Source organism: Pseudomonas helvetica (genome assembly GCF_039908645.1).
Lineage (GTDB): Bacteria > Pseudomonadota > Gammaproteobacteria > Pseudomonadales > Pseudomonadaceae > Aquipseudomonas > Aquipseudomonas helvetica.
Genome location: NZ_CP150917.1, coordinates 2,395,364 through 2,453,034 on the forward strand (window position 1 = coordinate 2,395,364; position 57,671 = coordinate 2,453,034).

The following is a 57,671-nucleotide window of genomic DNA, read 5'->3' on the forward strand; positions in this document are numbered from 1 at the left end:
GTATCAAGCACAAGCACGCTTTCAAGAGCCACATCCTGACCAAAATGTCGACCAAGCGTAAGCGTCAACTGCGCGGTAGCAGCTTGCTGCATCCGTCTGACGTGGCAAAAGTCGAGCGCATGCTGCGCCTTCGTTAATTTTTGGTTAAGAATAGAGGAAGTAACTCATGGCTCGTGTAAAGCGTGGCGTCATTGCCCGTAAACGTCACAAAAAAATTCTGAAACTTGCTAAAGGCTACTACGGCGCTCGCTCGCGCGTATTCCGTGTTGCCAAGCAAGCGGTAATCAAGGCAGGCCAATACGCCTACCGTGACCGTCGTCAGAAAAAACGTCAGTTCCGCGCTCTGTGGATCGCTCGTATCAACGCTGGTGCACGTATCAACGGTCTGTCCTACAGCCGTTTCATCGCCGGCCTGAAAAAAGCGTCCATCGAGATCGACCGTAAGGTTCTGGCTGATCTGGCAGTGAACGAAAAAGCGGCGTTTGCTGCGATTGTCGAGAAAGCTAAAGCCACCTTGGCTTAAGTACCCCCGACAGTCACCCGGGCTCACCTCTGTGGGCCCAGGTGTTAAACGTCATAAATAGGGGAAGAGCCTTCAAGCTCTTCCCCTATTTTGTATCTGGAGTCTGTACATGGAAAACCTGGATGCGCTGGTCTCTCAAGCACTAGAGGCTGTGCAAAGCGCTGAAGATATCAATGCCCTGGAGCAAATCCGGGTTCACTACCTTGGCAAAAAAGGTGAATTGACTCAGGTGATGAAGACCCTGGGGAATTTGCCGGCAGAAGAGCGTCCGCAAGTCGGCGCCCTGATCAACGTTGCCAAGGAGCGTGTCACAGAGGTTCTCAATGCGCGCAAGGCACTGTTTGAAGAGGCCGACCTGGCCGCCAAACTGTCCGCCGAGTCCATTGATGTGACCCTGCCTGGCCGTGGTCAGACCTCCGGTGGTCTGCATCCGGTTACTCGCACTCTGGAACGTATCGAACAGTTCTTCACCCATATCGGCTACGGCATCGCCGAAGGCCCTGAGGTCGAAGACGACTATCACAACTTCGAGGCGCTCAACATCCCAGGCCATCACCCGGCCCGGTCGATGCATGACACCTTCTATTTCAATGCCAACATGTTGCTGCGCACCCATACCTCGCCGGTACAGGTCCGCACCATGGAATCGAAACAGCCGCCGATCCGCATCGTCTGCCCAGGCCGTGTGTACCGCAGCGACTCCGATATCACCCACTCGCCGATGTTCCACCAGGTCGAAGGCCTGCTGGTCGACCGCGACATCAACTTCGCCGACCTGAAAGGGACCATCGAAGAGTTCCTGCGCGTGTTCTTCGAAAAAGAACTGGCAGTGCGCTTCCGTCCTTCGTATTTCCCGTTCACCGAGCCGTCCGCCGAAGTCGACATGGAATGCGTGATGTGCAGCGGTAAAGGCTGCCGCGTCTGCAAGCAGACTGGCTGGCTGGAAGTGATGGGCTGCGGCATGGTTCACCCGAACGTGCTGCGCATGTCCGGGATCGACCCGGAAGAGTTTTCGGGCTTTGCCTTCGGCATGGGCGTTGAACGTCTGGCCATGCTGCGTTACGGCGTGAACGACTTGCGTCTGTTCTTCGACAACGACTTGCGGTTCCTCGCGCAATTTCGCTAGTCGTAACGAATTCTTAGGAGAGCAGGATGAAATTCAGTGAACAATGGCTGCGCGGCTGGGTAAGCCCGCAGGTAAGTCGCGACGAGCTGGTTGCTCGTCTGTCGATGGCCGGTCTTGAGGTCGATAGCGTTACGCCGGCCGCCGGTGAATTCAGTGGCGTGGTGGTGGGCGAGGTGCTGAGCACCGAGCAGCACCCGGACGCCGACAAGCTGCGTGTTTGCCAGGTCAGCAATGGCGCGGAGACCTTCCAGGTCGTTTGCGGTGCACCAAACGTGCGCCCGGGCCTGAAAATCCCGTTCGCCATGATTGGTGCCGAACTGCCAGGCGACTTCAAAATCAAGAAAGCCAAGCTGCGTGGCGTTGAGTCCAACGGCATGCTGTGCTCGCAAGCCGAACTGCAAATCGGTGAAGGCAACGATGGCCTGATGGAATTGCCGGCCGATGCGCCGGTCGGTCAGGACATTCGTGAATACCTGAGCCTGGACGACGCCAGCATCGAGGTCGACCTGACCCCGAACCGCGGTGATTGCCTGTCCCTGGCCGGTCTGGCCCGTGAAGTCGGTGCGCTCTACGCTGCCGAAGTCACGCGCCCGGTCGTTGCCAGTGTTCCAGCGGCGCACGATGAAGTGCGTTCGATTGAGGTTCTGGCGCCCGCTGCTTGCCCGCGTTACCTGGGCCGCGTGATCCGTAACGTCGACCTGTCCAAGCCTACGCCGCTGTGGATGGTCGAGCGTCTGCGTCGCGCTGACGTGCGCAGCATCGACGCTGCCGTCGACATCACCAACTACGTGATGCTGGAACTGGGGCAGCCGCTGCACGCTTTCGATCTCGCCGAAATCAATGGCGGCATCCGCGTGCGCATGGCCGAAGAAGGCGAGAAGCTGGTGCTGCTCGACGGTCAGGAAGTCAGCCTGCGTAGCGATACACTGGTGATTGCCGACCACTCCCGCGCCCTGGCGATTGCCGGCGTGATGGGTGGCGAGCACAGCGGTGTTTCCGCGACCACTCGCGATGTCTTCCTGGAAAGCGCGTTTTTCGATCAGATCGCCGTTGCTGGCAAGGCTCGTTCCTACGGCCTGCACACCGACGCCTCGCACCGCTACGAGCGTGGCGTGGACTGGCAGCTGGCCCGTGAAGCCATGGAGCGCGCCACCGGTCTGTTGCTGGAAATCACCGGCGGCGAAGCTGGCCCGATTATCGAAACCGTCAGCGAACAGCACCTGCCATCGATTGCTCCGGTCACCCTGCGTGCCCAGCGCATCACCCAGATGCTGGGTATGGAAATGGATGCAGCCGAAGTCGAGCGTCTGCTCAGCGCCTTGGGCCTGAAGATTTCCGCGGACGGGGCAGGGCAGTGGCGCGTAGACGTGCCAAGCCATCGCTTCGATATCAGTCTGGAAGTCGACCTGATCGAAGAGCTGGCCCGTCTGTACGGTTACAACCGTCTGCCGGTTCGCTACCCGCAAGCCCGCCTGGCACCACAAGCCAAGGCTGAAGCGCGTAGCGATCTGCCAGAGCTGCGCCGTCTGCTGGTGGCTCGTGGTTATCAGGAAGCGATCACCTACAGCTTCATCGATCCGAAACAGTTCGAACTGTTCAACCCGGGCGTCGAGCCTCTGTTGCTGGCCAACCCGATCTCCAACGACATGGCCGCCATGCGTTCGTCCCTGTGGCCGGGTCTGGTCAAGGCGCTTCAGCACAACCTGAACCGTCAACAGGACCGTGTCCGTCTGTTCGAAAGCGGCCTGCGCTTCGTCGGTCAGCTGGAAGGCCTGAAGCAAGAGCCGATGCTGGCGGGTGTGGTCTGCGGCGGCCGTCTGCCGGAAGGCTGGGCCCAAGGTCGCGATACCGTGGACTTCTTCGACGTCAAAGCCGACGTGGAAGCGGTGCTGGGCTTTGCCGGTGCACTGGATTCGTTCACCTTCGTGCCGGGCAAACACCCTGCGTTGCACCCGGGTCAAACCGCGCGCATCGAGCGTGAAGGTCGCGTAGTCGGCTACATTGGCGCTATCCATCCTGAATTGTCGAAAACCCTCGGTCTCGACCGTCCGGTCTTCGTTTTCGAGCTGGTGCTGGCCGAAGTGGCGTTGGGCAAAATGCCTAAATTCAGCGAGTTGTCGCGTTTTCCTGAAGTGCGTCGTGACCTTGCGCTGCTGGCAGATAAAGACGTTGCGGCCAGCGCCGTACTGGACGTAATCCGTGAAAATGCAGGCGAGTGGCTGACGGACCTCAGGCTATTTGACGTGTATCAGGGTAAAGGTATTGATCCGCATAGAAAAAGCCTTGCAGTTGGCTTGACCTGGCAGCATCCATCGCGCACTCTTAATGACGATGAGGTGAATACCACGACGCAAAACATCCTCACCTCGCTCGAACAAAGGTTGAACGCCACGTTAAGGAAGTGACGTATGGGGGCTTTGACGAAAGCTGAGATGGCGGAACGTCTGTATGAAGAGCTGGGCCTGAACAAGCGGGAGGCCAAGGAATTGGTCGAACTGTTCTTTGAAGAAATCAGGCACGCTCTTGAAGACAACGAACAGGTGAAGTTGTCCGGTTTTGGCAACTTCGACCTTCGTGACAAACGCCAGCGGCCTGGCCGCAATCCGAAAACGGGAGAAGAAATCCCGATCACGGCTCGCCGTGTGGTCACCTTTCGTCCAGGGCAGAAGTTGAAGGCCCGAGTTGAGGCTTATGCTGGAACCAAGTCATAACGACGAGCTTCCCGTCATCCCAGGCAAACGCTACTTCACCATTGGTGAAGTCAGCGAGCTTTGTGCGGTAAAACCGCACGTGCTGCGCTACTGGGAGCAGGAGTTTCCTCAACTCAACCCCGTCAAGCGCCGCGGAAATCGCCGGTATTATCAGCGCCAGGATGTGCTGATGATCCGGCAGATCCGCGCGTTGCTGTATGACCAAGGGTTCACCATCGGCGGAGCGCGTCTGCGCCTTTCTGGCGATGAAGCCAAAGACGACACCACCCAATACAAGCAAATGATCCGCCAGATGATCGCCGAGCTCGAAGATGTTCTGGTGGTACTCAAGAAATAAATTCCTGCTTTTAAATACTTCCAGTTTTCAAAAGCTTGCGATATATTCTTGAGCGTTCCTCGAGATGAGGAACAGGTTTCACGCCTAGTCGGGGCGTAGCGCAGTCCGGTAGCGCACTAGCATGGGGTGCTAGGGGTCGAGTGTTCGAATCACTCCGTCCCGACCATATTTTTCAATGAGTTAGGCCAATGTTCACAGCATTGGCCTTTTTCATTTGCGTGACTTTTGCGTGACTCGTCTGTTTTTCATGCCTTTCTCCTCTGCAAAATGGTCAGTACTGGCCCGCGAGAGTCAGTTGCCGAAACTTTATTTGCCGCCTCGATCAATTGCCAAATCTCGGTCCCCGAGTAATGGCTGGTGATGCTGCCGTTCTTGTGTCCCAGCAAGGCCTTTCGATCTTCCTGTGAGACATCCGCCGCCCGAAGGCGACGCCAAAATGTGTGTTTCAAATCATGCACCCTGATGGATGTGTACCCAGGGTGAGCGGGGCGAAGGCTTTTCTCCTGCCAGAGTTTCGCCGCTCTCACTTGTGCTTTCTTCCAGGTCGAGTCGTTCATTCGACGCATCGCGTTGCCGTTGTACGGAAAACCCAGTCCTTGCTCAGGCCGCGCTGCTTATCGATGATCGACTTGGCCACGTTGTTGAGCACGACAAGCCGCTCATCACCGTTCTTCACACCTGACCGCTCGTTCCAGCCCCCAAAGTCGGACGGTATCAGGAATACACTGGTGCCCAGTTCGGGTACCGAGAACTCCCAATCCCATCTCAACTTGCAGACTTCCTGCTTCCGCGTGCCGGTGTTCACCTTGAACAGCGCCATTGCTTGCAGGTGGGCTGGCAACTCACCGAAAAGGATCGATTGCGCTCCCCATGTCATGGGGGAGGGCTCGCGCACCTTTTTCTTCAAGTCCAGCTTGGCCAGTATTGGTACCGAATCAAGCCAGGGCCTGCGCTCTTCATCCCGCCACTTCTTTGCGTAAAGTAAAAGAACCCTTATTACCCGCTCAATCGAGATGTTGATCGTACGAGGTGCCGATTAAACCGGTATCTGCGTGCTGGTGATGAGGACGTGCTGCCGGATCTGTTCTACCGTGCCAGCTACCTGTGCAAGGCAGCTACGAAATCCTACGGGAATCGTCAGCGCGGATTCGATACCAGTAGGGGACAACTGCTCATGTAGTTAGAACACTCAGGCAGTGCTTGGCTGATTCTCACGAGCCTATCCAGTCCGTTGTTTTGCATACGCTGATTCCCGTCTTGGGGGGCATTCTGGCTGTTTCGTTAGTCGCTCAGGCCGTCCGCAGCGCTCATTGATGGCGGTCTAGCGCAGGGGGGGCAATCAACCCCCGCATGCGTTGTTTGCCATAGGCAAATTCCGAGCTCAGATACCGATTGATACTCGATTCAATTTCTTCCATGCGCCGCTTCAGTTTGGCGCTGGTGAAATTGCGGTCGCGATTGTTGACTGCCTTGAATTTACTGCCGTCGATGGCAACCAGATTTTCTCTGAATAATCCCAACTGCTGGCACAGAGATGCCTCCTTTGTTTCCCTGAGACTGGGGGCTTCTCTGATTGAATGTTGCTAATTATTTCGATCCTGCCACCTTTCGATTACAATTGTCCGACAATGCACCTGGCTAACGGGTGCGTGCAGGAAGTTTCATTCTCAGGGAAGTGTCGTGTTTTTCAAGCCTCATTCGTGTACCCGGCTGCGTGCTTTTGTGCGTGGCCGCTTCGTCGTGCAACGCTCGTTGTATCCCCTCGCAATCGTCAGCCTGTTTGCCAGTCTTGCCGCCACGGCGGCAGAGCCGAGCGCGCAGGAACAGTCGTTGCTGCGCCAACAAGAGCGCGAACGGGTCTTGCGCGAGCAGCTCGAACCCTCTCCTGACGTACGCCTCAAGGCCTCCCCGGATGATGGTCAGGGCCTGCTGCCGGCCAATGAAACGCCATGCTTCACGATTCGCCATATCGTGCTCGAGGGTGAGGATTCAGCCGCCTTCCAGTGGGCGCTGCGTGCTGCCAACCCGGCGTCCGATCCGGCGCTGAACCGTTGCCTGGGGGCCGCGGGCATCAACCTGACCATGAAGCGCATACAGAACCTGATCATCGCGCGGGGTTTCGTCACCACGCGGGTGCTGGCCGCCCCTCAGGACCTGAGCCAAGGGACGCTTGCTCTGGTACTGGTTCCGGGACGCATCAAACACATTCGGTTTGCCGACGGCACCTCGTTGCGGGCGACGCTGTGGAACGCCATGCCCGCCCAACCCGGTGATCTGTTGAACCTGCGGGACATCGAGCAAGCCCTGGAGAACTTCAAGCGGGTGCCCACGGCCGAAGCTGACGTGCAGATTACGCCGGCAAACGACGCTGACGCCAAGCCGGGAGAAAGCGATGTGGTGATCCTCTGGAAGCAAGCTTCCGTGGCGCGCCTGAGTCTGTCGGCCGACGACTCGGGCACCTACGACACCGGTAAATATCAGGGCAATGTCGCGCTGTCGCTGGACAATCCGTTGGGCCTCAATGACCTGTTCTATGCCAGTTTCAGCCACAACCTGGGCGGCGGCAAAAGTGGTGATCGTGGTTCTGAAGGGCACACCCTGCACTATTCGCTGCCGTACGACTACTGGCAACTGGGCCTGACGTCCAGCGAGTACGACTATCACCAGACCGTGGCCGGGAGCAATCAGACTTATGACTATCAGGGCCACAGTAGCAACGACGAACTGAAACTTTCACGACTGCTCTACCGCGATGCCGTGCGCAAGACGTCGGCATGGGCCAGTGGCTGGTCGCGCACCTCCAGCAACTCTATCGACGACACCGAAATTGAAGTGCAGCGCCGGCGTATGGCGGGCTGGGAGCTGGGGCTCGATCACCGCGAGTTCATGGGCAGCAATACCCTGGATCTGGGCCTGAGCTATCGACGTGGAACCGGGGCGGACCATGCCTTGCGAGCACCGGAAGAAGACCTCGGCGAGGGGACGTCACGGCCGAAGATCATCAGCGCCAACGCCCAGTTGCAAACCCCGTTCCGTCTGGGGACGCAGCAATTTCGCTACATCGGCGCTTGGCGCGGCCAATGGAATCGCTCGCCGTTGATCGCTCAGGATCGTTTCTCCATTGGTGGGCGCTACAGCGTCCGCGGGTTCGATGGTGAACAGATCCTCTCCGCCGAACGCGGCTGGACCTTGCGCAATGACCTGGGCTGGTTCGTCTTTCAGAGCGGCCAGGAACTCTATCTCGGCGTCGACTATGGCGAGGTCGGCGGACATTCCAGCCAGTCCTTGTCCGGGCGCCGTCTGGCGGGCTCGGTGGTCGGTGTGCGGGGCGGCTACAAGCAGTTTTCCTATGACCTGTTCGTCGGCCAACCGCTCATCAAGCCCAGCCATTTCGAAACGGCCGCCGTAACCACGGGCTTCAACCTCAACTGGTCGTTTTGACGGAGACCGGCATGCACTTCGATAGTCTTGAAATCCTTGCCCCCCAGCTGTCCGACGAACCCTGGAACGAGGCGACCGTGTTCGGTTCCGCCGTCTGGTTGTGGATGCAGTCGGCGGCGCATCGTGATGCGCCGCTGCATACCTTGTCGGCATTGCTGCTGCCGGCGATCAAGCAGCGCCAGTTCATGCTCGCCAGCGAGCAAGGCACGCCGGTGTTTTTCATGTCCTGGATGAACCTCAGTGCCGAGGCCGAGCAGCGCTATCTGAACAATGCTCCGGTGTGCATGTCTGAGGCTGACTGGAACAGTGGCGAGCGTCTTTGGATCAGCGACTGGGTCGCGCCTTTCGGGCATACCCGACAACTGTCGAGACTGCTGCTGCGTCGGCTCTGGCCGCAACGCTTTGGCCGCTTCCTGGAGCATCGGGGCGATGAGCGCGGCTTTCGTATCAAGAAGTGGCAGGGCATCGGAGTCCTGCCCGCCGAGGCGCGCGCCTGGTTCGCCGCTCACCCGCTGCTTCAGTAGCTTTCGGCCACATTATTTTGGCGTCTGGCGCATCTGTGGCCTGGCGCAGTTCAAAAGGAATTGATCATTAACAAGCATCTGTATCGGATCATTTTCAACAAGGCGCGTGGCCTGTTGATGGTGGTTGCCGAAAATGTGAGCAGCGGTTCGAAATCAGCCGGTGGTAGTGCAACCGGTACAACGTCTGGCGGCGGCTGCGTGGTCCGCCTGACACCCCTGCGTTTTGCCCTGATGGCGGCGCTCGGCCTGATCATGCTGGACGCCTCGTCGGCCCAGGCGGCCGTGGTCGCCGACCCCGGCGCGCCGGCCGCGCAGCAGCCGGGAATCGGGGTGACCGGGAACGGGGTAGCCCAGGTCAACATCACCGCGCCCAGCGCGGGCGGTGTGTCACGCAATACCTATCAACAGTTCGACGTCGATCGGCGTGGCGTGATCCTCAATAACTCGGCGACCAGCACTCAGACCCAGCTGGGCGGCTGGGTGGACGCCAATCCGGCGTTGGGTCGTGGCACGGCGCGGGTGATCCTCAACGAAGTCAATTCAAGCAATCCGAGCCAGCTCAACGGCTATGTCGAAGTGGCGGGGGCCCGGGCGCAGGTGGTGATCGCCAACCCGTCCGGGATCAGCTGTGATGGCTGTGGTTTCATCAACGCCAATCGCTCGACCCTCACCACTGGCAGGGCGCAGTTCGAGAACGGAGTACTGCAGGGTTATCAAGTCGACGGCGGCAAGATAACCGTCAACGGTGCCGGGATGGATACGCGTGACAGCGATTACACCGAAGTCATCGCGCGCACCGTCGAGGTCAACGCGGGCATCTGGGCCAAGGACTTGAACATCCAGGCCGGCAAGACCAGCGCCGACAACGGCGCAGCGGGCACGCCGGTGGTCGGCATTGATGTCGCGCAACTGGGCGGTATGTATGCCGGCAAGATCGTCCTGGTGGGCAATGGGGCGGGTGTCGGGGTACGCAATGCCGGGCAAATCGGCGCCAGTGTCGGCGATGTGGTCATCCGGGCAGACGGGCGTCTGGAAAACAGCGGGCAGATCAGCAGTGCCGGTTCGACCACGGTCGAGACAGGCACCGGAGTCCAGAACAGTGGCACGCTGTACGCCAAGGGCGACCTGACGCTCAATACCTCGTCCGACCTCGACAACAGCGGTATCGTGTCCGCCCAGGGCAATACCCGGGTGACGGTTGCGAACCTGCGCAGCTCCAGCGGCTCGACCCTGGCCGGCGGGGTACGCAATGCCGGGCAGATCGGCGCCGGTGTCGGTGATGTGGTCATCCGTGCAGACGGGCGTCTTGAAAACAGCGGGCAGATCAGCAGTGCCGGTTCGACCACGGTCGAGGCCGGCACCGGAGTCCAGAACAGCGGCACGCTGTACGCCAAGGGCGACCTGACGATCAATACCTCGGCCGACCTCGACAACAGCGGTATGGTGGCCGCCCAGGGCAATACCCGGGTGACGGTTGCGAACCTGCGCAGCACCAGCGGCTCGACCCTGGCCGGCGGGGTCGACAGCAGTGGCAAGCTGGGTCAGACCGGCGGATTGACCCTGGACGCTTCGGGCCAGCTCAGCGCCCACGGGCAGAATATCGCCGCCGAGAGTTTGCAGGCCCAGGCAGGGGCCCTCGACTTGAGCGACAGTCAGACCTCCGCTGCCCAAGTGACGCTCACCAGCCGCCAGGGTGATGTCGATGTCAGCCGCGCGCGCGTGGCCGCAAAGGGCACGCTGACCGCCACTGCTGCGAAGGTTTTGCGCACCGATGGCGCCAAAGTCAGTGCGGCTCAAGTGGGGATCAAGGCCGGTCAGTTGTCCAACGTGAAAGGCGAAGTCCTGCAGAGCGGCCTTTCACTCACGAGCATTGATTTGCAGGGAGCACTGGATAACAGTCAAGGTGTGATCGCCAGTCAGGGCGCACTGAAAGTCACCGCCGCCTCGCTGAACAACTACCAAGGCAGCCTCGGTTCGGTGAAGTCGAGCCTGACACTGACGGCCACGAACGGCTTGGTGGACAACAGTAGCGGTCACCTTGAGGCGCTGCAATCGATCGCGCTGGTCTCGGGCCAGTTGCTCAACACCGCAGGCTTCGTCGGTGCCGGGCAGGCCCTGGACATCAGAGCGGGGACCATCGGCAATGGCGGCGCCGGGCAACTACAGAGCGGTACCAGTACGACAATCGTGGGTGCCAGCCTCGACAATCACGGTGGACGCATCGAAGCGCTGGGCGACCTCACGTTCACTATCGACGGCAAGCTCGATAACAGCAGCGGTCTGATTCGCACCGGTGCTGATCTGCTGATGACAGCGGCGCAGATCGACAACGCGGGCACCCAAGGCCTGGATCAAGGTATTGGAGGGCGCACTCTCACCCTTACCGCCGATCAGTTGGGCAACCAGGGCGGCTCGATCATTGCCGATCAGGCACTGACCTTGACCGGAAGCGGTGTGGTGAACAACCAGTCCGGGAAGATCTCGGCCGGTACTCAGTTTTTGCTGACTGACCGTAACCTGGCGGCTAAAACCCAAACCGTGAGCAACCAGGGCGGCACCTTGGTCGCCGGACGCTCGTTGACGCTCAACAGCGCCAGCTATAGCGGCAGCGGTCAGGCCTTGAGCCTGGGTGATCTGTCCTTCACGCTTAATGGCGATTACGTCAACACCGGCCTGCTGCAGGCCAATGGCAACCTGACACTGGCAACCACGGGGCTACTGAGCAACCAGGCCAGCTTGCAGGCGGGTAACCTGCTGACGCTGTCGGCCCGGCAAATCGATAACGCCGCGGTCGGTGTGATCAGTGCCCCACAGGTACAACTGAGTGCCAGCCAGTCGCTGGTCAACCGCGGCCTGATCGACGGCCAGTCCACCCGGCTGAGTGCGCCCACCCTGAGCAACCTGGGTACCGGGCGAATCTACGGTGACCAGCTGTCGCTGGCAGCGGGCACGCTGACCAATACCGTCGAAAACGGCACGGCGGCGGTGATTGCCGCCCGCGTACGGCTGGATATCGGTGCGCAATACCTGAACAACAGCGAACACGGGTTGATCTTCAGTGTCGGTGACATGGCCATCGGTGGGGCGCTGGACAGCGCCTACCAGGCCACCGGTCAAGCCCGCGAACTCAATAACGCCAGCGCGACCATCGAGGCCCTCGGCGGCCTGACGTTGAACGCAGCTTCTGTGCGCAACACCAACGAACACTTCTCGACACGCGAGGTCGAGGTCTCGCGCCAGGCGCTGCAACAGTATCAATTGACCGGCTCGGTCAATCGCTACGATCCGAATCAGATTTCGACCTATAACAACGAAGTCGACATTCTGGTGACACCCGAAGGTAGTAATGACGACTGGAACCGCTACAACCTGACCCGTGTCGTGACCCAAACCCAGATTGCCAGTTCCGATCCCGGGCAAATACTCGCCGGCGGCAATCTGCGCATCAACGCCGACCAGATCCTCAACGACAAGAGTCGGATCATCGCCGGTGGCGCGTTGCAAGCCAGCGCCAACAGCCTGACCAACACCGAAGTCGCCGGACAGCAGGTCACCACGGACAGCGGCGCACTCGAACACTTTTATCGCATCCAGCGCAAAGGCCGCGACCGTCAGGGGATCGACTCTGCCGCCTACAACCCGGCGCCCAGCGTGCAGGCCATTTCCTTGCAACCGACGGTCTATAAACAGAACACCGCCCCGCAAGGCAGTGGCACCCAGCTCGCCAGCCTGAGTCTTGGGAAGGTGGGCGCTAGCGAGGTGTCCAGCCGCACGATCACTGCACCCAGCCTCACGCCGATCAGCGAGGTACTGGCCAACGCCACCAACAACGTCGGTGGCGTGGCAGAGCGCATTCTCACTGGCGGGGTGAACATCGCCTTGCCGGACAACGCACTGTTTCGGTCGATGCCCAGCAGCACCTCCGGCTATCTGATCGAGACCGATCCGCGCTTCACCAACTATGCCAAATGGCTGTCTTCGGATTACATGCTCGGCAGGCTGAACCTGAACCCGGCGGCGACCCAGCAACGCATGGGTGATGGTTTCTATGAGCAGAAGTTGATTCGCGAGCAGGTGGCGCAACTGACCGGTCGCCGTTTCGTCGACGGCTATGCCAACGACGAAGCGCAGTACCGAGGCCTGATCGACAACGCCGTCACCTACGCCAATAGCTGGAAGCTGATTCCCGGTGTGGCTCTGAGCGCCGAACAGATGGCCCAGTTGACCAGCGATATCGTCTGGTTGGTGGCCAAGAATGTCACCTTGGCCAGTGGCGAAGTACGCAGCGTGCTGGTACCGCAGGTGTATGTGCGGGTCCGTGATGGTGACATCAACGGTGCGGGCGGGTTGATGGCCGGGCAACAACTGAACCTGAACGTGACGGGCAATCTGGTCAACAGCGCGAGCTTGTCGGGACGTCGAGTGGTCGCGATCAAGGCGGACACGCTCAATAACCTGGAAGGGCGCATTCAAGGCAGCGCCGTCAGCCTTGATGCGACGCAGGACCTGAACAATCTCGGTGGTCAGATCGCCGCCGACAAGAGCCTGATGGTCAGTGCCGGGCGTGATCTGAATGTGCGGTCCAGCACGATCACCACGCACAGTGCGCAGGGCGGCCAGACCAACCTGTCGCGGGTCGCGGGTTTGTTCGTTTCCGATCCGGCGGCCAGCCTGATGGCCACTGCCGGACGTGACATCAACCTGCAGGGGGCGCAGGTGGCCAATAGCGGTAGCGCCGGTGTCACCAGTCTGTCCGCCGGTCGTGACCTGAACCTGACGACGGTCATCGAGAGCCGCGACCAGAGCAACCACTGGGACAAAGACAACTGGCGTACCGAAACCAGCCGTAGCGAGAGTGGCAGCAGCCTTAAGACCCAGGGCGACCTGGGTCTTCGTGCCGGCAACGACCTCAACGCGCGTGCCGCCAGCCTCAGCAGCACCGCCGGTGCGGTGATTGCCCAGGCGGCGCGGGATGTCAACCTGACGGCCGGCGAGAACGCGCGCAGCGCCGACGAAGCGCACAAGGTCAAAGGCAGCAATGGCTTCCTTTCCAGCAAAACCACGACCACCCGCGACTCCACCAGTGAAACCACAGCCCAGGGCTCGCACCTCGATGCGCAGCAACTGGCGGTTCAGGCCGGTCGCAACCTGGTGGTTCAAGGTAGCCAAGTGGTCGCGGAAAAAGGCGCGGCGCAGCTCCAGGCCGGCAACGATATTTCGATTATCGCCGCGGTCGACAGCACGCAGACTCGCCACGACAAAGACAGCAACAGCCGCAGCCTGGGTGGATTCAAGGCCAGTAAAGTGACCGACAAGGTCAACGAAAGCCGGACCACGGCGGTCGGCAGCCTGGTCTCCGGCAACAGCGTCGATGTCCACGCAGGGCAAGACGGACTGGTCCGCGGCTCGTCACTGGTGAGCACCGCGGACCTCTCGGTGAGTGCGGGGCGCGATCTGCAGATCGATGCGGCACAAAACACCTTCAGCCGCGACGAACTGCACAAGGAAAAGAACCACGACTTCACCGGCGTTCTGACGGGGAACAAGCTGGGCCTCGATGACATGACCGGCAACCAGCACCTGTCCACCAGCAGCCAGAACCATACCGGTGACGCCTCGGAAACCACCTTGACCGGCAGCACCCTCGGTTCCAGTGCCGGCAACGTGTCGCTCAATGCCGGTCGCACGCTCGGCGTGACCGCCAGTGACCTGGTCAGCACCCAGAGCATGAGCCTGACCGGTGCCAACGTGACGATTGCCGCCGGTATGGCAAGCGCGAGTCAGAACAGCACCGACGAGAGCCGCAGCCTGGCGGTGGGGCGAGTGGTGGGCGGCACGGTGATCGATAGCATCAACACCATGCGTAGCGCGATCAAGGCCGCGAACAGCGCGGACGATCCTCGACTCAAGGCTGTGAAGTGGGCGCAGGCGGCGTTGGCGGGTTACAACCTGGGGGGCGCCTCGTCGGATGCCTACGATGGTCGGTCGGGCTATGCGGATAAGAAAGGCGGTTCCGGCAGCAATGGTTCGTTGATCAAGATCGGCACCGAGCTGGCGAGCACTCACAACACCAGCACCAGCGAGTACGACAGCCAGACCGCCAAACAAAGCTCGCTCACGGCCGGTAAAACCCTGACGATCATCGCCGATGGCAGCGCGCCGGGAACGGCGGGTGATATTCACGTCATTGGCAGTAGCCTGAAAGCCGCCGATACGCTGTTGCAGGCAAAAAACAACCTCACCCTGGAAAGTGCGCAGAGCACCGCAAACTGGGCCAACGACAGCAATAACGACCGAACCGCCATTGGCGTCAGTTTCAATATCGGCGAACAGAATGGCTTCACCCTCGATTTGGGCGCGTCCATCGCCAAGAGCATGGGTACCGGCGATTCGGTCACCCAGGTCAACAGCACGCTGGATACCGGTTCACTGGTCCTGCGCAGTGGACAGGACACCACCCTGGCTGGCGCGCAGGTCCGGGCGCAGAGCATCAAGGCGGATATCGGCGGCAACCTCACTATCACCTCGCGCCAGGACAGCGAGACGCAGAAGAGCGAGCAGGGCAGTGCCGGTTTCGGCGGCAGTATTTGCATTCCGCCGTTCTGCTACGGCGCGCCCGTGACGGCTTCCGCCAGCCTGGCCGCCGGCAACATGAACAGCAACTACAAGGCGGTGACGGATCAGAGCGGTCTGTTCGCCGGGGCAGGTGGTTACAACATTCATGTCGGCGACAAGACCACGCTGCAAGGCGCGGTGATTGCCAGTGAGGCGTCTGCGGACAAGAACCTGCTGGACACGAATCGGTTGATTGTCAGTGACATTAAAAACGTCAGCGAGATCACGAGTCAGTCGGCTGGCTTGAGCGTGTCCTATAGCAGTAAATCCGGGTCGACGCTGGGGGGTAGCATTCCGCTGTCGCTGAGCGACTCGGACCACAGCAGCACACGCAGTGCGGTCAGCGAAGGCACGATAGTCGTGCGTAGCGCCGAGGGCGCGAATGATCTGGTCGGACTCAATCGCGATACCGCGAACGCCAATCAGAAGCTGGACAAGCCTGACCAGAAGGCGATGCAGGAGCGAATCGACCTTATTCAAAGCACCGTGCAATTGGCCACCGGCATCGTAGGCGCGGTGGCCAAAGCCAAGGCGGATACTGCGAATAAATTGGCAGAAGAGGCGAAAACGGACGCGAAGGTAGCGCCGGCGGCGAACGCGGCTGCGGCAGAGGCGGTCAGTTGGAACATTGGTGGTGACAAGCGGCTTATGGCCGACATTGCCACGGGCCTGATCGCTGCTGGATTGGGGGGAGTGGGAGGGGCGACGGCGGTGGGTATCGTGGCCAATACCACGGCAGCAGATACCTATAAGGCGATCGGCGACTACGCCGATCAGCGCGAATTCGAAGCCACTGACAGCGTGGTCAAAAAGGCCTGGGGCGAAGGCGGAGCGGCGCGAATCCTGCTGCATACCCTGGCAGGCGCTACGCAGGGGTTGTCCAGTGGCAATGCGCTTGCCGGCGCACAGGGTGCGGCAGCGTCGGCGACGTTTATGCCGATGGTGGACAAGGCGCTGAAAGACAGCAGCGTCAAGGAAAGCGAGCGCAACTCACTTGCTACCTTGATCTCGGCTGGGGTTGGTGCGGCCGCCGCCTCGGGAGGCAATCTGGGCGGGCAAGTGACGGCGGCGATCACCGGCAACGCCGTGGATGCCTACAATCGCCAGTTGCACCCGAAAGAAATCCCCCTGCTCAAAAATGAAGCGCCTGCGTTGGCGCTGGCGGCAGGTATTAGTGTGGAAGAAGCGGAGACCCGTCTGGGCCGGGCATTGGCTTACTACACCGATGCTGGCTGGCATAGCTTGCTCAGCAGCAAGGGCTTGCCGCCGGATCAAACCACCCTGACATACCTGGGGCGGGCACTGGCACCGCTGGGCAGCACCTATGACCCAGGCCCGACGACGGGCGACGTGCCCGTTCTCACCTCGGCCAACAAGACCTATACCCCTGATGAAACCCTGAGTCTTGTGCAGAATTATCAGCTCACTCATTCCGCAGCGTATGCGGACAATAAGATTAACCTGAGCTACCTGAGACCGATAGCGGAGCTCGATCCGGGGCAAACCGAGGCGATCGATTTCTACAACGAGCGCTTGAATCTCAAGGAAGGGGCTAATATCCGGCAGGTTCTCAGCGCCGGTCTTTACAGCGCCAGCGGTGATGTCGTAGGCCAAGGGCAGGCGCTGGCCGGTATCGCTGAAGGTATCTTTTCGCTGGGCAAAAGCTTGGTCACTCACCCCGTCGATACCTCCGATCAGATTGCCAATGGTCTGGTCGTGATGGCTTCGCGTCCTGGCGAACTGGTAAGCGGGCTTTGGAATGAGGGCCAAGAGACCTATGGGCTCGCCAAGCTTTACGAGCTGCAGGATGACCCCTACGCCAGCGCTGCGTTGAAGGCCAAGTATAAAGCCGAGTGGGCGGCGAGCATGTTTCCGGTCAGCCGGGTGAGCAATCTTGCGAAGATTGGCAACCTTGCTAAGCTGGGCGACGAGTTGGTTGTGGCTGGGCGGGGGATAGATGATGTAAAAGGGGCCGCAGATGCGTTCACGGGGCAGGTTGCAGGTAACGTTGGGGACTTTAGTAGCGGGCTAGGGGCAAGGAGTGTAGGAGAAACGGCAGAGGTTGCTGCAAAAGATACAGCGAAGTTTTTTGAACTTGCTACTGCAGATGACTTGGCTTTAACTAGAGCAAAGTATAATTTGCCAGATGGAAACACGATAGGTGTCGCTAGAACGGATATTCCTGGGTTTGAATCAGAGGTTATCGAAGGCCTTTCACCAGTACTACGTCGTAATTCTGGGCTGCCAAGCCTAGATGACCTATACGGAGAGGCAAGAGTAATTAAGTCGCCCTATAACAACCCGCTATTTACTCGGCATGCGGAAGAAGATCTGTTTAATAATGTGGCTAATAAAATTGACAGGCAAGGACTAACATCTGTCCAATTAGATGGCCGGGTTGTGGATGTGAAGATTTCTAATGCAAGTGGTATCTGCAATAAGTGTAGTGCAGGCTTAACTGGGAATAGTGACCTGAATGGAGTGGTTAAACAGTTCAGTGAGCGTTATCCTACCCTTCTGCTAAGAGTTACAGCTGAGGGGGGGGCAGCAATGCCAAATCGTCTAACAGTGCTGGTTAAAGGTGGGAGAATAGTTAATGGACAATAAAGAGACTCTTGAGGTCATTGACAGTATGGTGTGGGTGAAGAAAGCCTCAATTTTTCTTTTGTTGCTTGATTATGCCCTGCGTAATCTTGACTCGGCGAGTAGTACGCAAGAAAGATGTCAGGAGGCAGTTAATAGATGTTGGCTATGGCTGTCTGATCGAGCGCTCAGTGCTGATGAATTAGCATATTACCTAGACTCCGATGAAATGCAGAGCGGGCCGATGGCAGAAGAAAATTTTGCATCTGAAAGCGTAGAGCAAAATAGTTTAATTTTGATTTTGTTGGTAATAGGTTTTATTGCTAATAAGGCCTATAAGGTTGCAGGACTACAAGAGCAAATGTCTGAGCCTATATGTGAGGCGGACGAGAGTTCTTCTGTATATATCGTTGATTATATTGGTCGGATAGGTTTGTCTGGTGTGTTGAGTGTTTATCTATCTGCTAAAACTGAGCTTTGATATAGTTAGACTTCTTAGGGGTAGATCACAGGGATAAGGTGCAAAAGGCGCAGGCACATCTCTAGAGCGAGGTCTTGCCTACGAGAACCCATCGAACCTTATCCAAAATCGTGTAAGTGAAATTCAGTCACAAATACCTGCAAACTCCCAGGGCCGAATAACTATGGGTGTTGCTGTTGTGGAGGATGCGAATGGTATTCGCTCTGTTCTAGTCAGTACTAGCGAGCCTCGTGGTTATCTTCGCCCTGGAGTGAGTTTGCAAGAAGGCGAGAAAGTAGTAGTTGGAACTGGTCACGCAGAGGCCGACATTGTTAGTTATGCCAGTGCTAACGGATTGAAAGTTGTTGATGTTGGTGCGACGAGACCAGTCTGCGCTTCATGTCAGAATGTAATTGAGCCTACAGGGGCCAACGTGTCAATGCCATTAAAACCACTACCAAAGGCTAAGCAATGATTATGCGTTTAGAAACGGTTGAAAAAGGCCTTGTAGAAAGGCTGAAAACAGCTAGCCAAGAACAGCAACGAAGTGCGGTCAGGGTTGCTTGTGAGCTTGCTTTTCAGGCGGTTTCAGTAGGTATGCCTATTGTTGTTGACTCCCTTGAGCAACTACGTTGCGGGGGTAAACTGACGGTTGAACAGATATCTGAGTTAGATAGTTTGGCTGCAAAGTTAGATGAGCAATACTTTGACTTGCAAGACAGGTTGGATGATGAGCAGGGCTTAGATGTAGCTGCCCTTCAACTGTTTAGCCAGGCGCGGGCTGTATCGACGCTGTCCTTAGCCGGCGGAGAAGATTCTCTTATGGCAGCGGCGGAAGCAATATATGAGGCATCATCAGCTATTGATGATGGAACAGGTATTTTTGAAGCTGTGCTTTTGGTTTTGTCAGAACCCTAATCTGAGGCTGTTTTGTGCGGTATAGCCTTTTAGCTGCTGGCCCCAGCATTAGATCTACTACGCCTGCGTCGTGCTTCTTTCAGCAGCTCGACCAGTTGCTCAGTCATGGCCAATAGGAAGGATCCCCAGACGATGGTGACCTAAAAGGGGGCGGATTCTGAGGAATCCCCACAAATCTACTCCAAAACTTGCGCCTGTTGACATACCTCGTCTCGTAACGCGTGCTCAAGTCTCTCCAAGGTTTTTCGAGAGTTTGAGCCGCGCCCGCTGTGCCAGTAAAACAGCGAGCGTTCCGCCTGTAGATGGTGATTGCCCAGCAGCCGATCCACTCGTTTGATGGCATGTTTGGGATAGGCCCGGCCCGGCATGAAACGCCCAAGTCCTGTCAGAGTGAGCCGACGACCTTGGAGCAATGCGCCGACACAACACATCAACGTTTTCAGACGGCGAGAATGGACAGCGGGAAGTGCTTGCGCGAGCGCGCCGTGTAAAAATCGGATGGCCTGCATGGGATCGGGATCTCGTTTTTGTGTGGTGCAATACAAGCTGCCGACCCGTGCAGGTCTCTTCAATTCCTAACGTCTTGATTTGTTGTAAGAAAAAGCAGGGTTTTCTCAGAATCCGTCCCCTTTCGGTCAGACGGGCTGGTGCGCGGCTCGTCACTGGTGAGCACCGCGGACCTCTCGGTGAGCGCGGGGCGCGACCTGCAGATCGACGCGGCGCAAAACACCTTCAGTCGCGACGAACTGCACAAGGAAAAGAACCACGACTTCACCGGCGTGTTGACGGGGAACAAGCTGGGCCTCGATGACATGACCGGCAACCAGCATTTGTCCACCAGCAGCCAGAACCATACCGGTGACTCCTCGGAAACCACCTTGACCGGCAGCACCCTCGGTTCCAGTGCCGGCAATGTGTCGCTCAACGCTGGTCGCACGCTCGGGGTGACCGCCAGCGACCTGGTCAGCACCCAGAGCATGAGCCTGACCGGTGCCAATGTGACCCTCGCCGCCGGTATGGCAAGCGCGAGTCAGAACAGCACCGACGAGAGCCGCAGCCTGGCGGTGGGGCGAGTGGTGGGCGGCATGGTGATCGATAGCATCAACACCATGCGTAGCGCGATCAAAGCCGCGAACAGCGCGGATGATCCTCGACTCAAGGCGGTGAAGTGGGCGCAGGCGGCGTTGGCGGGTTACAACCTGGGGGGCGCGTCGTCGGATGCCTACGATGGTCGGTCGGGCTATGCGGATAAGAAAGGCGGTTCCGGCAGCAATGGCTCGTTGATCAAGATCGGCACCGAACTGGCGAGCACCCACAACACCAGCACCAGCGAATACGACAGCCAGACCGCCAAGCAAAGCTCGCTCACGGCCGGTAAAACCCTGACGATCATCGCCGATGGCAGCGCGCCGGGAATGGCGGGCGATATTCATGTCATCGGCAGTAGCCTGAAAGCGGCCGATACGCTGTTGCAGGCGAAGAACAACATCACCCTGGAAAGCGCGCAGAGCACCGCGAAGTGGGCCAACGACAGCAATAACGACAGAACCGCCATTGGTGTCAGTTTCAATATCGGCGAACAGAATGGCTTCACCCTCGACCTGGGCGCGTCCATCGCCAAGAGCATGGGCACCGGCGATTCGGTCACCCAGGTCAACAGCACGCTGGATACCGGCTCGCTGGTCCTGCGCAGTGGACAGGACACCACCCTGGCTGGCGCGCAGGTCCGGGCGCAGAGCATCAAGGCGGATATTGGCGGCAACCTCACTATCACCTCGCGCCAAGACAGCGAGACCCAGAAGAGCGAGCAGGGCAGTGCCGGTTTCGGTGGGAGCATTTGCATTCCGCCGTTCTGCTACGGCTCGCCCGTGACGGCTTCCGCCAGCCTGGCCGCCGGCAACATGAACAGCAACTACGAGGCCGTGACGGATCAGAGCGGGCTGTTCGCCGGGGCGGGTGGTTACAACATTCATGTCGGCGACAAGACCACGCTGCAAGGCGCGGTGATTGCCAGTGAGGCGTCTGCGGACAAGAACCTGCTGGACACGAATCGGTTGATTGTCAGTGACATTAAAAACGTCAGCGAGATCACGAGTCAGTCGGCTGGCTTGAGCGTGTCCTATAGCAGTAAATCCGGGTCGACGCTGGGGGGTAGCATTCCGCTGTCGCTGAGCGACTCGGACCACAGCAGCACACGCAGTGCGGTCAGCGAAGGCACGATAGTCGTGCGTAGCGCCGAGGGCGCGAATGATCTGGTCGGACTCAATCGCGATACCGCGAACGCCAATCAGAAGCTGGACAAGCCTGACCAGAAGGCGATGCAGGAGCGAATCGACCTTATTCAAAGCACCGTGCAACTGGCCACCGGCATCGTAGGCGCGGTGGCCAAAGCCAAGTCGGATGCTGCGAATAATCTGGTAAAAGAGGCGAAAGAGTCGAAAGAGGGGATGTCGGATGCGCAGCTAGCGGCCGCGAACGCGGCTGCGGCAGATGCGGCCAGTTGGAACATTGGTGGCGACAAGCGGCTTATGGCCGATATTGCCACGGGCCTGATCGCTGCTGGATTGGGTGGGGCGGGAGGCGCGACAGCGGTGGGGATCGTGGCCAATACCACGGCGGCGGATACCTTCAATAAGATTGGCGACTATGCAGAGACGCAGAAACGCAATGCGACGGATGACGCAACTAGAGCCGCCTGGGCTGAAGGTGGTGCTGCGCGGGTGCTGTTGCATGCATTGGCGGGTGCTGCGATGGGGTTGTCGAGTGGCAGTGCCACAAGCGGTGCTTTGGGGGCAGGCGCTTCGGCTGCATTGATGCCTGCTATCGCTGATACCGTGGGTAAAAGCGAAATCAAAGACAAGGATCAGGATGCGTTGATAACCATGATCGCTGCAGGATTGGGCGCATCAGTGGGGACGAGTAATGGGATAACAGGGGCTGTTGTTGCGGGTAATAGCGCGGCTGGGGTAGACGCTTTTAACCGCCGATTACACCCAGATCAGGAAATTCCTCTGCTGAAGGAAAAGGCAGCAGAACTGGAAAAAAACAAAGTTACTGAGTCGGGTGCTCGATGGGAAGACCTCCTGTTGATTGCCAGTGGCGCACAGGTGGATGCGGTTGACCGTGTTCGTTTGAAAGCATTGGTGCAGCGGGCCAGCGGAAACGATACTGAGTCCGAAGGGTTTGCGATGGACATGGGCGTTGCCTATGACGTGGTTACTAAACTGGCCGCTCAAAAAATTCCGCTGACCTGGAGCAACGGTCGTCAGATTGTGGCCGATGGTGCACCGGTGTATGCATTCAACTCTACCCCGGCGCAGCTCAAGGACTCCGCGTTGTTCAATGTGTTTGGCTCCTATGGAGAAGTAACGGTCTATGAACAGTGGAAGCAATACGGCCAGGCTCAGACGAGCCAGTACTCCAATGAAATTCCGCGCCAGTTCGATTCTGTTGTAGGTGATGCTGCTGAACGGTTATCGGTTGTGGCTGGGAAGGGGGTGGGGACGGTAAGCGCTTTTGATGATTTTCTTCTTTCGATGGCGGGGGTGAAACCGGGTAAAATTGTCGTTGACGCTGTTTTGGGGGTGTTTGCGAAGAGGCAAGCTGCAGCAGAGGTGGAGCAGCTTGGTGCAAAATGGGCAGCAGATGCGGCAGAGGCTGCTTCCCCCGTAAAAGCTCCGATCGGGACGCCTCCATGGTACAGTTCTCAAGGTCCGTATAGCGTAAAGCTTTCTGGAGACTATACTTCAAAAACGATGGTTTTTAATGGGCAGGTTGCAGGTGACGTTGGGGACTTTAGTAGCGGGCTAGTGGCAAAGAGTGTAGGAGAAACGGCAGAGGTTGGTGCAAAAGCAACTCCATCCGGTTTGGTTTCTGGAGAAACTGGAGTTGTAGGTATTGGTAAGTCTGCGGCTAACGATGCGAGTTTCGATGGTGCAAAAGCATCTGGTCAGATCGACAACCCTCCAGTGAAGAGTGGATGGAAGGTTGGTGATGATGTTTATAATCAAACGGCTAAAGGCAACGACCCCTCCTGGTCTGCTGTTCGGTCTAGGTTTTGGAAAAACGAGGCTGCTGCTCCCAACGCGGCAAATACATATGGTCCAGAGAATCTGGATCGCATGAGTAAAGGACTCGCACCTCAGCGATACAACGCAGATAAAGGGGGTATTGAGTCTATGGAGCTGAGTCACGAGCCCATTCCTGCTCGGGATGGTGGTAAAGACTTTGTTCCTCGTTGGCCGCAAGACCACTCCGCTGTCGATCCATACAGAAAGCCAGGATACTAAGAAATGACAGAAACGCTTTCTTCAGCTTTTCAACGTACACGAGGGGCACCTGTTCAAGTAGGTGAGCGTCTTGTGTACCCGATCTTTCAAAAAAAAATTAAATCAGGTCGAAGCAATTTTTTGGCTCGAAGATTGAAGTCATCCATGCAGCCTGTAGCTGGTTTACGTTTAAAAGTAGTAAAAGGTGAACTGGAGGTAAATGACCAACGTCACTCTGAAATTATTCTATGGGAAGATACTAGCCCGGAGTCTGTTTTTTTTTCGGTGCTATCCAAAACAGATTGCGAATTAAAAATTTGGAATGTATGGCGTGTGAACGATATTGTTCAGGCCTGGGTTGGAAATGCAGGGATGGTAATCAGTGAGGAGGGTCGCATAATAAATTTGGAGTGTAGTGGAGGTACTGAAGCAATAGACTTTTCTACTTTGGTGTTTCAAATAGAGTCTATTGATTAAGATTTACCACTAGGTGCAAAAGCGACAGGAGCGGCGTTAGAGAGCGAGGCGACGGGCTTCTTTGGTCAGCAAAGAAAGTATTGACCTAAAAGGGGGGGCGGATTTGAATAACCTAAAAGGGGACGGATTTATTTTATATGCGTGAGTAAGGTGATAGTCCTGTCAGGTGCATCGAAAATAAATCCATCCCCTTTTAAATTGGAACAAAAAAGTTGAGGCGCAGGCTAAAGCTTTCATTCGGTCCAGTGGTTTCGATAGCATTGTTAGTACTAGGACAAGAACCCCATGAGTGCAGCAGATATAGAACTATGGTTTTATACGTGTCCTGATAAAACTCTATCTATAAATCAGCGACATGCTGAAATCATGGATAGGATGTCTCGGATTGGTGCTCCTTTAGGGTTTGCGGGTCTTGAGCTTCCGGCTACCCCGAGTTGCGGCGACGGGTTAGTTGCTACCTATACAGTTAAACTTCCCATCAGAGGCCTCCGGTGTGTGGGGGGCTATGCGTATCGTGGTGATCGATACATATATGAAGATAGGGCCTCCTATGACGAACACTTGCGGTTTGGATTTAAGATATCAAACAAGGCTGTTGATTATAAACTTGTTGTGAATGAGCACTTACCAAAAGTGATTGAGGCGTTCAAGGGATATAGAGCTCATGTATCCTATGATCTGTATGGTTTGTATTATCAAGGAGGGTTGAACGATGACAATGCGGTTTATAATCAGTTGCGTGAGGACAAAACTTTAGATATTGATGGGCGCAACAATATTTATACGCTATATCCTGCCCAGTTCTGGGATGCAGCCCTTTGTCAGCGTGCTCTAGGCTATGGCCCTGATGAAGTAATTGCACGATTGGAAGGCAAGTGTCGTATGGCGGTACCGCTGATGGGTGGGGTCTATTTAATTCTCAATGATGACCCGAACATGTCCTATGAAATTTTTGTACAAATGAATGAGCAGATCAAGCCGATCTTGGGGCTGGTCTAGTGGGCATATATTGAAGGAAAGGGGTTTATTTGAATTTACGGTCTAAAAGGGGACGGATTTATTTTATATGCGTTAGCAAGGTGATAGTCCTGTCAGGCTCATCGAAAATAAATCCGTCCCCTTTTCGTGTATAAATGGTGGAGCAGTAGCTGCAGCCGTCGGTTGCTATTTTAATTGCGCCACCTTTCCAAGTAGACTTGACATACCGATCCCGGAAAATTCCGGAGTTATGATGATTTATATACCCAAGCTTGAGCAGGTTGGGACGCAGTGGAGGCCACAAAAGTGAGCGAGGAATTAGGATTTTTATCTGAGAAAGTGGCGAGATATGATCTTGTTTTTGTCAAGATTGTTGATGCGCCGCGCCCGCAAGTATTACGGGCGAAAATTGAAAAAATATATACGACAGGGAAAGGGATTGATAGCACCTTCCTTGGTTCAGAGGTTGAGTTCGTTCGATCTGGTGGGACATGGGGAGATATGGCTTTGATTGTGGGGGATCAGGCTATTTTATTTGTTAAATCAATTTCTGGGGAATTGTATGAAAATGCTTGGCGCGGTCATATGGTCGTGGAGGAGATCGAAGGAACTTCATATGCTATATTTCAATATAAGGAGTTGTGGCTAAGGGAGGATATTCCATCTTCGATTAGGGCGTGTTCACGGCAAGACCCCAAACGCCCGTATGCGACGGCGATCCGCTTCGATGTCATGGAAGCTTATTTATCGAGTCTAATTGAAAAGGTGAGTGCTAATGCAAAAAAAATATGAGAGTCATCGAGGAACAGTTGTATGAGTGAAAAGAAGATTGATCTATCGGTTTTTTGTATGAGGGCGAGACTATTCCTGTCCCAGGGTCGGGCGGATGATGCACTTGGTTTATACGGGGATGTCATTCAAGTCGACCCAGACAATGCTTTGGCATATGCTGATCGTGGTACAGTGTATGCGATGCTGAAGAGGTCCGATATGGCGCTCAGTGATCTGGAGCGAGCTTTTGCTCTTGGGTATGCTGATGCGTCAGCTTATAGCACTGTGGCTACAATCTATTTAGAGTTGAAGCGGTTTTCAGATGCGCTCAGGTATTTTGCTAAAGCTATCGAATTGAATCCAAACTACCCATGGACCTACTATAATCGGTCTGATGTTTTTCACGAGTTGGGTGATGATAGGGCTGCCGTTGCGGATCTTAAAAAATGTCTTGAATTTAATCCAGAGGAGAATTTAAAAAAATTGATTTTGAGTCGCCTTGGCTTACTGAGAAATCAGCAATGGACCTAAAAGGGGACGGATTTATTTTTTATGCGTGAGTAAGGTGATAGTCCTGTCAGGCGCATCGAAAATAAATCCGTCCCCTTTTCGTGATTACTGGGAGTCAGGTATGAAGTCTATTAAGGAGAAAAAATAGATGATCATCGGAGGGTATACCCTTAGTCCTGAGCATGGCAGATCGCAAATCCCTCTCATTGATCAGCCGACCATGGAAGATGTAAGGTCCATTATATGTAAATATAGTAAAGTCGACGGCGTCGCTTCGTTGTCTATTTCCCCGGCGCCTGAAGTCGGACCTTACGAAATCAATCTTTATGCTGATTCTGGAAATTATATTCTGATGCTGAACCAATACCTTGATGATGGTGAGCATGTTGTGCGTACTCTTAATAATGCGTCGACTGGAGCAAAACTGGTTGATGTTCTGGGCGATTACTATCCGGCGAGTTTTGTCACAAGAAATATAGATATCGTTATTTCTTGTTTTCAAGAATTTTTGAAGTCCGGTGATGTAAGCTTTACAGTGTTGAATGCTTAAAGTAAGACCTAAAGGGGACGGATTTGAATGGCACTTACTTAACCTTCTTCGGGTGCCCATTCCTCCGTACCTCAACCCTTGCCGATGTCTCGTCCTGAATAAGGTTTACACCTTCTGACCCATTCTCAGGAGGGAGTAATGAATACAGGAAAAAGGCGCAGTCAGCGTGACTACACGCGGACCTTTAAATTGTCGGTCGTCGATCAGGTCGAAAAAGGCGAGTTGAGTTATAAAGAGGCTCAAGAGCGCTATGGCATTCAGGGTAAATCGACCGTACTGAACTGGTTACGCAGGCATGGTCGGCAGGACTGGAGTCAAGGCGCGTCCATTCGCTCCAAGAGACCCCGTTCCATGGATGAGCCCGATAAACCACTGACACCCGAACAGCGAATCAAAGAGCTTGAAGAAAAGCTGGCCCAAGCCAACCAGAAAGCTCAGTTTTTCGAAGCTGTCGTTGATGTTTTGAAGAACGACTTCGGTGTTTCTGTCGTAAAAAAGCGATCCGGCAAGTCCTCTCCCAAGGGCAGATCCAAGACCTGAGCATTAGTCGGGCTTGCCAGTTCATGGGGATTTCCCGTCAGGCTTATTACAAGCGCAACCGGGCGTTGAAGTGAAACAGGTGTAAACCTATTTCAGGACTAGACAGCGTGAGTAAGGTGATAGTCCTGTCAGGCGCATCGAAAATAAATCCGTCCCCTTTTCGGTTAAAATAAAATTGATGTGCTTATTCATAATTGATTGATGAGGGCTGGATGGACAATTTTGAAGGGGCAGACGAGCAATTGCTGGCGCGTCGCAAGGCTGGTTTTGCAGCATTCAAGTCCGAGCGCCTGCCGGTGCTCCATGAGTTCTGCACCAGCCTGGGGTTTGAACAACCTCACGAGGTCCTGAACACTCCCGGGAAATTTTTGGCCCAATTGGACAGCGGTTTTCGAAGTGCAGTGATCAGCGAGGCCAACCGGGTCTGGTTCATTACCCGTATCGGTTACTACATCGGCGAGTACCTGGCGACACGGTATGACGGGTATTGGCAGGTCGACGAAGACCCGGCGTCGCCGACCTTCACACGTTATGTGGTCGGCGGTTTTTCCTTCGACGGGGTGACCACGCCAATGGTCGACCCAATGGAGATGGCTCAGGTGTATGCCGATACGCCCGCACCAAGGTCCCTGGTTCAGGAAATCGATAAAGTGTTGGTCAAGTAAACGTGATGACTGATGATTAGATCCTGAAAGACGCAGCCGACGCACGTGTGCCAGCACCTGGAACTTCGGTTCACTGGATCGAGTGGCGCACTGCTCAACTGATCCGCGCCGCCTCATTGCAATAGGCCAGTCGCGGATCCTGGTGCTTGATTAGGTAGATGCTGATCGGCAGATGAATGCGTGGGCTCAGCCGGTCGAGCAACCGTTCGCAGTCACGGCGAACGGGGGGGCTTCGCCCGTCAGGCGGCAGATCAGCCGCCTGACCTAGCGCTGTGAACATCTAAAAGGGGACGGATTTATTTTTTATGCGTGAGTAAGGTGATAGTTCTGTCAGGCGCATCGAAAATAAATCCGCTCCCTTTTAAATTTCTGCGGGTTTTTAGAAATGAAAGATTTTTCGTATTACTGCTCTTTGCCAGACTCTATGTCAGAGGGTGAGTTGTATATTGAGTTTTTAGGGATTGTTGAAAGTGGCGCGGATACTAAGTGTAATAAATTCGATGTTGTAAATGTTCTACTTGAGCTTAGTGATCGTCAGTGGCATACGTATACGATTTTATGTGACTCCTTGAGAAGTGACTTGGAGAGTATTTTAATATCGTACTGGGATGGCAGTGATTTAGAAATTGTTGAAGGTGCTATCGCTATCACTGCAAGACTTGGTCTTGTGGGGTTTTTTAATTTTATATTGGCTCAGGATTTTAAAGTCTTATCGTTGGAGGTTGCTGAGGAAATTAGAGGTGCAATAGCTGAGTTCGGAGATTCTGTTGGTGATCCATATAGTGGTGTTCAATGATTTCTATGGGCTAGGACCTAAAAGGGACCTAAAAGGGGATGGATTTATTTTTTATGCGTGAGTAAGGTTATAGTCCTGTCAGGCGCATCAAAAATAAATCTGCCTGCTTTTCAGTTATTTATTACAATGATCTGGCAGTCAAGAGATAACATGGAGTTCAGAATGGATGGGCGCGCACAGCAACACTCTCCCGATTTGGCCAGTCTAATCCGTCGATTAGCTGCTCAGATCATTGACTCAGTCATCGTCCTCTTTCTGATGTCTGTCAACATCATGGTTTTGAGCTTTGTAGGCCTGTACAGTATTGCCTCTCTCTCGGGTATGGTATTCGGCGGCGGATATTTTTTGTTTTCTGACGCTATCTGGGATGGTCAAAGCATTGGCAAAAAAATGATGAAGATTTCAGCTGTTGATGAGTTTAGTCTTTTAGGGTGCAGTTACCTTCAATCATTTAATCGTAATTTCCTGAAGTTTTCTCTGTCCTTAATAGACTGGATGTTCATATTTTTTGGATCCCGGAAAAGATTGGGGGATATGCTCGCATCGACAGTGGTGATCAACGTGAAATAGACGTCATGTCTGTCGGCATCGTAGAATATTAAATGCGGTCCCTTCTTCTCACGGCTGCTGATGAAGTGCAAAAGGAACAGGCAACGTTGTCTGCTCCTGAGACACCCCAGTCGGGCGGCAAGTAATTTTTAATGATGTACATGGAGTGTTCATGAAAAAAACTTTACTGCTGATGTTGAGCCTGATTCTGACGTTGCCAGGGTGTAAATCCAACGTCAGAGACTCTTCCCCCAGTTTGCTCAATAACGGCATCCAACTGCACCAGGACAAAGTGACCGTCGATACGCAACACGCCAAGGTCATCATGAAAGCGTCGGGTGCCACCTTCCCAGTCGAGTTTTCGATCAGGCGCGCAACGGATCCTGACCAGCGAATGGATGTGCAGGGAACTGTTGCGGATACTGGCCGGGGCAAGGTGTTTGGCTGGATTGCCACGCTTAACGAAACGGTCCACAGCGCCACTTTGAAGCACTTCCCGCAGTTGGAAGTACAAGCCGACGCCGATCAACCGTTCGTGGTATCAGGTTACGCCAGTGGCGAGAGCATTGGCAGTCGCTACCGATGTGGCCCGGTCAGAAGCACTTTCACACCGGAACGAAGCAAGGTCTATCTGGTGGAGTTTCAGTTTGTGGATGACCGCTGTGAACAGCAAGTCTACGATGTCACTCAGTCAGAAACGCGTATTCCCGTCGCGAGCGTACCGGGCCTTTGAGACCGATTTAAGTCAACGCTGGGCCATCGCAACACACAGAATCCATTTGAAGAAGGAAGCACTACGTGAAACGGAATTTCTCCCTGAGCCTTATCGTCCTGGCTGCAACGTTAGGTGGCTGCGCCGCCAACAAGCCGGTCAACGATCCATCCTTGATTGGTTCGTGGAAAGGTCTGCGGGCAGAAAACGGCAAATGCCAGTTCCTATCCTGGAACAATGACTTCAAGCCCGACGGCAGCTTCACCATCACCTTTTTCCGGGATGCCCAGCAGACCCAGCCGATTCAAACCGAACATGGCCGCTGGTCGGCCGCCAATGGCAAGAACGAATTGAGAACTGATGGAGTGCGTTTGCCAGATGTCTACACCTACAAGTTGATCGATGCCGACACGGTGCATTACGTGAATGTGGCGTCAGACCCTTCCGGCGATTGCCAGGAAGATTATGAGTTCACTGAGCGCCGCATTCGCGGTTAAGCCTGCCTGTACGAGCAGCCATAGAGCTGCGCGGGTGACGTACATCTAAAAGGGGTGACACCGTTTGCGCTGTCGAACTTGTGGATGGCGCGTAGATATTTACTGACGAGTGCGAGAGAGGTGCGCCTGTAATGTGGGGAATGGTTGCCGCGAGGTGCTCGCAGTGGCTAAAAACACAGAAATGAGCGAGTGACCTGATCGTCTTTGATTGATTCGCCGCGTTCAAGATCGGCAGAGGCTGGAGTCAGCCAGAAATACATGACTACTTCAGACCCTCCCTGGTTGCTGCGGCTCTTTCATTGGTTCGTGACGGCGTGATCAGGCTTGACGACACTGTGTACCCGAGGGCTAATTCACTCTGCGTCAACTACTGAGCCATCAGGCTTATGCCCTGACAAGGCGTTCGGTAAAAATACATCCGTCGAAATAGACGTTGACAGTGAAATAAACGAGGCCCGGTTGACGGGGGGGCGATTGTCGAATGACACGTTTTATTCGTTAATCAGGGCCTTTGTTCGCATGATTCATCATGTTGCTGGTAATTGATTTCAAGTTATTGCCGCGGCGCCACTTTTTTGTTAGATTGCGCGCCTCAAAAATTAACCAGGGACGTGTTATGTTTTTTATTATTTGGCAAGGCTGGGGTGTTCTTTCGATTCTTATCCCGCTGCTCTGCATTGTGCCTTTCGCTGGGCTCTTCAATGGGCTTGGGCTGGGAGTCGGTCTATTGGTTGGTGCGGCCGTCAACGCCTATATTGGCCACAAGCTGAATAACCAGCCGGGCAAAACCTACATAGATAAAAACACGGGTGGCGAAGTGATCTTTCGCAAGAAACACACGTTGTTTTATGTGCCCATGCAGTATGTGTCAGTGCTGTGGGCCGTGGTGGGTGTATTTGCGTTGTTTAGTGCGCTCTAAGGAAGGACTGAAGTACCTACCGATTTTTCATGCCCTCGCTACTTGAGGTTCAAAAAATCATGAGTTGGTCGAAAAACAGATCTTTCCTGTCCTTAACTCATGGATCTTTCCTCTAGTCGTACTGTTTCAGGGGGATTGGTCCACGCTACGGGCGCTTACCCACTTTGGTGTCTCCCGTATCGCCGCAGACGTAAGTTTCTTCGCCATGAAGCGACTGATCGAGCTGTGTCACGTTCGCCATATTGTTTGCGCATTGCGAAAGCCATCAGGTACATGCCATCCGATCTACTGATTGACGCCAGACGTTGAACATGGAGCTCGGGGGCATGTTTTACTCTGGTCACGTAAACGTCTAGCCAGTAGGCATCAGCGTGTTTATTCCACAATCGTATGTACATCCTCCTTGCTCAAACAGACCGACAACTGCTGACCTTCCTTGCTGAAGGCGCAATAGGGCAATGCCTGCTGCTTGAGGAAGGTCAGTGGCACGGCTATAAAAAATGCGCTCAACGTTGCTGCAGCCACGGTTTTCCCGAATATTTTCAGCCCGGAGAGTGACGCGTTTCTGGACGCCGTTTTTGCCCTGGAACGGGCATACAAACCGCTGGCCAGGATCGCTGCACCGATCAGCATGGCAATCGTGATATCGGCCTGTACGGGGCTGTAAAGCAGATTGCCGTTGGCATCGTCCGGGTAGTTCAATTGCCACCAGCCACCGATGCACAGCGGCACAAGCCCGGCGGTGATCCAGGCGAGAATCGACCCCGGCAGCCGTAGCAGGATGGCCACTATCAGGCCGAGGGTGGCAACGGCCCAGCCGCTGAGAAACAGTTGGGTGGACATGGCACCGCCGAACAGGGTACCGCCGACATCCTTGGGCGTCAGAAGGGTCCAGTCGTAGAAAACGATGTGCAGAAGCACACCCCCTACGGCAATCCAGCTCATCGGGAAGTAAAGCCATAACCATCGGGTGTTGGAGCGAAGCATTGTCTTACTCATGCTGGGGGACGAGAACGTGTCAGAGATGTGCATGAATGAGAGAGGGTGCCAGGCATCAGCACTATCACTGAACGTGTGGCGTTCAGATTCGGAATAACACACATCTTCCTTTTTGTGTTTTGGGCACCAGTTTGTAATGTGCTCATGCGCATTGTATATGCTTGTTGATCCGGTGAGGGTTGAACGCTTGAGCGTACTTTCAGGCGAGAGGACATGCGGCCAGTGAAGTCCTTTCCGGCTTAATGTAAGATCAGCATGACCAAAAAGCCCTGCAGGTTTACGCGTGCAGGGCTTTTCTCGTTTTCGGCCCCAGGGAGCATGATTCATTGACCTTGGGATTGATCTACGCTTAATGCTCTACACAGAGGGTTGCGTGTCATGAGCGAAGATCGAGTGGTAGCGCTTGAGATAGCGCTTAAAACGGTAATGGCCGTCGCTGGGCGACAAGGCGTGGCAGCCGACGAGCTGTGCAGGAAGTCAATTCGCGCAATCATTAGTGACCCCGAGTTTAATTGGGTCAAGCCCGACCATGCTGAAGATGCCATCGCCGAGATTGAAATGGCTCAAGCTGCCATTGCGCACCTGTCTCTACCCTCGGCGAAATAAGCGGGTGTGGATCGGGCAGAAGCTCGTTTGAGTTGATCGATCATCGTGGTCGGTAGACCGCGTGGCGTCAGCGTGACCGTCCGGATAGCTTCCGGCCGCGACGTGAATACTCACGTGGATAACGAGGTTGCTGCAGGGGCGATCCGCTGCCCATGCAGCACCTGTTTCAGGACGAGGCACTACGGCCCGGTTTCCGCTAACCGCGCCGATGTTCAGGTTCGCGCTGCGCTGACTTCGCCGGTGGTCGTGGCGTTATTGCGGACAGCCTGATACAGCAGGCTGGACACCATGAACCCAAGAATGGCCAATACGCTCATCAAACTGAAGACATAGTTGTAGCCTTGCTGGCCGGGGAAATGGTCGAGGATTGCACCATAGATGACGTAGGCGAACATGCCTGGCGCATAGCCGATCAGACAACCAATACCGAAGGCTGAGCCGGTGATGTGCTGGGGAATGCCGATTTCACCCATGGGCGCCCAGAACACACCGCGCATGGAAAAAACTATCAGCGCGAAGGAGAGGGTGGCGGCCATGCCCGCGTAGATGAAACTCGGGCTTTTCGGGATAAGCATGATCACGCCCATCAGCGGCAGCAAAGCCAGGAACGCCCATTTCAGATAGCGGCTGGTGCTCTTGAACTGTTTGTCGGCAATGAAGCCTCCGGCAGGCCCGCCGAGGATCTTGAGAAAGTACTGATTGATGATGCCGTAGGCGCCCACCAGTGCCACGGGCAGTTCGTACATGTCCTTGAGGTAGGGAATGAAATAGGTCAGGCCGCAGTAGACGATGTAGACCATGAACACGTTGAGGCTGACCAGCCAGATACCCGGGACCTTGATGGCCTCGAGCAGGTTCGACGGACCGTTCTTCGGCTTGGCGCTCGACTGCGCGGTGCCGCCCTTGAGCAGGAACCAGGTCAGGGTGCCGGCAAGAATGTCGATGACCGAGTAAAACAGGATCGCCGATTTCAGACCGGCCTCACCGGAGCCCATGGCGACGAAGACGCCCAGCGCAGAAAAGGCGACCAGGGTATCAATGACCCCACGCCCGCCTTCCAGAAGACCGAACAACCGACCCTGCTCCTGATCGTCACCCAGGTTGCGGATGGCCTTGAGCAGTGAAGGCCAAAAGATGCAATCGGCGCAGACGGCCAACAGGCTGAACACGATCAACAGGTTGCTGAAGGGCGGGAAGGTCGCGAGGTAGAGCCCCAGGCTGCCGGTGCCGAGCAGGCCGATGGGAATCAGCTTGCGTGTGTCGTACCGGTCCGCCAGCAGGCCGCCGACGACAAACAGCGCAGTGGCGATAATGGCGTTGGCGCTCAGCAGCAAGCCGATTTCAGTATGGGTCAATCCCATGAACGTTTGCATCGGCACATAGAAGGCGTCCTTGAGGTTCGCCAGCTTGTAGATGGTGCCGCCACCGAGGATGAGAATCAGGAATCTGAGCCATTTGGCCTTGTCACGAGTTGTCATTATTGTTCTCCAGGCGTAATCGGGTAGTAACGTCAGGTTCAGGCGTTTGCGCGGTTATCCAGGGTCAGTTCGGCCAGGGTCCGGAACTCGGCCAGCAGACCTCGAACATAGGCAACCTGGTTGTTCGCCCAGCGGTGTTCATCGGCCAGCATTCGCTCCAGCGAGTAGCCGACTGGCAGCGGCGTTTCACTCATTTCCCGATAGGCAATGAACGGGTCGGCGGCCTCGAAGGTCTGGCGGAATGCCGGGGCGACGTAGTGGTTTTCCTGCTCGAGGATGAATGCAATCACTTGCGGGGTTGATTCGCCGAGCATCAGCAATTCGAACAACATGCGTGCGCTGGGCAGGTCATCTTCGTCACAGCCCTGCAGCACGCCGTAATGGCCGAAGCCGTTTTGCTCGGGGACGATGCGCACGCCCTTGAGGTGGGTCTGGCGTATGTGCGGCGCCAGGGTACGGAGCGCCGGCAGGGGCTGTTCGCAGGCGTTGATCATGTTGCCGAAGTCGAACAAGGCATGCAGTCGAGGATGGTCGAGGCGGTTCAGCAGGTGCGCGATTTCGGCACTCTTGAGTTCTTCATGCTGCTCGAAGTCGAAGAACAGATCGTGCTCGTCAGCTTGCTGCGCGAGGTAATGCAGGTCTGATTCGATCACGTCCATGACCCGTGACAGCGTTCCCTCGTAGCGCGAGTAAACACGGATGTTGCGCACCCCGAGGGCCTTGGCAATACCGATAACCTGATCGACATCTTTTTTCAGGGTGCTGCTGATTTCCAGGTGCACATCCAGTGCGAGCGCATGGGCCTTCTCGGCAAACGCTCGAAGTTGCGCGGGTGTCATTTGACTCAGGCTGTTTTCCTCACCGTCGAGCAAGTGCAGGCTCAGCCCCTGCAACTCGTGGCGATAGGCGAAGTCCAGCAGGTCGGCAGGCGTGACGCGGCCATGGGTGAGGTTGGTCAGCAAGGGGTAGGCATGGGCAAACAGGCGCACCTGCCCAAGTCGGTCGAGCAACTGGCGGGCCAGTGCTTCAGTCAGTGCGGGAGGTGCCCCGGCCTCGACAGCCTTATGGCTGAGCAAGGCATGGAATCGTTCCTGGATCTTATTGTTCATTCGAGTCATTCCTGGTTCAGACGCCGGGTCTGCCGGCGCAGCCTTTATCGCGCCAGTCAGGAACTCTCGATAGATCCATTATCAGTTAAATCATAAGACCACTTGCCTTGCCTCAAGTGGCCTGCTGCAGGTAGCCCATGTCGGACAAGGCCTGGGCCAGTGCTTCGACGCGCTCCTCGGCCTGGCTTTCAGGCGTGCCGGCAAAGCCGATCAACAGGGCCGGTGGCAGGACATGCTCAAGGCAGTAGTCGCTCAGGGCATAGGTGTGAATGTTGTGCCGGGCCAGTTCCTTGGCGATGGCATCGTCATCCAGCTCCGCTGGCAACCAGGCGATCAGGTGCATGCCGGCTTCCACCGGGGTGATCTTGAAGAAACCGCCCAGCCGTTGCTGCAGCTGCTCGACCAGTGCTTTCTGGCGAGCCTGGTACAGCGCACGCATACGGCGGATGTGCCCAAGGAAGTGGCCTTCGCGCATGAAGTCTGCCGTCACGGCCTGGAGCAGCGTGGGCGGGCTGCGATCCATGACCGCCCGCAAGGTACAGAAGGGTTCGATCAAGGCCTGCGGCAGTATCACGTAACCCAGTCGTAGCGAGGGGAAGAGCACTTTGCTGAACGTTCCGACATAGATCACCCGAGCCCATTGATCCATCGCATAGAGCGCAGGCAGGGGGCGGCCGTTGTAGTGAAACTCACTGTCGCAGTCGTCCTCGATGATCCAGCTTTGGTTGTGCGCAGCCCAGTCGATGAGTTCCTGGCGCCGCGCATAACTCATGGTGACGCCCAGGGGATGCTGGCGAGACGGCGTGGTAAACACCAGGCGGGCGTCAGGGCACTGAGCCAGGCCTTGCTGGATGTCGATCCCCTGTTCGTCGATACGCAGCGGGACCACCAGACCACCCTGGGCCTGGAGCGCGATTCGCGCCGCGATATGCCCCGGATCCTCCATCCACACGCTGTCCTGTGGATTGAGCAACAGCATGCCCAGCAGGTTAAAGGCCTGTTGGGCGCCGGAAACGATGACCACTTGCTCGGCACTGCAGTCGATGCCTCGGGCATCAAAGACGTATTCGGCAATCGCCTTGCGCAGAGCCAGCAAGCCTTGCAGTTCGCCATAGCCGAGCATGGCCTTGGTCGGCTTGTGCAGGTGGCGGTTCATCAGGCGCTTCCAGATGTGTTGCGGGAACGCGTCGTAAGTGCTGTGGCTGGGCAGGAACGAGGTAGGGCTTGCCGGATCCCAGTCGGCATAGCTAACTCCTCGAAAATGATCGCTGCGCAACGACAGCATGGACTGGCTCAGATCGGACAGGCGGGGAGGCTGGCGCTGCCGTTCATCGTCGGCCATTCCACGGTTTTCCCACTCATTGCCGACATAGGTACCGGCCCCGGTCCGTGACGCCAGAAAACCTTCGGCAATCAGCTGATCGAAGGCATTGAGGATGGTGATCCGCGACAGTGCGAGCTCTTTGCTCAAGGTCCGGGTTGACGGCAGGCGCACGCCCCCTTGAATTTTTCCACTGAGAACCTGTTGGCGAATCTGCAAATAGAGTTGGCGGTACAGGGGGATGGAGCTGGCACGGTCCAGCTCAATACCCGACAGCAGCAAACCTGCAGGGGATTTCATGACTTGCTCGTCTGGATGGGGAGTGGTTTGACCTGGAACACCGTCAGGCACCGAGGTGCGCAGGGTATCGAGAGGCACTGGATAAGTCATCCATCACCGGCGTTGATGCCGCGCCCCCGGTAGCTGTCACGAAATGAAAAGCCATTGTCGTCTGATGAGAAGCGGCCCGTCAGACTGCGTCCTAGAGTCCAATCAGCGCCAATCGACGCGACACGCCAATATTGCAGACTGGAGAATAAGACAACATGGCCAAAGCCGTACGCTTCTACGAAACCGGTGGTCCCGACGTTCTTCGTTATGAAGAGGTCGAAGTCGGCGAACCCGGTCCAGGCCAGGTCCGTCTTCGTCATGTGGCAGTCGGCCTGAACTATGCCGACACCTACTTTCGCAATGGCACTTACCCGATTCCGATGCCCAATGGCATGGGGGTTGAAGCTTCCGGTGTGGTCCAGGCAATCGGCGAGGGGGTTACCAACGTACAGGTCGGCGACCGCGTCACCTACACCGGGTTTCTCAATACATTGGGGGCCTACAGCACTGAGCGGCTGATCCCGGCCGCGCCGCTGATCAAGCTGCCGGAAACCATCAGTTTCGAGACGGCCGCGGCCATGACCATGCGCGGCCTGACATCGTCGTACCTGATGCGGCGCATTTACGATTTCAAGGCTGGCGACAGCATTTTGCTACACGCTGCTGCCGGTGGTGTGGGCCTGATCGTTTCGCAATGGGCCAAGCTGCTCGGCCTGACGGTCATCGGTACCGTGTCCACCGAGGTCAAGGGTGAAATCGCCCGGGCCCATGGTTGCGACCATGTCATCAATTACAGCCATGAAGACGTCGCCCAGCGCGTTCGCGAATTGACGGACGGCGTCGGGGTCAACGTGGTGTTCGACAGTGTCGGCAAGAATACTTTCATGGGCTCCCTGGATTCGCTCAAGCGCCGCGGCCTGATGGTGTGCGTCGGCACGGCGTCCGGCCCGATCCCGGCGTTCGATCCGGTGCTGCTGGCAATGAAAGGCTCGCTGTTCATGACCCGCCCGGCTTTGGCGGACTACATTGCCGACCCGGCGGAAAAAGCCGCCCTGGCGGGTGAACTGTTCGACCTCGTCGGCAGCGGTCGAATCAAGATCGAGATTAACCAGCACTATGCTTTGCAGGATGCCGTGCAGGCTCATCGCGACCTGGAGTCACGCAAGACCACGGGTTCATCAATCTTCGTCATTTAAGGGAGTCGCCCTCCATGAAAGTCGAACAGTTGACCTGCAGCATTGGCGCGGAACTGATTGGTGTGAACCTCGCTGACGCCCTCCATGACGACGGTCTTTTTGCCGAGATTCGGGTTCAGTTGCTCAAGCATCGGGTGGTGTTCCTGCGTGATCAGGACATCAGCCGCGCCGAGCATGTGGCCTTCGCCCGTCGCTTCGGCGAGCTGGAGGATCATCCGGTGGCTGGCAGTGACCCGGATCATCCGGGCCTGGTGCGCATCTACAAGCGCCCGGACCAGCCGATGGACCGCTACGAGAACGCCTGGCACACCGATGCAACCTGGCGCGAAGCGCCGCCGATGGGCTGCGTATTGCGCTGTGTGGAGTGTCCACCGGTTGGGGGCGACACCATGTGGGCCAACATGGTGGAGGCCTACGCGCGCTTGCCGGATGACATCAAGGTGAAGATTGCCGATCTGCGCGCCCGCCACAGTATCGAAGCGAGCTTTGGTGCCGCCATGCCGATCGAAAAACGCCTGGCGCTCAAGGCGATGTACCCGGATGCCGAGCACCCGGTGGTGCGTACCCACCCGGAAACCGGGGAAAAGGTGCTGTTCGTCAACGCCTTTACCACCCACTTGAGTAACTACCACACCCCTGAGCGGGTACGTTTTGGCCAGGACGCCAACCCCGGCGCGAGCGAGTTGCTGCGCTACCTGATCAGCCAGGCGTACATCCCCGAGTATCAGGTGCGCTGGCGCTGGAAACCCAACAGCATCGCCATCTGGGACAACCGCAGTACCCAGCACTACGCCGTCATGGATTACCCGCCGTGCCACCGCAAGATGGAACGTGCCGGGATCATCGGCGACAAGACTTACTGATCGACCGTCTCTGCATTCGCACTCGCACTCACGCTTGCCCGGGGCACGACCCGAGCGTGCGGACAACCATAATAAAAGGAGTAACTCATGCAATTCTTCGACGATTCCCTGCACCCGGAAAACATGGAAAAAGTAGTCATCACTGTGGCCCCGTATGGCCCTGAGTGGATGCCGGAAGACTTCCCCGAAGACATCCCGCTGACCATGGATGAGCAGGTGCAGAAGGCGGTCGATTGCTATGAGGCCGGTGCCACGGTGTTGCACCTGCATGTACGCGAACTGGACGGCAAGGGTTCCAAGCGCCTGTCCAAGTTCAACGAGTTGATCGCCGGTGTGCGCGAAGCTGTGCCGGACATGATCATCCAGGTCGGTGGTTCGATTTCCTTCGCGCCCGAAAGCGATGGTGAAGCCGCCAAGTGGCTGTCTGACGATACGCGCCACATGCTGGCGGAGCTGACGCCAAAACCGGATCAGGTCACGGTGGCCATCAACACCACTCAGATGAACATCATGGAGCTGCTGTATCCGGAATACCTGGAAGGCACGTCCCTGGCGAATCCGGCCTATCAGGCGGCCTACAGCGAGATGACCGTACCAGCAGGCCCGGCCTGGGTGGCGGAGCATTTGCGGCGGCTGATGGCGGCGGGTGTGCAGCCGCATTTCCAGCTGACCGGCATGCATGCCATGGAAACCCTGGAGCGCCTGGTGCGCAAGGGCGTGTACATGGGGCCGTTGAACCTGACCTGGATCGGCATCGGCGGTGGTTTCGATGGCCCCAATCCGTTCAACTTCTTCAACTTTGTCCACCGCGCGCCGGACGGCTGCACCCTGACCGCCGAGTCGCTGCTCAAGAACGTGCTGCCGTTCAATGTCATGGCGCTGTCCATGGGGCTGCACCCACGCGTGGGTATCGAAGACACGATCATTGATCAGAAGGGCAGACGTTTCAGCTCCGTGCAGCAGATCGAGCAAACCGTGCGTGTCGCCCATGAGCTGGGGCGCGAAATCGCCAGCGGCAAAGAAGCCCGTGAGATCTACCGCATCGGTGTGCAGTACCAGAGTATCGAAGAAACCCTGTTGGCCAACGGCATGGCCCCCAACCGCAAGGCTGGCCAGAAAGGTGTGCCGCAACGCGGCTGACCGGCAACAAAGGCGGGAGGTCGATGGCCTTCCGTTCGCTGCATTGCAACACGCTCGATAACAACAATAAAACAAAGTTTCGAGGAGGCTGCATGGCCTTTCACCCAATCGCCGCGGACGATGACGACGCCAGTGGTGTCGGTATTGCGCGCCAATATGCCTGGATTGTCTTTGCACTGACGTTCGGCCTGTTGATTTCCGATTACATGTCGCGTCAGGTGCTGAACGCGGTGTTCCCGATGCTCAAGGGCGAGTGGGCCCTGAGCGACGGCCAGCTCGGCCTGCTCAGTGGCATTGTCGCCTTGATGGTGGGGCTGCTGACATTTCCCCTGTCGTTGCTGGCGGATCGCTTCGGTCGGGTAAAAAGCCTGGCGCTGATGGCCCTGTTGTGGAGCCTCGCCACCCTGGGCTGCGCCTTGGCGCAGGACTACCAGCAGATGTTCATGGCCCGGTTCATGGTGGGTGTCGGCGAAGCGGCTTACGGCAGCGTTGGCATCGCAGTAGTGATTTCGGTCTTTCCCAAACACATGCGCGCCACCCTGGCCAGCGCCTTCATGGCGGGTGGCATGTTCGGCTCGGTGCTGGGTATGGCTCTGGGCGGTGTACTCGCTGCCAAGTTGGGCTGGCGCTGGTCGTTCGCCGGCATGGCGCTGTTCGGCCTGCTGCTGGCCGTGCTTTACCCGCTTATCGTCAAGGAAGCGCGCATCGCCCCGCAACGCGCGGCTCAAGCGGCGAACAAGGTGGCTGCAGCCGTCAAGCGCCCGCTGAGTACGCTGTGTTCCAGCCGTTCAGTGATCGCGGCCTATATCGGCAGTGGCTTGCAACTGTTCGTCGGTGGCACCGTGATTGTGTGGATGCCCAGCTACCTCAATCGTTATTACGACATGGCAACGGACAAGGCCGGCGGTGTCGCGGCGATCATCGTGCTGTGCAGCGGTGCGGGGATGATTCTGTGCGGCATGCTCAGCGACCGGCTGTGTCGGCACTCGCCGGAGCGCAAGGTCGCCCTGGCCATCGCTTTTTGCCTGGGTAGCTGCCTGTTGCTGTCGGCAGCGTTTGCCTTGCCGGCGGGGCCTGCGCAATTGGCGCTGATATGCCTGGGCATGCTGATTGCCGCTGGCACCACCGGACCTGCCGGGGCGATGGTTGCCAACCTGACCCACCATTCGGTCCACGGCACGGCCTTCGCCACGCTGACCCTGGCCAACAATATGCTCGGTCTGGCCCCGGGGCCATTCATCACCGGCAGGGTGTCCGACGTCATCGGCTTGCAGGCTGCTTTTCAATGGGTGCCCATGGTTAGCCTCGCGGCAGCGGCGGTGTTCTTTTATGCCAAGTGTCATTACCACAAGGATATCGCCCGGCTTGCGGGTGAGCGGGTCAACGATTCGATTAGTGAAGCTGTGTCAGAGGTGAAGGTGTGAGCGGTCGTTTACGGATTGACGTGTTCTTCGATTTTATCTGCCCGTGGTGCCTGATCGGTAAGCGCCAACTGGAATGTGCGCAGGATTTGCTGCGCATCCAGCAACCGGAGGTGGATATCACTACGGTGTGGCACGGGGTGCAGTTGTTGCCACAACTGCCGGTACAGGGTGAGCCCTTCGCCGAGTTCTATCTCAAGCGTCTGGGCAGCGCCGAAGCCGTACGCATGCGCCAGGCCCAGGTGCAGCAGGCCGCGATGGCGGTGGGGGTGCCCATCGACCTGAGCCGCATCGCCACCATGCCCAATACTGCTGATGCCCATCGCTTGCTGGAGCGTGCCGCTGTGCTGGGCAGTACGGCACAACGTGATGTCTTGCTTGAGCGTCTGTTCGCTGCCTACTTCCAGTACGGCGAGGACCTGGGTTGCCCTGAGACCTTGATCGCCATCGCCCGGGCGTGTGGCTTCGACGCTGATGCCATGGCCTCCGTTCTGCAAGGTGACGGCGATCCTTACGTCGGCAACGAGGCAGACGCTGGCAGCGGCGTGCCGTGTTTTCAATTCGACCGCCGTCTGACGGTGGTCGGCGCGCAGCCTGCCAAGGTGCTGCTTGGCGCCATGGGCGAAGCCTTGCTCGATAGCCATCGCTCACGGCTGCCAGCATGAATCGGCGTGTACCCGTGCCCGCTGGAAAACTCCCGCAGGCGGGTGGCCGTGCGCTGGTGGAATTCGAGAGTAAAAGCCTGGCGTTGTTCAACGTCGAGGGCGACTTGTTCGCCATCGACGACAGCTGCCCGCATCAGGGCGCCTCGCTGTGCGGCGGACGCCTTGAGGGGAGGGTGATTCAATGCGGCGCCCATGGCCTGCGCTTCGATCTGCGCAGCGGCTACCTGCTCAATTCAACCCAACTCAAAGTCGCCAGTTATCCGGTCGAGGTCGTCGACGGCCAGACTTTCATCGTCATCATTTCTGAGGAGTCCGCGCCATGAGCGTCATTGCTCTCACCCATATCCATAGTCGCACGCGCGAATTGGCGCCGGGTTTCGTTGTCAGTCTGATCGTTGCAGCGGCAGCCTCCTTTTTATCCGAGCACTACGGTGCGCCGGTGATGCTGTTCGCATTGTTGCTGGGCATGGCGCTCAACTTCCTGGCCAGTGACGGCGCGTGCAAGGCCGGCATCGAGTTCACTGCTCGCACCGTGTTGCGCATTGGTGTGGCCCTGTTAGGCATGCGCATTACCCTCGAACAGATCGCCGCGCTGGGCTGGAAGCCTTTTGCTCTGGTGGTGATTCTGGTGGTGGTGACGATCGGCGTGTCGGTAGTCGCGGCCAAGGCGCTGGGCTTTCAGCGCTTGTTCGGCATGCTCACCGGTGGGGCTACCGCGATCTGTGGCGCCTCGGCTGCGATGGCGCTGGCGGCGGCGCTGCCCAATCATCCGCAGAAGGAACGTGCCACGCTGTTCACCGTCATAGGGGTGTCGGCGCTGTCCACTACGGCGATGATCCTTTACCCGATGATTGCCAACTGGCTGTCGTTGTCGCCACAAGTTGCAGGGATGTTCCTGGGCGGTACCATCCACGATGTTGCCCAGGTAGTCGGTGCCGGTTACAGCCTGTCGACCGAGACCGGCGACATAGCCACTGTGGTCAAGCTGATGCGGGTCGCCATGCTGTTGCCGGTGATCCTCTGCGCAACCCTGATCACGCGTATGCAAGGCGCCGACACCTCCGGCAAACGGCCACCGTTGCTGCCGTGGTTCGCCGTCGGTTTTCTGCTGCTGGCCTGTATCAACAGCACGGGATGGGTGGCGCCGGCGGTGCAGGGCTCGGTCAACGAACTGTCGCGCTGGAGCCTGGTGGTTTCCATCAGCGCGCTGGGCATGAAGACCCAACTCAAGGAGCTGGCCGCCGTCGGCATCAAGCCGATCCTGCTGATGGTGGGGGAGACGGTGTTTCTCGCGGTCCTGGTGTTGCTGTTGCTGCACTGGGGACTCTAAGCCCGGCCAAGCCTCAATGCTGTCCAGTTGATACCCTGTGGCGAGGGAGCTTGCTCCCGCTGGGGTGCGTAGCAGCCCCAAAACAGTCGCCGCGTACTTTCTGAAAAACCGCAGTCGCCTTGTTGGGGGCGCTTCGCACCCCAGCGGGAGCAAGCTCCCTCGCCACAGGGCTTTTGGGCGGTGTCATGAACATCGGTTCTTTCGCGGCGACTGTGCCAGCAGTTGCCGTTTTTTTTGCAATCCCAACGTCCAATTCAATGGGTTCAGGGTTTGATGGAACCAGGCAGTGTGGTCGGGTTCATTGGTGCTTTGGCCGCCTGTTTTTGTGAACTGCGCCACGCGGCGGGCGGCATACCGAACTGGGTGATGAACCAACGTGTGAAGGAACTCGCCATGGAGTAGCCAAGCATGTCGGCGATCCGGCCCAGCGAATAATTCGGGTTTTCCAGGTAGCGCAGCACCAGGTCGCGGCGCACGTCGTTGAACAGGTCGTTGAAGGCGCAGCCGTCGTCTTTGAGGCGTCGCTGCAAGGTCCGAACATTCATGCCCTGGGTCTGGGCAATTTGCTCGATGGTGGCGCGTCCCATCGGTAACAGCAGGTAGATGGCTTTACGCACCTCGAACAGCATTGACGGTCCTTCGTGGCTCAGCAGTGAGTCGAGGTAACTCTGGGCGTAGCGAGCCATGGCTGGATCGGCATGGGGGTTGGTCATGTCGAGGCTGGCATCGGAACAGACAATGCCATTGAACTCGCTGCCGAACTCCAGGTTGCAGCCGAACAGGCGACGATGCAGTTGCAGGTTGTCGGGGGGCTGGTGCGTGAAGTTGACGCTGTAGGGATGCCAGTGCGTGCCGAGCAGCGCCGCGCACAGGCGGAACATCACGCCGATTGCAAGCTCAGTGGCTTGCCGGCTGGGCATCGGTGATTCGGTGACCACCTCTTCGCGAATGATCACCATCTTGCCGGCCTCTTCAATGAAGATGGCCAGCGAATCGTTCAGCAGATGACGGTAGTGCACCACGACTTGAAAAGCATCACGCAGCGTCCGCTGGTGGCTGAGCAGCAGGCTGACCACACCGAAGTCCGAGAGCTGGCGCGATTCGGCCATGCTCAGGCCGAAGCTCTGACAGCCGCTGGCGGCGGCCGACTCCTCCAGCAGACGCACGGCGGCATCGATGGGAATCCGGTGTTCAGGGGCTTGCAATTGGGCCTTGCTCAGGCCGACGGCAGCCAGTAAGTCGCGCGGATTGAACCCCAGGTACTGACTGACCTCCAGGTAGTTGGTCAAGACGGCGGCGCGAACAAGCTTGGTCATGCGAAGGTCTTTCCTGGGCAGATTCCGATGGAAATGAGCGTGGCGACTATATCCAGCACATCATCAATTGAACAGTTATGACGTCATTGATGGCACTCCCCCAATGCGCTCGGCAATGACAGTCGCCTGATGGATCAATCGACTCACATCCATTGATTACAGTGGCCTGGGCCGGAGCTGTGGAGTTTTTTGATCAGTGGTCGCGCCACGCCAACACCTGGAAATCTGTCATCAAAAGAAAAGTCACTGACGCCGAATGAAAAGCGCCACGGGTAGGCGCTCTTTAATGTCGACACTACAAAAAGCTTCTGGCGATAGAGCCGGTCGAGTCATCGAGAAAGCGAAGGTGTTGATGTGGACAAACTGCAAACTGCCGCAACCGTTCTGATCGTACCGGGCCTGCGCGAGCACGTTGCCGAACATTGGCAAACGCTGCTTGAGGCCCGCCTGAGCAATGTGCGCAGTGTGCCGCCGCTTGAAACCGACAAGCTCGACTGCAGCAAGCGGGTCCAGGCAATCCAGCACGAACTTACGCAGATCGAAGGACCGGTGATTCTGGTGGCCCACAGTGCCGGTGTGTTGATGGTCGCGCACTGGGCAGCTCGACACAGTCGCCCGATCAAGGGCGCTCTGCTGGCCGCGCCTCCGGATCTCGATGCCGATTGGCCGCAAGGCTACCCATCCGCTGAAACGCTGCGTACTCATGGTTGGGCCCCTTTACCCCAAGGCCCGCTGCCGTTCCGCAGCCTGGTGGCCGGCAGCACCAACGATCACCTTGCCAGCCTGGATGCCGTCACGCGCATGGCTCAAGGCTGGGGTGCCGAACTGCTCAATCTGGGCGCAGTGGGGCATCTCAATCCGGCAGCGGGCTATGGCCGCTGGCCGCAAGCCGAAGCACTCATCCTGGAGTTGGACCGCTAGTTCAGGCGCCGGTTGGCCGCAGGCCTTCGGCAATTGCCCTCATTCCTGAAAAACGCAAACCACTGGAACAAGCGGTTGCGTGAGGGCAGCTGCGCTTAAAACAACTACAAAAAAGCGGAGACAACGCAATGCACAACAATAAGAAGCGTCACGGGTTCACACCCTCGCGTTACAGCGTGTTGGCCTCGACCATTCTGGCCGCCGCCATGCCGGCCGCGCATGCGGTTGAACTCGATACGGGTAACCCGGACTGGACCGCGCGTTTTGATAACACCGTCAAATACAACTACGGCGTGCGCACCGAAAACGCCGACAAGCGGATGTTGGGGACGCCGAACAACAACGATGGCGACTACAACTTCCGCAAGGCCGGAACCAACATCACCAACCGCATTGACCTGTTGACCGAGATGGACGTGGTCTACAAGAACAGCATGGGTTTTCGTGTCAGTGCCGCCAGTTGGTACGACAAGGCATACGAGAACACCGGTTCGAACGCCAATCCGTTCGTCAACGGCAACGATGCCAAGTCGGGTCTGGTCGCCAACGACCCACGCCTTGCCGCGGTCACCGGTGACAATGTCGGCAATGGCAGTCCGCACCTGAGCAACTACGCGCAGCGTTACTACACCGGTCCTTCCGGCGAAATCCTCGATGCCTTCGTGTTCTACAGCACCGAAGTGGGCGAGGAGTCGCTGCTGAGCGTCAAGGCCGGTCAGCACAACGTGTTCTGGGGCGAAACCATCCTCAACCCGGTGCATTCGATCAGCTATGGCCAGTCCGGCCTGGACCTGGCCAAGCTGGCGGCCTCGCCCGGTACCGAAGCCAAGGAACTGTTCGTTCCGCGTAATCAGCTGTCGATGTCGTTCACCGTCAATCCCGAGTTAACGGTGGGTGCCCAATACTTCCTGGATTGGAGTGCCGCCCGCCTGCCGGAGGCCGGTACCTACTACGGCGGTTCCGATCTGGTCGGTTTCGGTGCGCAGTCGTTCCTGTTGGGCAACACCAATGCCGTGGTGCCCGGCAGCCCTCTGGGTTGTGGCCTGGCGCCGTGCAACGGGCTGACCAACGTGCGTCGTGGCCACGACCTGACGCCGGATAAAAGCGGAGACTGGGGCGTGATGGCCAAGTGGTCGCCCGCCTGGCTGGACGGTACGCTCGGCTTCTATTACCGCAAGACCTCGGACATTTTGCCTCAAGCCTGGTTGAACGCCACGGGGATCAGCTCGGCCAATCCCAACGGGACTCCGCCAGCGGGCATGGTGCCGGCGGTCGTCAATACGCTGAACTCGCTGAGCACCAGCACTTATCAATTGGCCTATGCCGACAACATCCACATCTTCGGTCTGAGCCTGTCGAAAGAGATAGGCGGCGTCAGCGTCGGCTCCGACCTGAACATCCGTCACAACATGCCGCTGGCCAGTATCCCGGCGATTCTCAGTACCACCGGACCGTTGGGGCTGGGCGCCGGTCTGGGTCTGTTACCGGCTCGTACGGCGCAGACCGGTATCGTCTATGACGCACCGGACAAGGGCGACAGCATGAGTGCCACCGGTGACACGCTGCACTGGACACTCAACGGCCTGATGACCCTGCCCAAGACGCCGCTGTTCGATTCGGCAACCCTGCTTACCGAGCTGTATTACAGCAATCTGCTCAAACTCGATAGCAAGAATCAGGCGCTCTACAAGGGCAACAGCAGTTACCGCGGCGTCGATGCGCCGACCCGGGACAACTGGGGCATTGCAGCCAACTTCACGCCGACCTGGTACCAGGTCTTCCCGGGGGTCGACTTGAACATGCCGATGTCCATCAACGTAGGGCTTGCCGGCGTTTCACCGGTGTCCGGTGGCGGTGCCAAAGACACCGGCAACTATGCGGTCGGCGTCGGTGCCGTTGTGTACAACAAATACTTTGTCGACCTGAAGTACGTGGATTCCTTCGGCAAGACCGACAAGTGTGACGTCAGCGGCGTAAGTACCGGCGCGGCCAATGCCGGCAGCGGTGACGGCTCCACACCGAACGCCTTCAGCGGCAACGAAAACTACGCGTGTTATGGCGGTGGCTACTCAGCCTTTTCCGGCGGTGGCGCAACCACCGCAGACCGTGGCGCGGTTTACCTGACGATGAAAACCACCTTTTGATTCACGAATGGCTTAGTCACCTGAGCAGGAGAATAACAACATGAAATTCGTGCGTACTTTGCTGGGCGTTTCTCTGGCCATGGCGGTTGCCGCTCAGGCTCAGGCCGCTGTATCGACTCAGGAAGCCGCCAGGCTGGGCAGCAGCCTGACCCTGGTCGGGGCTGAAAAAACCGGGAATGCCGAGGGTTCCATTCCTGCCTATTCCGGTGGCTTGACCACGCCGCCGGCCAGTTTCAAAACCGGTGACAGCATGCGCCCGGACCCCTTTGCCGACGAAAAACCACTGCTGGTAATCGACGGTAAAAACGTCGATCAGTACAAGGGCCAACTCACGGCGACCACCGTGGAACTGGCCAGGCGTTTCCCCACTTTCCACGTCAATGTCTATCCAACCCACCGCACCGTCGCACTGCCCAAGGCGGTGCTCGACAATGGCGTGAAAAATGCCACCGGCGCCAAGTCCCTCGAAGGCGGATTGGCGATCGACAACGTGCTGCCGGGTGTGCCGTTTCCGATCCCGCAGTCGGGCAACGAGGCGATGTGGAACTTCCTGTTGCGTTATCAGGGCGTCAGCATCAACTCCAAGTACGACTCGTGGAACGTCGACTCTGCGGGTGTGCCGAGCCTGGCAACCACCGGGCAGGCGTTCATTTCCTATCCGATCTACGAAAACCTGGCGCAGCCGATCAGCAGCGCCGACGTGTACTACCAGATGAAGCTGTCCTACACCGGCCCTGCGCGCCGGGCCGGCGAAGCGGTGATGCTCAAGGACGCCGCCAACCCGTTGCAGCAGCCGCGCCGTGGCTGGCAGTACTTGCCTGGCCAGCGTCGGGTAAAACTGGCGCCGAACCTGGCTTACGACACACCAAATCCCGGCACTGCCGGTGCGGGCACCTACGACGATGTCTTTGTGTTCAACGGTGCACTCGACCGCTACGACTGGAAGCTGGTGGGCAAGCAGGAAATGGTCGTGCCCTACAACACCTACAAGCTGACCTACGCCCAGGACCCCAAGTTATTGACCACCGCCAATCACCTGGCACCCGACTACGTGCGTTGGGAAAAACACCGGGTCTGGGTGGTGGAGGGCAACCTCAAGGCGGGTGCGCGGCACATCTATCAGAAGCGTCGTTTCTACCTGGATGAAGACAGCTGGACCGCTCTGGCCTCCGATCAGTACGACGCCCGTGGTCAGTTGTACCGAGGCTCCTTCGCGTTCCTCAGCCAAAGCTATGACAAGCAGATCCCGGATTCCACGCCCTTCATGATCTACGACCTGGTCGGTGGCTCCTACAACATCAACGGTGTGGTGGGGCCTTACGGCGGCATCAAGTACATCGATCCGCTCTCCAAGGCGCAGTGGTCGCCGGAGTCCCTGGCGGGTTCCGGCATTCGCTAAGCGAACACCTGGTTTGAACGTCGGGATGCACGGTTGTGTGTCCCGGCGCGGCTATCCGAAGAGGACGCGGTATGTGTTCGAACAAAAAGTACCTGCAGTGGGCGCTGGGCATCTTGTTTGCAATGTTGCAGGGCCTGACCCAGGCGGCCGGTTATGTCGATGTGCTGGATCTACCGGCCAGGGTCAGCGCCCTGGCGGTCAGCAGCCCGTTGTCAGGCCTGGCGCGCGCAGGCGACCGACTGGTCGCGGTCGGGCAACGTGGCCACATTCTCTATTCCGACGACTCCGGCAAACACTGGCAGCAAGCCGCGGTGCCGGTGAGTGCCGATCTCACGGCGGTGAATTTCCCTTCTGCCCTGCAGGGCTGGGCGGTCGGCAACGACGGCGTGGTGTTGCACAGCAGCGACGCCGGGGCGACCTGGCGCAAGCAACTGGACGGCCGCCAGATCGGTGCCTTGCTGGTCCAGCATTATGGGGCGTTGGCCAGTGCAGAACCCGGCAACGAACAATGGCCACTGCTGGCTGCCGAAGGCCAGCGACTGGTCGAGCAGGGCGCTGATAAACCTTTGCTCGACGTCTGGTTCGCCAATGACCACCTCGGCTATGTGGTCGGTGTGTTCAACCTGATCCTGCGCACCGAGGACGGTGGCCGGAACTGGACAGCGTTTCAGGACCGTACCGACAACCCGCAGGGCTTTCACCTCAACGCCATCGCCTCTACCGGCGATGGGGTGTACATCGCCGGTGAGCAGGGCCTGTTGCTCAAATGGGATGAGGCTCAGCAGCGTTTCGTCGCCGTGCAGACGCCCTATCAGGGCAGCTTTTTCGGCGTGCTCGGCAAGCGCGGCGAAGTGATCGCTTACGGCTTGCGCGGCAACGTGTTGCGCAGCACGGATGGCGGCCTCAGCTGGACTGCGCTCGACAGTGGCCTGCACGTCAGCATCACCGCCGGCTTCGTCGACACCAACGGTCATTACCGCTTGTTCACCCAGGGCGGGCAGAGGCTGGTCAGCCAGGGGGCTGGCGCAGACATGCGCCTGGTGCGGCAACCCGAACCGTCACCGGTGGCCGGCGCTGCTCAGGCCGCCGATGGCGCGTTGGTGGTGGTTGGCAGTCGTGGTGCACAGGCACTGCCCAAAGAATAAGACCTCGAACCCTTAGAGCGAGAACCCAGTCATGGGCAATATCAAACAAGACACCATGCCGGTGATCCGCGACGTGCGTGACTTCGACCACCACTCCGGTAACCGGCTGGAGCGGATGGTGTTCAACTATCGCCCGCTGTTCATGCTGCTGATGGCGCTGGCCACTGTGGTGCTGGGCTACATGGCCGCAACGCGCCTGGAACTGCGCCCCAGCTTCGAGAAAATGATTCCGCAGAGCCAGCCGTATATCCAGAATTTCCTGGAGAACCGTCAGTCACTGCGCGGTTTGGGTAACTCGGTGCGCGTGGTGGTCGAGAACACCCAGGGCGATATCTTCGATCCCGCTTACCTGGACGTGCTCAAACAGGTCAACGATCAACTGTTCCTCACCGAAGGCGTCGATCGCGCCTGGATGAAGTCGTTGTGGAGCCCGGCGGTGCGCTGGACCGAAGTCACCGAACAAGGCTTCCAGGGTGGCCCGGTGATGCCCGATACCTATGAGGGCAAGCCTGAGCAAATAGAACAGTTGCGCCAGAACATTTCCCGCGCCGGACTCGTCGGCAACCTGGTGGCCAGTGACTTCAAGTCGAGCATGCTGATCGTCCCGTTGCTGGACAAGGCCGCGGCCGGCGGTCAGAGCATCCACTACCACGGGTTCTCGCAGATGCTTGAAGAGCAGTTGCGCGACAGGATCGAGTTCGCCGGCGACAGTGCCGCGCGCAAAGCCGGGGAGGAGGGCAAGGGCCAGTACAAGGTCCGGGTGATCGGTTTCGCCAAACTGATGGGCGACCTGATCGACGGCCTGATTCAGGTGATGATGTTCTTCGGCCTGGCCGTGATCACCTCGCTGGTGATTATTTTTCTCTACACCCGCTGCGTTCGCAGCACTTTGCTGGTGGTCGGTTGCTCGCTGGTCGCAGTGATCTGGCAACTGGGCATCGTTGCCTGGCTGGGCTATGCCATCGACCCGTACTCGGTGCTGGTGCCTTTTTTAGTCTTCGCCATCGGTGTGTCCCACGCGGCGCAGAAGATGAACGGGATCATGCAGGACATCGCCCGGGGCACCCACAAACTGATCGCTGCGCGCTACACCTTTCGCCGTCTGTTCATCGCCGGCGTCACCGCGCTGCTGGCCGACGCCGTGGGTTTCGCCGTGCTGATGCTGATCGACATACCGGTGATCAAGGACCTGGCCATCACCGCCAGCATCGGTGTCGCGGTGCTGATCTTTACCTCGTTGTTGCTGATGCCCGTGGCGCTTTCCTATGTCGGCGTCGGCGCCAAGGCTGCCGAGCGCGCCTTGAACATCGACACCCGGGCGGACGGACACAAGGGCTTTGGCAAGCTGTGGGACTGGCTCGACCGTTTCACCACGGCCAAGTGGGCCACGGGCGCCGTACTGATCGCACTGCTGATGGGCATTGGCGGCTTCGTCATCAGCCAGCACCTGAAGATCGGCGACCTGGAAAGTGGCGCGCCGGAGTTGCGTGCCGATTCGCGTTATAACCGTGACAACGCCTACATCACCCGTCACTACGCGTTATCCAGCGATCTGTTTGCGGTGATGATCAAGACGCCTGCGGAAGGTTGCCTGAACTATAAGACACTGGTTCTCGCCGACCGTCTGGCCTGGGAACTGCAGCAGTATCCGGGGGTGCAGGCGACGTCCTCGCTGGTCAATGCCGTGCGCCAGATCACGGCCGGGACCTATGAGGGCAACCCCAAGCTCAACAGTATCCAGCGCAACCAGGACGTCTTGAACTATGCCGCGCAGCAAGCCTCGGTCAACTCTCCGGAGTTGTTCAATACCGACTGCTCGCTGATGCCGGTGATTGCCTTTCTCAAGGACCACAAGGCCGAGACCCTGGATGCAGTGGTCGGGATCGCCGAGACCTTCGCCCGCGAAAACAGCAGCGATGAGCGCCAGTTCCTGCTGGCGGCCGGGACCGCTGGCATTGAAGCCGCGACCAACATCGTGGTGCGCGAGGCCAATCGCACCATGCTGCTTTACGTCTATGCGGCGGTGACGCTGTTCTGCCTGATGACCTTCCGCAGCTGGCGCGCCACGTTGGTTGCGCTGTTGCCGCTGGTGCTGACCTCGATCCTCTGCGAGGCGTTGATGGTGGTCATGGGCATTGGCGTGAAGGTCGCGACCCTGCCGGTGATCGCACTGGGCGTGGGGATTGGTGTCGACTACGCCTTGTACCTGCTCAGTGTGCAATTGCATTACCAGCGTCAAGGCCTGCCGCTGGCCCAGGCCTATCGCAATGCCGTGTCGTTTACCGGTCGGGTGGTGGGCCTGGTGGGCATCACCCTGGCGGCCGGCGTAGTGTGCTGGGTCTGGTCGCCGATCAAGTTCCAGGCGGACATGGGCATCCTGCTGACCTTCATGTTCCTGTGGAACATGCTCGGCGCGCTGATTCTGATTCCTGCCCTGTCGTATTTCCTGCAGCGGGGGGCGTCGCTTGATCGTCGTCCTGTTCCGGAGGCCCCTCAGGGGCATGCCGGTGCAACCGCGCCAACCCAACCTTCGGGCATGCATCACGCCCGGACTATTGCGGAGTAAGCCAACGATGTCTGATTACAAAGCCCCCTTGCGCGACATGCATTTCGTCCTCAACGAGGTCTTCGAAGTGTCCAGGCTATGGGCCCGACTGCCCGGCCTGGCCGAGGTGATCGATGAAGAGACAGCCGCCGCGATCCTTGAAGAGGCCGGCAAGATCAGCGCCGAAGTGATCGCACCGCTGAACCGCAGCAGCGACGAACAGGGCTGCACCTGGAGCAACGGCACGGTGACTGCCCCGGACGGTTTTGTCGCGGCGTACCAGGCATTCGCCGAAGGCGGTTGGGTGGGTGTCGGCGGCGACCCGCAATTTGGTGGCATGGGCATGCCCAAGGCCATTTCGGCCCAGGTCGAGGAGATGGTCAATTGCGCCAGTCTGTCGTTTGGCCTGTACCCGATGCTGACCGCCGGGGCGTGCCTGTCGATCAATGCCCACGCCAGTCGGGAACTCAAGGAACGCTATCTGCCGAACATGTACGCCGGCACCTGGACCGGTTCGATGTGCCTGACCGAGGCCCATGCGGGCACCGATCTTGGCTTGATTCGCACCCGAGCCGAACCTCAGGCCGACGGCAGTTTCAAGGTCAGCGGCAGCAAGATTTTCATTACCGGTGGCGAACACGACCTGAGCGAAAACATCATTCACCTGGTGCTGGCCAGACTGCCGGATGCGCCCGCCGGCCCTAAAGGTATTTCGCTGTTTTTGGTGCCCAAGGTACTGGTCAATGCCGATGGCTCGCTGGGCGAGCACAACGCGCTGTCCTGCGGTTCAATCGAACACAAGATGGGCATCAAGGCATCCGCCACCTGCGTGATGAACTTTGACGGCGCGACCGGCTGGATCGTCGATGCGCCGAACAAAGGCCTGGCCGCGATGTTCACCATGATGAATTACGAACGTCTGGGCGTGGGTATCCAGGGGTTGGCGTTGGGTGAGCGTTCGTACCAGAACGCAGTCGAATACGCCCGCGAACGCATCCAGAGTCGTGCGCCGACCGGCCCGCAGGCCACCGACAAAACAGCCGATCCGATCATCGTGCACCCGGATGTACGCCGCATGCTGTTGACCATGAAGGCCTTGAACGAAGGCGGGCGGGCGTTTTCCAGCTACGTGGCCCTGCAACTGGATACCGCCAAGTACAGCGACGATGCGCCAACCCGCATTCGCGCCCAGGAGCTGGTGTCGTTGCTGACCCCGGTGGCCAAGGCGTTTCTCACCGACATGGGGCTGGAAACCACGGTGCATGGCCAGCAGATCTTCGGTGGTCATGGCTACATCCGCGAGTGGGGGCAGGAGCAATTGGTTCGCGATGTGCGGATCACCCAGATCTACGAAGGCACCAACGGCATCCAGTCACTGGACCTCGCCGGGCGCAAGATCGTTGGCAGTGGCGGGGCGCTTTACCGTTTGTTCGCCGCCGAGATTCGCCACTTCATCGCCAACGCCAGCACTGACCTCGGCGAGTTCTGCAAGCCGTTGAGCGCTGCCGTGGACACCCTCGACGAGTTGACCGCGTGGTTGCTGGATCGGGCACAGAACAACCCGAACGAAATCGGTGCCGCCTCGGTCGAGTACCTGCAGGTGTTTGGCTACACCGCCTATGCCTACATGTGGGCCCTGATGGCCAAGGCGGCCACGGCCAAACAGGCCGACGATGATTTCTACGCCAGCAAGCTGGGTACCGCACGCTTCTACTTTGCCCGTCTGCTGCCACGCATCCACTCGTTGAGCGCTGCGGTCAAGGCCGGCAGCGAATGCCTCTACGCGCTGGACGCCGTGCAGTTCTGATCGAAAGGACAAGGAACCCCAACCATGATGGCGACAAAAATAATTCCGCCCGCTGACGGCGCCTATGCCTATCCCTTGCTGATCAAGCAATTGTTGCTGTCCGGCGTGCGCTACGAACCGGGTCGGGAAATCGTATACGCCGACAAACTGCGCTACAGCTACCAGACCCTCAACCAACGGATCCGCAGGTTGGCCAACGCCTTGACCGCTGCCGGCGTCAAGGCCGGGGATACGGTGGCCTTGCTCGATTGGGACAGCCATCGCTATCTGGAATGTTTCTTTGCCGTGCCGATGATCGGCGCGGTGCTGCACACCGTGAATATTCGTCTTTCTGCGGATCAGGTGCTCTTCACCATGAACCACGCCGAGGATGATCTGGTGCTGGTACATGATGATTTCCTGCCCCTGGTCGAGCAGATTCAAGGACAGCTCAGTACCGTCAAAGGCTACTTGCAGCTGACCGACGACACGGCAACCGACACGTCTCTACCCGTGCTGGGGGAGTATGAGCAGCTGTTGTCTCAAGCGGCAGACCAGTACCAATTCCCTGACTTTGATGAGAACTCGGTGGCGACCCTGTTCTACACCACAGGGACGACCGGCGATCCTAAAGGTGTGTATTTCACCCACCGTCAGTTGGTCCTGCACACTTTGAATGCGGTGGGCACGCTGGGTGTCTATCAAGGTCTGCCGCTGCTGCGTTCCGATGATGTCTACATGCCCATCACCCCGATGTTTCACGTGCATGCCTGGGGTGTGCCCTATGTTGCCACCCTGATGGGACTCAAGCAGGTGTACCCCGGTCGTTATGAGCCCAACCGCCTGGTCAGGCTGTACCGAGAAGAGAGCGTCACGTTTTCCCATTGTGTGCCGACCCTATTGCAAATGATCCTGGGCTGCGAGGAAGCGGCTCAAACCCGTTTCGATGGCTGGAAAATGCTCCTGGGGGGCAGCGCACTGACGCTGGGCATTGCCAGCGAGGCGAGCGCCAAAGGCATGCGCGTACACAGCGGCTACGGCATGTCGGAAACCTGCCCGTTGCTTTGCACAACGTACCTGCGCGATGAGGAACTGGAACTGCCCACACAAAACCAGTTGGCCATTCGCATCAAGACCGGGACACCCGTGCCGATGGTCGATCTTAAAATCGTCGATGCCAGCGGCAATGATATGCCTCACGACGGCGAGTCCCTGGGCGAGATCGTGGTCCGTGCACCCTGGCTGACTCAAGGTTATTGGAAGGCGCCCGAAAAGGGCGCCGAGTTGTGGCGCGACGGTTGGATGCACACCGGAGACATCGCTTCTATCGACGCCTTGGGCGGGGTGGAAATCAAGGATCGAATCAAGGACGTCATCAAGACGGGAGGGGAGTGGATCAGCTCTCTGGAACTGGAGAGCCTGATCAGCGAACACTCGGCCGTCATGTCGGTCGCGGTCGTGGGCATTGCCGATGAGCAATGGGGTGAACGACCGATGGCTTTGGTGGTATGCGCGCCTGGACAATATCTCGACCGCAAGATCCTGGAGGTGCATCTGCAAGGGTTTGTCGAGCGTGGCCGCATCAACAAATGGGCGATCCCCAAGCAGTTCAAGTTCGTCACCGAAATTCCTAAAACCAGTGTCGGGAAGATTAATAAGAAACTGATCCGGGAAAGCGAGTTGAGGTGAAAAAGGTGCGGCGGATGCTACGTCAATCCTGACCACTCATTGCGAGGTCTTCTATGAATAGAGTCGTTTGGGATCGGTTCTTTTGTGCTGTCTCGATAGCGGCTCTGGAGACGGGAGTTGACGTTCAGCAATGGCTTATAGCCAAGCCATCACACCGCCGTGGCGGGAGCAGGTGCCACGGCGGTGCTGGCTAAAACTGTAGGTGTTGTCGCGGCACTTGGCGGTTGCACCCTCGGGTGCACGATTTGATTTTGTATGGGCGGGGCTGTGTACGGTTTTTCCGTCGCTATTGATGTACGAGCCATGCTCGATCAGTTGCGACTCGTCAGGGTTTACGACTTGAGGATCAGTACCAGATCTTGCGAACGCGGGCTGAAAGATCAAACACGCAGTGAGTGCCAGGTAGGCTGGTTTCATTGGGAGATCCATCCGTGGTGTGTAGGCAGAGTCTAGTCTAGTGTAGGATTTTGTCGTTTCTGGGAGTTGCTGTACGCCTCGAAATTACAGGGCAAGCAAGACGTCTTTCCTGACGTGACAAAGCCCAGTCTGGTGCTGGGCTCTGTTGGTTTTTAGGTTCATGCGCGTAACACAGGGCTGCCCTTTACCTTGGTGATAGGGCGAGTACAGGTGCGCGAGTTTCTGGCTAACTGGCGGCTTGGAAGGTCTGCTCAGGCTTCTTGGGAGCGCTTGACCGGGAACGACACGAACGGCTTGATCTCCTTGAGGACGAACATGCTCTGCATCTCCTTGATGCCGGGCAACTGTCGGATGACCGACATCGCGAAGTCGGCATACGAG

Annotated in this window: 45 protein-coding genes, 1 tRNA gene and 6 pseudogenes (2 of these 52 running past the window's edge); 41 read left to right on the forward strand and 11 right to left on the reverse strand. The window is 57.6% G+C overall.

The annotated features are described in order from the left end of the window. From rpmI to AABM55_RS11060, 7 genes are all read left to right on the forward strand, one after another. A protein-coding gene (rpmI, locus tag AABM55_RS11030; RefSeq protein WP_002553160.1) for a 50S ribosomal protein L35 crosses the window boundary here: on the forward strand, positions 1 to 137 show its 3' portion. The gene continues 58 nt to the left of window position 1, outside the view; the window shows 137 of its 195 coding nt (coding positions 59-195); its start codon lies off the left edge, out of view; it ends in the stop codon at positions 135 to 137. Between the two features lie 29 nt (positions 138 to 166). Further along, positions 167 to 523, forward strand: a complete 357-nt coding sequence (rplT, locus tag AABM55_RS11035) for a 50S ribosomal protein L20 (RefSeq protein WP_007905879.1) — start codon at positions 167 to 169, stop codon at positions 521 to 523. A 109-nt stretch (positions 524 to 632) separates the two neighbouring features. Next, entirely contained in the window at positions 633 to 1,649 is a 1,017-nt protein-coding gene (gene pheS, locus AABM55_RS11040) for a phenylalanine--tRNA ligase subunit alpha (RefSeq protein WP_007905876.1), read from the forward strand. Between the two features lie 26 nt (positions 1,650 to 1,675). Then, positions 1,676 to 4,054, forward strand: coding sequence for a phenylalanine--tRNA ligase subunit beta (gene pheT / locus AABM55_RS11045; protein WP_347929559.1), 2,379 nt, complete (start codon positions 1,676 to 1,678; stop codon positions 4,052 to 4,054). Between the two features lie 3 nt (positions 4,055 to 4,057). Then, complete coding sequence (gene ihfA, locus AABM55_RS11050) at positions 4,058 to 4,360, forward strand: integration host factor subunit alpha (protein WP_002553164.1); 303 nt, start codon at positions 4,058 to 4,060, stop codon at positions 4,358 to 4,360. After that, positions 4,341 to 4,697 carry a MerR family transcriptional regulator gene (locus AABM55_RS11055; RefSeq protein ID WP_003179985.1) on the forward strand — a complete coding sequence of 119 codons (357 nt, stop codon included), beginning with the start codon at positions 4,341 to 4,343 and terminating at the stop codon, positions 4,695 to 4,697. The genes ihfA and AABM55_RS11055 overlap by 20 nt, the downstream gene beginning before the upstream one ends. 89 nt (positions 4,698 to 4,786) lie before the next feature. After that, positions 4,787 to 4,863: transfer RNA gene (locus AABM55_RS11060), tRNA-Pro, on the forward strand. Positions 4,864 to 4,942: 79 nt separating this feature from the next. Here the strand turns inward: AABM55_RS11060 and AABM55_RS11065 are convergent. Continuing rightward, positions 4,943 to 5,730 (reverse strand): annotated as a pseudogene (locus tag AABM55_RS11065) (tyrosine-type recombinase/integrase); the annotation flags it as partial. A 27-nt stretch (positions 5,731 to 5,757) separates the two neighbouring features. Here AABM55_RS11065 and AABM55_RS11070 point away from each other — a divergent pair. Further along, positions 5,758 to 5,877 (forward strand): annotated as a pseudogene (locus AABM55_RS11070) (inovirus-type Gp2 protein); the annotation flags it as partial. Between the two features lie 196 nt (positions 5,878 to 6,073). Here the strand turns inward: AABM55_RS11070 and AABM55_RS11075 are convergent. Next, positions 6,074 to 6,229 (reverse strand): annotated as a pseudogene (locus AABM55_RS11075) (IS5/IS1182 family transposase); the annotation flags it as partial. 148 nt (positions 6,230 to 6,377) lie between these two features. Between AABM55_RS11075 and AABM55_RS11080 the strand changes: the two are divergent. The 5 genes from AABM55_RS11080 to AABM55_RS11100 all read left to right on the forward strand — a co-directional run bounded on the left by AABM55_RS11080 (position 6,378) and on the right by AABM55_RS11100 (position 19,238). Beyond that, positions 6,378 to 8,138: a ShlB/FhaC/HecB family hemolysin secretion/activation protein gene (locus tag AABM55_RS11080; protein WP_347929560.1), complete on the forward strand. Its 1,761-nt coding sequence runs from the start codon at positions 6,378 to 6,380 to the stop codon at positions 8,136 to 8,138. Positions 8,139 to 8,149: 11 nt separating this feature from the next. Next, positions 8,150 to 8,662, forward strand: a complete 513-nt coding sequence (locus tag AABM55_RS11085) for a toxin-activating lysine-acyltransferase (protein WP_103319800.1) — start codon at positions 8,150 to 8,152, stop codon at positions 8,660 to 8,662. A gap of 60 nt (positions 8,663 to 8,722) precedes the next feature. Continuing rightward, positions 8,723 to 17,884, forward strand: a complete 9,162-nt coding sequence (locus tag AABM55_RS11090) for a hemagglutinin repeat-containing protein (RefSeq protein ID WP_347929561.1) — start codon at positions 8,723 to 8,725, stop codon at positions 17,882 to 17,884. After that, positions 17,874 to 18,341: an Imm6 family immunity protein gene (locus AABM55_RS11095; protein WP_347929562.1), complete on the forward strand. Its 468-nt coding sequence runs from the start codon at positions 17,874 to 17,876 to the stop codon at positions 18,339 to 18,341. Before AABM55_RS11090 ends, AABM55_RS11095 begins: the two co-directional genes overlap by 11 nt. 450 nt (positions 18,342 to 18,791) lie before the next feature. After that, on the forward strand, positions 18,792 to 19,238 hold the full coding sequence (locus tag AABM55_RS11100) for a hypothetical protein (protein ID WP_347929563.1): 447 nt from the start codon (positions 18,792 to 18,794) through the stop codon (positions 19,236 to 19,238). Between the two features lie 272 nt (positions 19,239 to 19,510). Here the strand turns inward: AABM55_RS11100 and AABM55_RS11105 are convergent. Further along, positions 19,511 to 19,747: pseudogene (locus AABM55_RS11105) on the reverse strand (IS4 family transposase); the annotation flags it as partial. Between the two features lie 138 nt (positions 19,748 to 19,885). Between AABM55_RS11105 and AABM55_RS11110 the strand changes: the two are divergent. From AABM55_RS11110 to AABM55_RS11170, 13 genes and pseudogenes are all read left to right on the forward strand, one after another. Then, a complete protein-coding gene (locus AABM55_RS11110; protein ID WP_347929564.1) occupies positions 19,886 to 23,527 on the forward strand; it encodes a hemagglutinin repeat-containing protein in 3,642 nt (1,213 codons plus the stop codon). A gap of 3 nt (positions 23,528 to 23,530) precedes the next feature. Further along, entirely contained in the window at positions 23,531 to 23,983 is a 453-nt protein-coding gene (locus AABM55_RS11115) for a hypothetical protein (protein WP_347929565.1), read from the forward strand. Between the two features lie 285 nt (positions 23,984 to 24,268). Continuing rightward, entirely contained in the window at positions 24,269 to 24,982 is a 714-nt protein-coding gene (locus AABM55_RS11120) for a hypothetical protein (protein ID WP_347929566.1), read from the forward strand. A 285-nt stretch (positions 24,983 to 25,267) separates the two neighbouring features. Next, on the forward strand, positions 25,268 to 25,753 hold the full coding sequence (locus AABM55_RS11125; protein ID WP_347929567.1) for a hypothetical protein: 486 nt from the start codon (positions 25,268 to 25,270) through the stop codon (positions 25,751 to 25,753). 21 nt (positions 25,754 to 25,774) lie between these two features. Further along, positions 25,775 to 26,263, forward strand: coding sequence for a tetratricopeptide repeat protein (locus AABM55_RS11130; RefSeq protein ID WP_347929568.1), 489 nt, complete (start codon positions 25,775 to 25,777; stop codon positions 26,261 to 26,263). A gap of 127 nt (positions 26,264 to 26,390) precedes the next feature. After that, on the forward strand, positions 26,391 to 26,792 hold the full coding sequence (locus AABM55_RS11135) for a hypothetical protein (RefSeq protein ID WP_103315112.1): 402 nt from the start codon (positions 26,391 to 26,393) through the stop codon (positions 26,790 to 26,792). Between the two features lie 138 nt (positions 26,793 to 26,930). Next, positions 26,931 to 27,394, forward strand: a pseudogene (locus AABM55_RS11140) (IS3 family transposase); the annotation flags it as partial. 150 nt (positions 27,395 to 27,544) lie between these two features. Further along, positions 27,545 to 27,997 (forward strand): hypothetical protein, encoded by a 453-nt coding sequence (locus AABM55_RS11145; protein ID WP_347929569.1) that lies wholly within the window; start codon positions 27,545 to 27,547, stop codon positions 27,995 to 27,997. 385 nt (positions 27,998 to 28,382) lie between these two features. Next, positions 28,383 to 28,793, forward strand: coding sequence for a hypothetical protein (locus tag AABM55_RS11150; RefSeq protein WP_347929570.1), 411 nt, complete (start codon positions 28,383 to 28,385; stop codon positions 28,791 to 28,793). A 150-nt stretch (positions 28,794 to 28,943) separates the two neighbouring features. Continuing rightward, entirely contained in the window at positions 28,944 to 29,363 is a 420-nt protein-coding gene (locus AABM55_RS11155; protein WP_347929571.1) for an RDD family protein, read from the forward strand. A 151-nt stretch (positions 29,364 to 29,514) separates the two neighbouring features. Beyond that, a complete protein-coding gene (locus tag AABM55_RS11160; RefSeq protein WP_347929572.1) occupies positions 29,515 to 30,075 on the forward strand; it encodes a hypothetical protein in 561 nt (186 codons plus the stop codon). Positions 30,076 to 30,140: 65 nt separating this feature from the next. Further along, positions 30,141 to 30,551, forward strand: a complete 411-nt coding sequence (locus AABM55_RS11165) for a hypothetical protein (protein WP_103315124.1) — start codon at positions 30,141 to 30,143, stop codon at positions 30,549 to 30,551. A 529-nt stretch (positions 30,552 to 31,080) separates the two neighbouring features. Continuing rightward, positions 31,081 to 31,470 (forward strand): hypothetical protein, encoded by a 390-nt coding sequence (locus AABM55_RS11170; protein WP_347929573.1) that lies wholly within the window; start codon positions 31,081 to 31,083, stop codon positions 31,468 to 31,470. Positions 31,471 to 31,618: 148 nt separating this feature from the next. Here the strand turns inward: AABM55_RS11170 and AABM55_RS11175 are convergent. Next, positions 31,619 to 31,720, reverse strand: a pseudogene (locus tag AABM55_RS11175) (IS5/IS1182 family transposase); the annotation flags it as partial. 125 nt (positions 31,721 to 31,845) lie between these two features. Next, entirely contained in the window at positions 31,846 to 32,457 is a 612-nt protein-coding gene (locus tag AABM55_RS11180; RefSeq protein ID WP_347929574.1) for a hypothetical protein, read from the reverse strand. A 390-nt stretch (positions 32,458 to 32,847) separates the two neighbouring features. On the opposite strand from AABM55_RS11180, the gene AABM55_RS11185 reads away from it, so the two are divergent. Further along, a complete protein-coding gene (locus tag AABM55_RS11185; RefSeq protein ID WP_103315127.1) occupies positions 32,848 to 33,075 on the forward strand; it encodes a hypothetical protein in 228 nt (75 codons plus the stop codon). Positions 33,076 to 33,287: 212 nt separating this feature from the next. Here AABM55_RS11185 and AABM55_RS11190 read toward each other — a convergent pair whose 3' ends face one another. The 3 genes from AABM55_RS11190 to AABM55_RS11200 form a co-directional block, all read right to left on the reverse strand. Next, positions 33,288 to 34,553: an MFS transporter gene (locus AABM55_RS11190; RefSeq protein WP_347929575.1), complete on the reverse strand. Its 1,266-nt coding sequence runs from the start codon at positions 34,551 to 34,553 to the stop codon at positions 33,288 to 33,290. A 38-nt stretch (positions 34,554 to 34,591) separates the two neighbouring features. Further along, positions 34,592 to 35,662 (reverse strand): TIM barrel protein, encoded by a 1,071-nt coding sequence (locus AABM55_RS11195; RefSeq protein ID WP_347929576.1) that lies wholly within the window; start codon positions 35,660 to 35,662, stop codon positions 34,592 to 34,594. Positions 35,663 to 35,774: 112 nt separating this feature from the next. Next, positions 35,775 to 37,283, reverse strand: a complete 1,509-nt coding sequence (locus AABM55_RS11200; RefSeq protein WP_347929577.1) for a PLP-dependent aminotransferase family protein — start codon at positions 37,281 to 37,283, stop codon at positions 35,775 to 35,777. Positions 37,284 to 37,528: 245 nt separating this feature from the next. Between AABM55_RS11200 and AABM55_RS11205 the strand changes: the two genes are divergently transcribed. The 7 genes from AABM55_RS11205 to AABM55_RS11235 all read left to right on the forward strand — a co-directional run bounded on the left by AABM55_RS11205 (position 37,529) and on the right by AABM55_RS11235 (position 43,928). Then, positions 37,529 to 38,509: a quinone oxidoreductase gene (locus AABM55_RS11205; protein WP_347929578.1), complete on the forward strand. Its 981-nt coding sequence runs from the start codon at positions 37,529 to 37,531 to the stop codon at positions 38,507 to 38,509. 14 nt (positions 38,510 to 38,523) lie between these two features. Then, a complete protein-coding gene (locus AABM55_RS11210) occupies positions 38,524 to 39,372 on the forward strand; it encodes a TauD/TfdA family dioxygenase (RefSeq protein ID WP_347929579.1) in 849 nt (282 codons plus the stop codon). 87 nt (positions 39,373 to 39,459) lie between these two features. Further along, a complete protein-coding gene (locus tag AABM55_RS11215) occupies positions 39,460 to 40,512 on the forward strand; it encodes a 3-keto-5-aminohexanoate cleavage protein (RefSeq protein ID WP_347929580.1) in 1,053 nt (350 codons plus the stop codon). 92 nt (positions 40,513 to 40,604) lie between these two features. Further along, positions 40,605 to 41,936 carry an MFS transporter gene (locus tag AABM55_RS11220; RefSeq protein ID WP_347929581.1) on the forward strand — a complete coding sequence of 444 codons (1,332 nt, stop codon included), beginning with the start codon at positions 40,605 to 40,607 and terminating at the stop codon, positions 41,934 to 41,936. Then, complete coding sequence (locus AABM55_RS11225) at positions 41,933 to 42,598, forward strand: DsbA family oxidoreductase (RefSeq protein ID WP_347929582.1); 666 nt, start codon at positions 41,933 to 41,935, stop codon at positions 42,596 to 42,598. Before AABM55_RS11220 ends, AABM55_RS11225 begins: the two co-directional genes overlap by 4 nt. Continuing rightward, positions 42,595 to 42,921: a Rieske 2Fe-2S domain-containing protein gene (locus AABM55_RS11230; RefSeq protein ID WP_347929583.1), complete on the forward strand. Its 327-nt coding sequence runs from the start codon at positions 42,595 to 42,597 to the stop codon at positions 42,919 to 42,921. Before AABM55_RS11225 ends, AABM55_RS11230 begins: the two co-directional genes overlap by 4 nt. After that, complete coding sequence (locus AABM55_RS11235) at positions 42,918 to 43,928, forward strand: putative sulfate exporter family transporter (protein WP_347929584.1); 1,011 nt, start codon at positions 42,918 to 42,920, stop codon at positions 43,926 to 43,928. Before AABM55_RS11230 ends, AABM55_RS11235 begins: the two co-directional genes overlap by 4 nt. A gap of 263 nt (positions 43,929 to 44,191) precedes the next feature. On the opposite strand, the gene AABM55_RS11240 is transcribed toward AABM55_RS11235, so the two are convergent. Further along, positions 44,192 to 45,244, reverse strand: coding sequence for an AraC family transcriptional regulator (locus AABM55_RS11240; RefSeq protein ID WP_347929585.1), 1,053 nt, complete (start codon positions 45,242 to 45,244; stop codon positions 44,192 to 44,194). Between the two features lie 354 nt (positions 45,245 to 45,598). Here AABM55_RS11240 and AABM55_RS11245 point away from each other — a divergent pair, with 354 nt between their 5' ends. The 7 genes from AABM55_RS11245 (at position 45,599) to AABM55_RS11275 (ending at position 56,873) form a co-directional block, all read left to right on the forward strand. Further along, positions 45,599 to 46,165: an alpha/beta hydrolase gene (locus AABM55_RS11245; RefSeq protein WP_347929586.1), complete on the forward strand. Its 567-nt coding sequence runs from the start codon at positions 45,599 to 45,601 to the stop codon at positions 46,163 to 46,165. Between the two features lie 128 nt (positions 46,166 to 46,293). Next, positions 46,294 to 48,309 carry a DUF1302 domain-containing protein gene (locus AABM55_RS11250; protein WP_347929587.1) on the forward strand — a complete coding sequence of 672 codons (2,016 nt, stop codon included), beginning with the start codon at positions 46,294 to 46,296 and terminating at the stop codon, positions 48,307 to 48,309. Between the two features lie 40 nt (positions 48,310 to 48,349). Further along, positions 48,350 to 49,708, forward strand: a complete 1,359-nt coding sequence (locus tag AABM55_RS11255) for a DUF1329 domain-containing protein (RefSeq protein ID WP_347929588.1) — start codon at positions 48,350 to 48,352, stop codon at positions 49,706 to 49,708. Between the two features lie 71 nt (positions 49,709 to 49,779). Continuing rightward, positions 49,780 to 50,853, forward strand: a complete 1,074-nt coding sequence (locus AABM55_RS11260; protein WP_347929589.1) for a YCF48-related protein — start codon at positions 49,780 to 49,782, stop codon at positions 50,851 to 50,853. Between the two features lie 31 nt (positions 50,854 to 50,884). Further along, on the forward strand, positions 50,885 to 53,419 hold the full coding sequence (locus AABM55_RS11265; RefSeq protein WP_347929590.1) for an MMPL family transporter: 2,535 nt from the start codon (positions 50,885 to 50,887) through the stop codon (positions 53,417 to 53,419). Positions 53,420 to 53,426: 7 nt separating this feature from the next. Continuing rightward, positions 53,427 to 55,205 carry an acyl-CoA dehydrogenase C-terminal domain-containing protein gene (locus tag AABM55_RS11270; RefSeq protein WP_347929591.1) on the forward strand — a complete coding sequence of 593 codons (1,779 nt, stop codon included), beginning with the start codon at positions 53,427 to 53,429 and terminating at the stop codon, positions 55,203 to 55,205. Positions 55,206 to 55,229: 24 nt separating this feature from the next. After that, a complete protein-coding gene (locus AABM55_RS11275; RefSeq protein ID WP_347929592.1) occupies positions 55,230 to 56,873 on the forward strand; it encodes a fatty acid--CoA ligase in 1,644 nt (547 codons plus the stop codon). A gap of 135 nt (positions 56,874 to 57,008) precedes the next feature. Here the strand turns inward: AABM55_RS11275 and AABM55_RS11280 are convergent, their stop codons facing one another. Further along, positions 57,009 to 57,302 (reverse strand): DUF3761 domain-containing protein, encoded by a 294-nt coding sequence (locus AABM55_RS11280; protein WP_347929593.1) that lies wholly within the window; start codon positions 57,300 to 57,302, stop codon positions 57,009 to 57,011. 239 nt (positions 57,303 to 57,541) lie between these two features. Continuing rightward, positions 57,542 to 57,671, reverse strand: partial view of an Lrp/AsnC family transcriptional regulator gene (locus AABM55_RS11285; protein ID WP_347929594.1) — the final stretch only. It continues 356 nt past the right edge of the window; 130 of the gene's 486 nt are visible here — the last part of the coding sequence; its start codon lies beyond the right edge, outside the window — the gene reads right to left on this strand; its stop codon occupies positions 57,542 to 57,544.

What these genes read in the sequence shown, in the direction of transcription:
- rplT (WP_007905879.1), top strand. Translation starts at nt 167, where the DNA reads ATGGCTCGTGTAAAGCGTGGCGTCATTGCCCGTAAACGTCACAAAAAA.
- pheS (WP_007905876.1), top strand. Translation starts at nt 633, where the DNA reads ATGGAAAACCTGGATGCGCTGGTCTCTCAAGCACTAGAGGCTGTGCAA.
- pheT (WP_347929559.1), top strand. Translation starts at nt 1,676, where the DNA reads ATGAAATTCAGTGAACAATGGCTGCGCGGCTGGGTAAGCCCGCAGGTA.
- ihfA (WP_002553164.1), top strand. Translation starts at nt 4,058, where the DNA reads ATGGGGGCTTTGACGAAAGCTGAGATGGCGGAACGTCTGTATGAAGAG.
- AABM55_RS11055 (WP_003179985.1), top strand. Translation starts at nt 4,341, where the DNA reads ATGCTGGAACCAAGTCATAACGACGAGCTTCCCGTCATCCCAGGCAAA.
- AABM55_RS11085 (WP_103319800.1), top strand. Translation starts at nt 8,150, where the DNA reads ATGCACTTCGATAGTCTTGAAATCCTTGCCCCCCAGCTGTCCGACGAA.
- AABM55_RS11095 (WP_347929562.1), top strand. Translation starts at nt 17,874, where the DNA reads ATGGACAATAAAGAGACTCTTGAGGTCATTGACAGTATGGTGTGGGTG.
- AABM55_RS11100 (WP_347929563.1), top strand. Translation starts at nt 18,792, where the DNA reads ATGATTATGCGTTTAGAAACGGTTGAAAAAGGCCTTGTAGAAAGGCTG.
- AABM55_RS11115 (WP_347929565.1), top strand. Translation starts at nt 23,531, where the DNA reads ATGACAGAAACGCTTTCTTCAGCTTTTCAACGTACACGAGGGGCACCT.
- AABM55_RS11120 (WP_347929566.1), top strand. Translation starts at nt 24,269, where the DNA reads ATGAGTGCAGCAGATATAGAACTATGGTTTTATACGTGTCCTGATAAA.
- AABM55_RS11130 (WP_347929568.1), top strand. Translation starts at nt 25,775, where the DNA reads ATGAGTGAAAAGAAGATTGATCTATCGGTTTTTTGTATGAGGGCGAGA.
- AABM55_RS11135 (WP_103315112.1), top strand. Translation starts at nt 26,391, where the DNA reads ATGATCATCGGAGGGTATACCCTTAGTCCTGAGCATGGCAGATCGCAA.
- AABM55_RS11145 (WP_347929569.1), top strand. Translation starts at nt 27,545, where the DNA reads ATGGACAATTTTGAAGGGGCAGACGAGCAATTGCTGGCGCGTCGCAAG.
- AABM55_RS11150 (WP_347929570.1), top strand. Translation starts at nt 28,383, where the DNA reads ATGAAAGATTTTTCGTATTACTGCTCTTTGCCAGACTCTATGTCAGAG.
- AABM55_RS11155 (WP_347929571.1), top strand. Translation starts at nt 28,944, where the DNA reads ATGGAGTTCAGAATGGATGGGCGCGCACAGCAACACTCTCCCGATTTG.
- AABM55_RS11160 (WP_347929572.1), top strand. Translation starts at nt 29,515, where the DNA reads ATGAAAAAAACTTTACTGCTGATGTTGAGCCTGATTCTGACGTTGCCA.
- AABM55_RS11170 (WP_347929573.1), top strand. Translation starts at nt 31,081, where the DNA reads ATGTTGCTGGTAATTGATTTCAAGTTATTGCCGCGGCGCCACTTTTTT.
- AABM55_RS11180 (WP_347929574.1), bottom strand. Translation starts at nt 32,457, where the DNA reads ATGCTTCGCTCCAACACCCGATGGTTATGGCTTTACTTCCCGATGAGC.
- AABM55_RS11185 (WP_103315127.1), top strand. Translation starts at nt 32,848, where the DNA reads ATGAGCGAAGATCGAGTGGTAGCGCTTGAGATAGCGCTTAAAACGGTA.
- AABM55_RS11190 (WP_347929575.1), bottom strand. Translation starts at nt 34,553, where the DNA reads ATGACAACTCGTGACAAGGCCAAATGGCTCAGATTCCTGATTCTCATC.
- AABM55_RS11195 (WP_347929576.1), bottom strand. Translation starts at nt 35,662, where the DNA reads ATGAACAATAAGATCCAGGAACGATTCCATGCCTTGCTCAGCCATAAG.
- AABM55_RS11200 (WP_347929577.1), bottom strand. Translation starts at nt 37,283, where the DNA reads ATGAAATCCCCTGCAGGTTTGCTGCTGTCGGGTATTGAGCTGGACCGT.
- AABM55_RS11205 (WP_347929578.1), top strand. Translation starts at nt 37,529, where the DNA reads ATGGCCAAAGCCGTACGCTTCTACGAAACCGGTGGTCCCGACGTTCTT.
- AABM55_RS11210 (WP_347929579.1), top strand. Translation starts at nt 38,524, where the DNA reads ATGAAAGTCGAACAGTTGACCTGCAGCATTGGCGCGGAACTGATTGGT.
- AABM55_RS11215 (WP_347929580.1), top strand. Translation starts at nt 39,460, where the DNA reads ATGCAATTCTTCGACGATTCCCTGCACCCGGAAAACATGGAAAAAGTA.
- AABM55_RS11220 (WP_347929581.1), top strand. Translation starts at nt 40,605, where the DNA reads ATGGCCTTTCACCCAATCGCCGCGGACGATGACGACGCCAGTGGTGTC.
- AABM55_RS11230 (WP_347929583.1), top strand. Translation starts at nt 42,595, where the DNA reads ATGAATCGGCGTGTACCCGTGCCCGCTGGAAAACTCCCGCAGGCGGGT.
- AABM55_RS11235 (WP_347929584.1), top strand. Translation starts at nt 42,918, where the DNA reads ATGAGCGTCATTGCTCTCACCCATATCCATAGTCGCACGCGCGAATTG.
- AABM55_RS11240 (WP_347929585.1), bottom strand. Translation starts at nt 45,244, where the DNA reads ATGACCAAGCTTGTTCGCGCCGCCGTCTTGACCAACTACCTGGAGGTC.
- AABM55_RS11250 (WP_347929587.1), top strand. Translation starts at nt 46,294, where the DNA reads ATGCACAACAATAAGAAGCGTCACGGGTTCACACCCTCGCGTTACAGC.
- AABM55_RS11255 (WP_347929588.1), top strand. Translation starts at nt 48,350, where the DNA reads ATGAAATTCGTGCGTACTTTGCTGGGCGTTTCTCTGGCCATGGCGGTT.
- AABM55_RS11260 (WP_347929589.1), top strand. Translation starts at nt 49,780, where the DNA reads ATGTGTTCGAACAAAAAGTACCTGCAGTGGGCGCTGGGCATCTTGTTT.
- AABM55_RS11265 (WP_347929590.1), top strand. Translation starts at nt 50,885, where the DNA reads ATGGGCAATATCAAACAAGACACCATGCCGGTGATCCGCGACGTGCGT.
- AABM55_RS11270 (WP_347929591.1), top strand. Translation starts at nt 53,427, where the DNA reads ATGTCTGATTACAAAGCCCCCTTGCGCGACATGCATTTCGTCCTCAAC.
- AABM55_RS11275 (WP_347929592.1), top strand. Translation starts at nt 55,230, where the DNA reads ATGATGGCGACAAAAATAATTCCGCCCGCTGACGGCGCCTATGCCTAT.
- AABM55_RS11280 (WP_347929593.1), bottom strand. Translation starts at nt 57,302, where the DNA reads ATGGATCTCCCAATGAAACCAGCCTACCTGGCACTCACTGCGTGTTTG.